At 63.4% G+C, this 57,671-nt stretch carries 45 protein-coding genes and 1 pseudogene; 24 read left to right on the forward strand and 22 right to left on the reverse strand.

Annotation, left to right across the window (positions count from 1 at the left end; genetic code table 11):
• From IEX85_RS21195 to astB, 7 genes and pseudogenes are all read left to right on the forward strand, one after another.
• Positions 1 to 1,224 (forward strand): annotated as a pseudogene (locus tag IEX85_RS21195) (NAD-glutamate dehydrogenase domain-containing protein); the annotation flags it as partial.
• Positions 1,225 to 1,290: 66 nt separating this feature from the next.
• Positions 1,291 to 2,517: an aspartate aminotransferase family protein gene (locus IEX85_RS21200; RefSeq protein ID WP_188862633.1), complete on the forward strand. Its 1,227-nt coding sequence runs from the start codon at positions 1,291 to 1,293 to the stop codon at positions 2,515 to 2,517.
• Between the two features lie 479 nt (positions 2,518 to 2,996).
• A complete protein-coding gene (locus IEX85_RS21205; RefSeq protein ID WP_188862634.1) occupies positions 2,997 to 4,250 on the forward strand; it encodes a hydrolase in 1,254 nt (417 codons plus the stop codon).
• Positions 4,244 to 5,272, forward strand: coding sequence for an arginine N-succinyltransferase (astA, locus tag IEX85_RS21210; RefSeq protein WP_188862635.1), 1,029 nt, complete (start codon positions 4,244 to 4,246; stop codon positions 5,270 to 5,272). Before IEX85_RS21205 ends, astA (IEX85_RS21210) begins: the two co-directional genes overlap by 7 nt.
• A 17-nt stretch (positions 5,273 to 5,289) precedes the next feature.
• Positions 5,290 to 6,318, forward strand: coding sequence for an arginine N-succinyltransferase (gene astA, locus IEX85_RS21215; RefSeq protein ID WP_188862636.1), 1,029 nt, complete (start codon positions 5,290 to 5,292; stop codon positions 6,316 to 6,318).
• Complete coding sequence (gene astD / locus IEX85_RS21220; protein WP_373290935.1) at positions 6,315 to 7,790, forward strand: succinylglutamate-semialdehyde dehydrogenase; 1,476 nt, start codon at positions 6,315 to 6,317, stop codon at positions 7,788 to 7,790. Before astA (IEX85_RS21215) ends, astD begins: the two co-directional genes overlap by 4 nt.
• A 171-nt stretch (positions 7,791 to 7,961) precedes the next feature.
• Positions 7,962 to 9,296, forward strand: coding sequence for an N-succinylarginine dihydrolase (astB, locus tag IEX85_RS21225; RefSeq protein WP_188862638.1), 1,335 nt, complete (start codon positions 7,962 to 7,964; stop codon positions 9,294 to 9,296).
• A gap of 54 nt (positions 9,297 to 9,350) precedes the next feature.
• Here the strand turns inward: astB and IEX85_RS21230 are convergent, their stop codons facing one another.
• The 4 genes from IEX85_RS21230 to gpmI all read right to left on the reverse strand — a co-directional run bounded on the left by IEX85_RS21230 (position 9,351) and on the right by gpmI (position 14,355).
• Positions 9,351 to 10,178 (reverse strand): divergent polysaccharide deacetylase family protein, encoded by an 828-nt coding sequence (locus tag IEX85_RS21230; RefSeq protein WP_188862639.1) that lies wholly within the window; start codon positions 10,176 to 10,178, stop codon positions 9,351 to 9,353.
• On the reverse strand, positions 10,178 to 11,512 hold the full coding sequence (locus IEX85_RS21235) for a S41 family peptidase (protein WP_188862640.1): 1,335 nt from the start codon (positions 11,510 to 11,512) through the stop codon (positions 10,178 to 10,180). Before IEX85_RS21235 ends, IEX85_RS21230 begins: the two co-directional genes overlap by 1 nt.
• A 65-nt stretch (positions 11,513 to 11,577) precedes the next feature.
• Positions 11,578 to 12,756 carry a murein hydrolase activator EnvC family protein gene (locus IEX85_RS21240; RefSeq protein ID WP_188862641.1) on the reverse strand — a complete coding sequence of 393 codons (1,179 nt, stop codon included), beginning with the start codon at positions 12,754 to 12,756 and terminating at the stop codon, positions 11,578 to 11,580.
• A gap of 48 nt (positions 12,757 to 12,804) precedes the next feature.
• On the reverse strand, positions 12,805 to 14,355 hold the full coding sequence (gene gpmI, locus IEX85_RS21245; RefSeq protein ID WP_188862642.1) for a 2,3-bisphosphoglycerate-independent phosphoglycerate mutase: 1,551 nt from the start codon (positions 14,353 to 14,355) through the stop codon (positions 12,805 to 12,807).
• 277 nt (positions 14,356 to 14,632) lie between these two features.
• Here gpmI and IEX85_RS21250 point away from each other — a divergent pair, with 277 nt between their 5' ends.
• Genes IEX85_RS21250 through secB form a run of 3 tightly spaced genes read left to right on the forward strand, consistent with a single transcriptional unit; the run spans position 14,633 to position 15,840 of the window.
• A complete protein-coding gene (locus IEX85_RS21250; protein ID WP_188862643.1) occupies positions 14,633 to 15,046 on the forward strand; it encodes a rhodanese-like domain-containing protein in 414 nt (137 codons plus the stop codon).
• 5 nt (positions 15,047 to 15,051) lie between these two features.
• Complete coding sequence (gene grxC / locus IEX85_RS21255; RefSeq protein ID WP_188862644.1) at positions 15,052 to 15,309, forward strand: glutaredoxin 3; 258 nt, start codon at positions 15,052 to 15,054, stop codon at positions 15,307 to 15,309.
• Between the two features lie 39 nt (positions 15,310 to 15,348).
• Positions 15,349 to 15,840, forward strand: a complete 492-nt coding sequence (secB, locus tag IEX85_RS21260; protein ID WP_188862645.1) for a protein-export chaperone SecB — start codon at positions 15,349 to 15,351, stop codon at positions 15,838 to 15,840.
• Between the two features lie 78 nt (positions 15,841 to 15,918).
• Here secB and IEX85_RS21265 read toward each other — a convergent pair whose 3' ends face one another.
• Positions 15,919 to 16,776 (reverse strand): LysR family transcriptional regulator, encoded by an 858-nt coding sequence (locus IEX85_RS21265; RefSeq protein WP_188862646.1) that lies wholly within the window; start codon positions 16,774 to 16,776, stop codon positions 15,919 to 15,921.
• A gap of 107 nt (positions 16,777 to 16,883) precedes the next feature.
• Between IEX85_RS21265 and IEX85_RS21270 the strand changes: the two genes are divergently transcribed.
• Positions 16,884 to 17,648, forward strand: coding sequence for an HPP family protein (locus tag IEX85_RS21270; RefSeq protein ID WP_229722048.1), 765 nt, complete (start codon positions 16,884 to 16,886; stop codon positions 17,646 to 17,648).
• A 36-nt stretch (positions 17,649 to 17,684) separates the two neighbouring features.
• Here the strand turns inward: IEX85_RS21270 and IEX85_RS21275 are convergent, their stop codons facing one another.
• The 3 genes from IEX85_RS21275 to IEX85_RS21285 form a co-directional block, all read right to left on the reverse strand.
• Positions 17,685 to 17,885 (reverse strand): antitoxin Xre/MbcA/ParS toxin-binding domain-containing protein, encoded by a 201-nt coding sequence (locus tag IEX85_RS21275; protein ID WP_188862647.1) that lies wholly within the window; start codon positions 17,883 to 17,885, stop codon positions 17,685 to 17,687.
• 64 nt (positions 17,886 to 17,949) lie between these two features.
• Positions 17,950 to 19,380, reverse strand: coding sequence for a sensor histidine kinase (locus IEX85_RS21280; RefSeq protein ID WP_188862648.1), 1,431 nt, complete (start codon positions 19,378 to 19,380; stop codon positions 17,950 to 17,952).
• A gap of 176 nt (positions 19,381 to 19,556) precedes the next feature.
• Positions 19,557 to 19,892: a hypothetical protein gene (locus IEX85_RS21285; protein WP_188862649.1), complete on the reverse strand. Its 336-nt coding sequence runs from the start codon at positions 19,890 to 19,892 to the stop codon at positions 19,557 to 19,559.
• A 147-nt stretch (positions 19,893 to 20,039) separates the two neighbouring features.
• On the opposite strand from IEX85_RS21285, the gene IEX85_RS21290 reads away from it, so the two are divergent.
• Together IEX85_RS21290 and corA are read left to right on the forward strand one after the other, a co-directional pair.
• A complete protein-coding gene (locus IEX85_RS21290) occupies positions 20,040 to 20,483 on the forward strand; it encodes a YtoQ family protein (RefSeq protein ID WP_188862650.1) in 444 nt (147 codons plus the stop codon).
• 230 nt (positions 20,484 to 20,713) lie between these two features.
• Positions 20,714 to 21,661, forward strand: a complete 948-nt coding sequence (gene corA, locus IEX85_RS21295) for a magnesium/cobalt transporter CorA (protein ID WP_188862651.1) — start codon at positions 20,714 to 20,716, stop codon at positions 21,659 to 21,661.
• Positions 21,662 to 21,787: 126 nt separating this feature from the next.
• Here the strand turns inward: corA and IEX85_RS21300 are convergent, their stop codons facing one another.
• The 4 genes from IEX85_RS21300 to IEX85_RS21315 form a co-directional block, all read right to left on the reverse strand.
• The gene (locus IEX85_RS21300; RefSeq protein ID WP_188862652.1) at positions 21,788 to 23,197 is read right to left on the reverse strand and encodes a sodium-dependent transporter; all 1,410 of its coding nucleotides are present in this window, start codon (positions 23,195 to 23,197) and stop codon (positions 21,788 to 21,790) included.
• 147 nt (positions 23,198 to 23,344) lie between these two features.
• Positions 23,345 to 24,409, reverse strand: a complete 1,065-nt coding sequence (locus IEX85_RS21305; RefSeq protein WP_188862653.1) for a Glu/Leu/Phe/Val family dehydrogenase — start codon at positions 24,407 to 24,409, stop codon at positions 23,345 to 23,347.
• Positions 24,410 to 24,657: 248 nt separating this feature from the next.
• Positions 24,658 to 28,128 carry an indolepyruvate ferredoxin oxidoreductase family protein gene (locus IEX85_RS21310; protein ID WP_188862654.1) on the reverse strand — a complete coding sequence of 1,157 codons (3,471 nt, stop codon included), beginning with the start codon at positions 28,126 to 28,128 and terminating at the stop codon, positions 24,658 to 24,660.
• Between the two features lie 623 nt (positions 28,129 to 28,751).
• The gene (locus tag IEX85_RS21315; protein ID WP_188862655.1) at positions 28,752 to 30,110 is read right to left on the reverse strand and encodes an amidohydrolase family protein; all 1,359 of its coding nucleotides are present in this window, start codon (positions 30,108 to 30,110) and stop codon (positions 28,752 to 28,754) included.
• 918 nt (positions 30,111 to 31,028) lie between these two features.
• Here IEX85_RS21315 and wrbA point away from each other — a divergent pair.
• From wrbA to IEX85_RS21335, 4 genes are all read left to right on the forward strand, one after another.
• Positions 31,029 to 31,721 (forward strand): NAD(P)H:quinone oxidoreductase, encoded by a 693-nt coding sequence (gene wrbA, locus IEX85_RS21320; protein ID WP_188862656.1) that lies wholly within the window; start codon positions 31,029 to 31,031, stop codon positions 31,719 to 31,721.
• 60 nt (positions 31,722 to 31,781) lie between these two features.
• Entirely contained in the window at positions 31,782 to 32,786 is a 1,005-nt protein-coding gene (locus tag IEX85_RS21325) for an ABC transporter substrate-binding protein (protein ID WP_188862657.1), read from the forward strand.
• Between the two features lie 67 nt (positions 32,787 to 32,853).
• Complete coding sequence (locus tag IEX85_RS21330) at positions 32,854 to 33,711, forward strand: ABC transporter ATP-binding protein (protein ID WP_188862658.1); 858 nt, start codon at positions 32,854 to 32,856, stop codon at positions 33,709 to 33,711.
• Positions 33,708 to 34,511, forward strand: a complete 804-nt coding sequence (locus tag IEX85_RS21335) for an ABC transporter permease (protein ID WP_188862659.1) — start codon at positions 33,708 to 33,710, stop codon at positions 34,509 to 34,511. The genes IEX85_RS21330 and IEX85_RS21335 overlap by 4 nt, the downstream gene beginning before the upstream one ends.
• A 58-nt stretch (positions 34,512 to 34,569) precedes the next feature.
• Here IEX85_RS21335 and IEX85_RS21340 read toward each other — a convergent pair whose 3' ends face one another.
• The 7 genes from IEX85_RS21340 to IEX85_RS21370 all read right to left on the reverse strand — a co-directional run bounded on the left by IEX85_RS21340 (position 34,570) and on the right by IEX85_RS21370 (position 41,277).
• Positions 34,570 to 35,034 carry a tRNA (cytidine(34)-2'-O)-methyltransferase gene (locus tag IEX85_RS21340; protein WP_188862660.1) on the reverse strand — a complete coding sequence of 155 codons (465 nt, stop codon included), beginning with the start codon at positions 35,032 to 35,034 and terminating at the stop codon, positions 34,570 to 34,572.
• 439 nt (positions 35,035 to 35,473) lie between these two features.
• Positions 35,474 to 36,283: a helix-turn-helix transcriptional regulator gene (locus tag IEX85_RS21345; RefSeq protein ID WP_188862700.1), complete on the reverse strand. Its 810-nt coding sequence runs from the start codon at positions 36,281 to 36,283 to the stop codon at positions 35,474 to 35,476.
• Positions 36,284 to 36,295: 12 nt separating this feature from the next.
• Complete coding sequence (locus tag IEX85_RS21350; RefSeq protein WP_188862661.1) at positions 36,296 to 37,042, reverse strand: glutamine amidotransferase-related protein; 747 nt, start codon at positions 37,040 to 37,042, stop codon at positions 36,296 to 36,298.
• Positions 37,043 to 37,179: 137 nt separating this feature from the next.
• The gene (locus tag IEX85_RS21355; protein ID WP_229722050.1) at positions 37,180 to 37,992 is read right to left on the reverse strand and encodes an ABC transporter permease subunit; all 813 of its coding nucleotides are present in this window, start codon (positions 37,990 to 37,992) and stop codon (positions 37,180 to 37,182) included.
• Positions 37,989 to 38,933, reverse strand: coding sequence for an ABC transporter permease subunit (locus tag IEX85_RS21360; protein ID WP_188862662.1), 945 nt, complete (start codon positions 38,931 to 38,933; stop codon positions 37,989 to 37,991). The genes IEX85_RS21355 and IEX85_RS21360 overlap by 4 nt, the downstream gene beginning before the upstream one ends.
• Positions 38,934 to 38,938: 5 nt before the next feature.
• On the reverse strand, positions 38,939 to 40,108 hold the full coding sequence (locus IEX85_RS21365) for an ABC transporter ATP-binding protein (protein ID WP_188862663.1): 1,170 nt from the start codon (positions 40,106 to 40,108) through the stop codon (positions 38,939 to 38,941).
• Positions 40,109 to 40,185: 77 nt separating this feature from the next.
• Entirely contained in the window at positions 40,186 to 41,277 is a 1,092-nt protein-coding gene (locus IEX85_RS21370; RefSeq protein ID WP_188862664.1) for a polyamine ABC transporter substrate-binding protein, read from the reverse strand.
• Between the two features lie 397 nt (positions 41,278 to 41,674).
• Between IEX85_RS21370 and IEX85_RS21375 the strand changes: the two genes are divergently transcribed.
• Both IEX85_RS21375 and IEX85_RS21380 read left to right on the forward strand, forming a co-directional pair.
• Positions 41,675 to 42,406, forward strand: a complete 732-nt coding sequence (locus IEX85_RS21375; RefSeq protein WP_188862665.1) for a GntR family transcriptional regulator — start codon at positions 41,675 to 41,677, stop codon at positions 42,404 to 42,406.
• Between the two features lie 221 nt (positions 42,407 to 42,627).
• Positions 42,628 to 44,025 (forward strand): aspartate aminotransferase family protein, encoded by a 1,398-nt coding sequence (locus IEX85_RS21380; RefSeq protein ID WP_188862666.1) that lies wholly within the window; start codon positions 42,628 to 42,630, stop codon positions 44,023 to 44,025.
• 325 nt (positions 44,026 to 44,350) lie between these two features.
• On the opposite strand, the gene glnG is transcribed toward IEX85_RS21380, so the two are convergent.
• The 3 genes from glnG to glnA form a co-directional block, all read right to left on the reverse strand.
• Positions 44,351 to 45,781: a nitrogen regulation protein NR(I) gene (gene glnG / locus IEX85_RS21385; protein WP_188862667.1), complete on the reverse strand. Its 1,431-nt coding sequence runs from the start codon at positions 45,779 to 45,781 to the stop codon at positions 44,351 to 44,353.
• Positions 45,765 to 46,850, reverse strand: a complete 1,086-nt coding sequence (gene glnL / locus IEX85_RS21390) for a nitrogen regulation protein NR(II) (protein ID WP_188862668.1) — start codon at positions 46,848 to 46,850, stop codon at positions 45,765 to 45,767. The genes glnG and glnL overlap by 17 nt, the downstream gene beginning before the upstream one ends.
• Before the next feature lie 324 nt (positions 46,851 to 47,174).
• Complete coding sequence (gene glnA, locus IEX85_RS21395) at positions 47,175 to 48,581, reverse strand: glutamate--ammonia ligase (protein WP_188862669.1); 1,407 nt, start codon at positions 48,579 to 48,581, stop codon at positions 47,175 to 47,177.
• A 470-nt stretch (positions 48,582 to 49,051) separates the two neighbouring features.
• On the opposite strand from glnA, the gene typA reads away from it, so the two are divergent.
• The 5 genes from typA to pip all read left to right on the forward strand — a co-directional run bounded on the left by typA (position 49,052) and on the right by pip (position 57,598).
• Complete coding sequence (gene typA, locus IEX85_RS21400) at positions 49,052 to 50,860, forward strand: translational GTPase TypA (protein WP_188862670.1); 1,809 nt, start codon at positions 49,052 to 49,054, stop codon at positions 50,858 to 50,860.
• A gap of 209 nt (positions 50,861 to 51,069) precedes the next feature.
• Positions 51,070 to 52,044, forward strand: coding sequence for an alpha/beta fold hydrolase (locus IEX85_RS21405; protein ID WP_188862671.1), 975 nt, complete (start codon positions 51,070 to 51,072; stop codon positions 52,042 to 52,044).
• 188 nt (positions 52,045 to 52,232) lie between these two features.
• A complete protein-coding gene (locus IEX85_RS21410; protein WP_188862672.1) occupies positions 52,233 to 53,396 on the forward strand; it encodes an efflux RND transporter periplasmic adaptor subunit in 1,164 nt (387 codons plus the stop codon).
• A gap of 3 nt (positions 53,397 to 53,399) precedes the next feature.
• Complete coding sequence (locus IEX85_RS21415) at positions 53,400 to 56,525, forward strand: efflux RND transporter permease subunit (RefSeq protein ID WP_188862673.1); 3,126 nt, start codon at positions 53,400 to 53,402, stop codon at positions 56,523 to 56,525.
• A 122-nt stretch (positions 56,526 to 56,647) separates the two neighbouring features.
• Positions 56,648 to 57,598, forward strand: coding sequence for a prolyl aminopeptidase (gene pip, locus IEX85_RS21420; RefSeq protein ID WP_188862674.1), 951 nt, complete (start codon positions 56,648 to 56,650; stop codon positions 57,596 to 57,598).
• The last annotated feature ends 73 nt before the right edge of the window (positions 57,599 to 57,671 follow it).

The following is a 57,671-nucleotide window of genomic DNA, read 5'->3' on the forward strand; positions in this document are numbered from 1 at the left end:
ATGACCGACGAGGTGGCGCGGCTGGTGCTGCGCCACAACTACGGCCAGAGCCAGATCCTCAGCCTCGGGGAAATCCAGGCCGCCAGCCGCATCAACGATCACCGCCGCCTGATCCAGCAGCTGGAGCGCGCCGGTCGCCTCAACCGCGAGCTGGAGCAGCTTCCTTCCGACGAGCAGCTCGACGCCCTGGCCCGCGAAGGCCTGGGACTCAGCCGCCCCGAGTCGGCAGTGCTGCTGGCCCACAGCAAGCTGTGGCTGTGCGACCAGCTGATCGCCGATGGCATCGCCGACAATGACGACCTGCTGCCGCTGCTGCAGGAATACTTCCCGACAGCCGTTCGTGAGCGCTTTGGCGGCATGCTGGAGCAGCATCCGCTGCGCGCCGAACTGCTGGCGACCCATCTGACCAACCAGCTGTGCAACCGCATGGGCGAGACATTCATCAGCTACCTGCAGTCCGAAACCCGTTGCAGCGCCCTCGAAGCCCTCCGGGCCTACGTCGCCGCCGGCCGCCTTCTCGATGTCGACAGCCTGTGGCGCGGTCTCGAGTCGATCGAATGCGAGATCGACGAAAGCCTTTTCCGCAGCCAGCTCACCAGCATTCAGGACCTGATCGAGCGCACCGCGCTCTGGCTGCTGCGCCAGCCACAGCAAACCCGCGCCACCGCACAGCACCCGACCTTCGCGAACGATATCCAGCGCCTGCTCGACGCGCTGCCCGGGCTGATCGACAGCGAGCTCCAGGCTCCGCTGCAGCGTGAAAGCGAGCGTCTTACCGTCGCGGGCCTGCCCCAGGCGCTGGCCGATCGCCTTGCACTGCTGCCGGCCGTCTACCCCCTGCTGTCGGTGCTGACCTTGTCACGCAGCAGCAACCAGGGGCCGGAGGCCGCCGCAGCCGTCTATTTCGCGCTGGAGGGCGAACTGCAGCTCGAGCCGCTGCGCCGGGCCATCGCCTCGCTGCCCGAGCGCAACCTCTGGCAGCGCAAGGCACGCGCCACCCTCGCCCGAGAGGTCGACGGTGCCCAGCTGCAGATTTGCCGCTGGGTACTGGACAGCACTGCCGATGCGGCGCCCGGGGCCCGTCTGGCGCAATGGCAGCAGAGCACCGACCCGCTGCTGGGCAACCTGCGTCAGACCTTCGCCGAAGTCCGCTGCAGCGAAACGCCGGATCTGGCGATGCTGTCCGTCGCGACGCGTGAACTGTGCAACCTGAAACCCTTTTGAGAACCGAACCCACTCCCCCGGCCCGGCGCCGGGGGTGACAAACCGACTGCCCGCAAGGAGAACCCCATGACTCAACACTCTGTTAGCCGCGCCACCTTCGACGAAGTGATCGTTCCGAACTACAACCCGCCGGCGACGCTGCCGGTGCGCGGCGAAGGATCCCGCCTCTGGGATCAGGACGGCCGCGAACACATCGATTTCGCCGGCGGTATCGCCGTCAACGTTCTTGGCCACCGCCACCCGCGGCTGGTCGAAGCGCTCAAGGACCAGGCCGACAAGCTCTGGCACCTGAGCAACGCCTTTACCAACGAGCCGGTGCTGGAACTGGCGCAGAAACTGACCGCACGCACCTTCGCCGACCAGGTCTTCTTCTGCAACTCCGGCGCCGAAGCCAACGAAGCCGCCTTCAAGCTGGCGCGCAAGTATGCGCATGACCACCACGGCGCCGGCAAGCACGAGATCATCGCCTTCAACCAGGCGTTCCACGGCCGTACCCTGTTCACCGTTTCGGTCGGCGGCCAGGCCAAGTACCGCGAGGGCTTCGAGCCGGTACCGGCGGGCATCAGTCATGTGCCCTACAACGACATCGAGGCGCTGCGCTCGGTCATCTCCGACCGCACCTGTGCGGTGGTGATGGAGCCGGTTCAGGGTGAAGGCGGCGTCGTGCCGGCCGACCCCGAATTCGCCCGCGCCGTGCGCGAGCTGTGCGACGAGCACCAGGCACTGCTGATCTTCGACGAGGTGCAGACCGGCGTCGGCCGCACCGGCAGCCTCTATGCCTACGAACAGCTCGGCGTGACGCCCGATATCCTGACCACCGCCAAGGCGCTCGGCGGCGGCTTTCCGATCGGCGCCATGCTCACCCGTCGCGAGATTGCCAGTAGCCTCAACGTCGGCAGCCACGGCACCACCTACGGCGGCAACCCACTCGGCTGCGCGGTCGCCAAGGCGGTACTGGACATCGTCGACGACGTCGAGTTGCTTGAGGGCGTGAAGCGCAAGCAGGCGCTGTTCGTCAAACTGCTGGAGGACATCAGCGCCCGCCACCACTGCTTCCGCGAGATCCGCAGCGCCGGTCTGCTGATCGGCGCCGAGCTGACCGAACACTGGCATGGACAGGCCGCCAAGTTCCTCGCCGCCGCCCGCGAGCGCGGCCTGATGCTGCTGGTCGCAGGCCCCAACGTGCTGCGCATGACGCCGTCGCTGATCATCCCGGACGAGGATATCCGCGAAGGCATGGCGCTGCTCGAAGAGGCAATCGCCAGCGTGCTCGAGGTCGAACATTGCGCCTAAGGCGTTGAGCGTGGGAGCTGCGCACCCGGAGGGCGCTTCCCCGCGGCGAATGTCGCGGCACCCTGCCAGCCGCGTTCGCACCGGGGCGGCGCTCCTACGGATGTGACAGGCACTGCCACGCCGATACCAATCGATCTGCACTGCGATCGATTCGTGGAATTTTCAGGCTCTGGTAGGTTGGGTGAAGGCCCGAAGGGCCACAACCCAACACCCTTGCCCCGATCCGAACGCCCGGTCATTGCAAGCAAGCGCCATTGCATCGCTAGATCCATCCTCCGTCCGTGGCTTCGATCGGAGCGGATGCCGCCTTACGCCTTCCGCTTTACCCAATAACCCTGTTCCTGCGCATCCATGCGCTCAAAGGATAAGTACGTCCCTGTACAAAAAACCATGTCGCATCAGCGACAGTTCCCACCTGTCGATCGTGGCGTCGATCAACAATAATTAGATACCGACTACAACAACGAGGACTGCCGACGATGACTGCCGACGCCCGCTACACGCCCTGGCTCGAATGGCTGGACAGCCAGCAAGACGAGATGCTGGCGCGTACCCTGGAGCTTGCAGAAATCAACTCCGGCAGCCTCAACGCCGAGGGTGTCAATCGCGTGCGCCAGACCCTGGCGCGCTACTGCGAGAGTCTGGACGGCGAGGCACAGGTGCTTCCGGTCGGGCCCTACTCGCTGATCGACGAGTCCGGCGTAGAGCGGCACTTCCCGCTCGGCGACGCCCTGCGCATCCGCAAACGCCCCGACGCGCCACTGCAGGTCTTCTTCTGCGGCCATATGGATACCGTTTTCGCCATCGACCATCCATTTCAGTCGGTACGCTGGCTCGACGACAACACCCTCAACGGTCCGGGCGTCGCCGACCTCAAGGGCGGCCTGATGGTGATGCTGAAGGCACTGGAAGCGCTGGAGCGCAGCCCCTTTGCCGAACAGGTCGGCTGGGAGATCCTGTTCAATCCGGACGAGGAGATCGGCTCGCCGGGCTCCGCCGCGCTGATTGCCGAAGCCGCCAGGCGCGTCGATATCGGCATGATCTACGAGCCCTGCATGCCGGACGGCACCCTCGCCGGCGCGCGCAAGGGCAGCGGCAACTTCAGCGTCGTGGTCCGGGGGCGCGCAGCCCACGCCGGACGCGAGCATCACCTGGGCCGCAACGCGGTGCGGGCGCTGTGCGACTTCGTGTCGGGGCTCGACGACCTCAACGGTCAGCGCGACGGCGTGACGATCAACCCCGGTTTCATCCACGGCGGCGGCGCCGTCAACGTGGTGCCGGACAGCGCCATGGCGCGCTTCAACATTCGCCTCGAACGCGCCAGGGACGAGGCCTGGTGCCTCGAACAGCTGGATCGCCTCGGCGCCGAAATCAACGCCCGCGACGGCATCTCGCTGCAACTGCACGGCGGTTTCGGTCGCAAGCCCAAGCAGCTCTCGGCCGCCAACCAGGCGCTGTTCGAGCTGGCCCGCGACTGCGGCGCCGACCTCGGCATGACAATCGACTGGAAACCGACCGGCGGCTGCTGCGACGGAAACAACCTCGCCGCCGCCGGCATCCCCAATATCGATACCCTCGGCGTCCAGGGCGGCAAAATCCACAGCTCGGACGAGTACATGCTGGTCAGCAGCTTTACGGAACGTGCAAAACTCAGCGCACTGATCCTGATGAAGCTCGCCGACGGCGCCCTGGGCGATCACCTGCAGAACAAGGAAGGGACCCACCGATGCTGATTATCCGCCCCGTCGACTTTCCCGACCTGCCGCAACTCGAACAGCTGGCAGTGCAGTCCCGCGGCAGTATCACCACACTGCCGGCCAACCGCGAATACCTGGGCCAGCTGATCGGGCTGACCCAGAGTTCCCTTCGCAACAGGGTCAGCCTGCCCGGCGGCGAGTCCTATCATTTCGTGCTCGAGGACAGCGACAGCGGCCGCATCCTCGGCATCAGCGGTATCGAGGCCTGCATCGGCCTCGATTCGCCGTTCTACAGCTACCGCATCGACGAGGTCGTGCACGCCTCGCGCGAGCTGCAGATTCACAACCGCATACCGTCGCTGCACCTGTGCCAGGACTATAACGGCACCAGCCGGCTCTGCACCCGCTACCTGGCGCCGGAGGCCAACGAAGCCGCCAACATTCATCTGCTGTCGCGCTCGCGGATGCTGTTTATCGCCGCCCACCCCAAGCGTTTTGCCCGCCGTACGGTGGTGGAACTGCAGGGCATGGTCGACGACGAGGGCCGGTCGCCGTTCTGGGAGAGCCTCGGCCGGCATTTCTTCGGCATGGACCTGTCGCAGGCCGACTACCTGACCGGCATCAATCGCAAGACCTTCATCGCCGAACTGATGCCGCACTATCCGGTTTACGTGCCGCTGCTGAACGAGGCGGCGCGCAACGCCATCGGCCAGCCTCGCCCCGATATAGAGCCGGTGATGGACCTGCTCGAGGACGAGGGCTTCGTCTACCGCGGCTACGTCGACATCTTCGACGCCGGCCCGACGCTGGAAGTCCGTACCGACGATATCCGCTCGGTATGGCAGAGCCGGACCGTCCGGCTGGCTGTCGGCGACGCCCCCGACAGCGCCCCCTGGCTGCTTCTGAGCAACGACCATACCGAGGATTTCCGTGCGGTACTGGTACGGGCCAACCCCGAACGGCCGCAGGTCGCACCCGAGGTGGCCGCGCAGCTGAGACTGGACGACGGCGATAGCGTCCGCGTGCTGCCGCTGGGCACCGATGACCTGCTGATTTAACAAGAGGTTCGCTATTCATGATGATCATAAGACCGGTACAGCGCGACGACTGGGCCGCGTTGCGGGAGCTCGCGCGCAAGACCGGCCCCGGCTTCACTTCGATGCAGGATGACGACGACCATGTCCACAACATGATCGAGTCAGGAGTCAGCGCCTTCGCCCAGGAGTCGGCGAACCCTGACGCCTACTACCTGTTCGTGATGGAGGACAGCGACAGCGGCCAGGTCGTCGGCACCTGCGCCATCCACGGCGCCGTCGGCATGGACGACGTCTGGTACAGCTATCGCGTCGGCACCCTGGTGCAGGCCTCACGCGAACTCGGCGTCTATCGCCAGTTACACACCCTGACCATCAGCAACGACCAGACCGGCTTCAGCGAGCTCTGCACCCTGTTTCTGGACCCCGAGTACCGCAAGAGCCTCAACGGCCATCTGCTGTCCAAGTGCCGCTTCCTGTTCATGGCCGAATTCCCGCACCTGTTCAGCGACACCCTGATCGCGGAGATGCGCGGTTACTCGGACGCGAACGGCGTATCGCCGTTCTGGGAAGGACTGGGCCGCCACTTCTTCACCATCGACTTCACCCAGGCGGACCAGCTGTCGACCCGCAACAAGGTGTTCATCGCCGAGCTGATGCCCAAGCACACCATCTACACCAACCTGCTGCCCGAGGCGGCGCAGGCCGCGATCGGCAAGACCCATGACGCCACACTGCCGGCCCGCCGGCTGCTCGAGAGCGAAGGCATGCGTTACACCCACTACGTCGACATCTTCGACGCCGGTCCCATGCTCGAGGCACCGGTACAGGAAATTCGCGCCGTCAGGGACAGCCGCTACTTCAAGGCCCGGATCGAGACGGTGCCGGATCAGGAGCAGCCGTTTCTGATCAGCAATACCCTGCGCGACGGCTTCCGTTGCTGTACCAGCCGCGCCATCAGTCTTCGCAACAGCATCGCCAGCCTCGACGAAGAGACCGCGACCGCCCTGAACATTCGCAACGGCGATACCGTGCGCATTGTGCCGCTGTTCGCCGAAAGGAGAGCTTGAACATGACCCTGTTTATCAATGGCGACTGGCTGGCCGGCGCCGGCCAGCCCCTCGAATCCCGCAACCCCGCCACCGGCGACCTGCTGTGGCAGGGCAACAGCGCCACCGCCGAGCAGGTCGGTACCGCAATGCGCGCCGCCCGCAACGCCTTCGAAGCCTGGTCCGACCTCACCTTCGCCGAACGCGCCGATCTGTGCCGCCGCTTCGCCGAGCATCTGGGCGAGCGCAAGGAAGAGCTTGCCGACGCCATCGGCGGGGAGACCGGCAAACCGCTGTGGGAAGCCCGCACCGAAGTCGCGGCGATGATCGGCAAGATCGAGATCTCGATTCGCGCCCACGACGAGCGCACCGGCGGCCGCGAATCCGAAGTCGCCGGCGGCCGCGCCGTGCTCCGCCATCGCCCCCACGGCGTTGTTGCCGTCTTCGGCCCGTACAACTTCCCGGCTCACCTGCCCAACGGCCATATAGTGCCGGCACTGCTGGCCGGCAACTGCGTGGTATTCAAGCCCAGCGAGCTGACCCCGCGGGTTGCCGAGCTGACGGTCAAATGCTGGCAGGAAGCGGGCCTGCCGGCCGGTGTCCTGAACCTGGTCCAGGGCGAGAAGGAGACCGGCATCGCGCTGGCCGGCCATGCCGACATCGACGGTCTGTTCTTCACCGGCAGCTCCCAGACCGGCGAGCTGCTGCACCGCCAGTTCGGTGGCCACCCGGGCAAGATCCTGGCACTGGAAATGGGCGGCAACAACCCGCTGCTGGTCGGCGAGATCAGCGATATCCCCGCAGCCGTGCACGAAACCATTCAGTCGGCCTATATCAGCGCCGGTCAGCGCTGCACCTGCGCACGTCGCCTGCTGGTACCCGAGGGCGAAACCGGCGACCGCTTCGTCGAAGCGCTGGTGCGCGCCGTCCGGGGCATCAGGGTTGGACGCCATGACGCCGAGCCGCAGCCCTTCATGGGCAGCCTGGTGAGTGAAAAGGCCGCCGACCAGCTGCTGGCCGCCCGCGACCGGCTGGTCGCGCTCGGCGCCAAAGAGCTGGTCGAACTGACCAAGCTCGAGGCCGGCACCGGCCTGCTTTCACCGGGCCTGCTGGACGTCACCGACGTCGCCGAGTTGCCGGACGAGGAGTACTTCGGCCCGCTGCTGCAGCTGATCCGCTACCGCGACTTCGACGCCGCCATCCGCGAAGCCAACAACACCCGCTACGGCCTGTCCGCCGGCCTGTTGAGCGACAGCCGCGACGAATACGAGCGTTTCGTGCGCCGTATCCGCGCCGGCATCGTCAACTGGAACAAACAGACCACCGGCGCCAGCAGCGCCGCGCCCTTCGGCGGCATCGGCGCCAGCGGCAACCACCGCGCCAGCGCCTACTACGCGGCGGACTATTGCGCCTACCCCGTCGCGGGCATCGAAACCGACAGGGTACAGCTGCCACAGACCCTGGCACCGGGCCTGGACCTGGGGTTCGAATAACGAACGAGGTGACAGGTGACGCGTGACGCGTGACGCGACGTAGGGTGCCGGTAAGCGAAGCGCACCGGCACCCTACAACGATGAAGCGGCCTCGAATGGCTTTTACGCGTAACCCGTCACACGTCACCCAAAAAAACAACATCGGCCAGACCGAAACTGGAGACAACAATCATGAATGCCTTTGAAGCCAACTTTGACGGCCTGGTCGGCCCGACCCACAACTACGCCGGCCTGTCCTTCGGCAATATCGCCTCGGACAAGAACCAGGCCAGGGCCTCGAACCCGAAGCAGGCCGCACTGCAGGGCCTGACCAAGATGAAGGCACTGCATGACCTGGGAATGGTTCAGGGCGTGCTGGCGCCGCAGGAGCGTCCGGACGTCCAGACCCTGCGTCGCCTCGGCTTCGGCGGGTCCGACGCCAATGTGCTGTTCCAGGCAGCTCAGTATGCACCGCGCATTCTGGCGGCCTGCTGCTCGGCGTCCAGCATGTGGACCGCCAACGCCGCGACGGTTTCCCCGAGCGCCGACACCTGCGACGGTCGCGTGCACTTCACCCCGGCGAACCTGACCAACAAGTTCCACCGTTCGATCGAGCACGAGACAACGGGCCGTATCCTGCGCGCCATCTTTCCCAACGAACGCCACTTCAGGCACCATTCGGCGCTGCCGGGCGTCGAGCACTTCGGCGATGAAGGCGCCGCCAACCACACCCGTTTCTGCCACGAGTACGGCGCACGCGGCATCGAATTCTTCGTCTTCGGGCGTTACGCCTTCGATAGTCAGAAGCCTGCGCCGAAGAAATTTCCGGCGCGCCACACCTACGAGGCGTCGCAGGCGATCGTGCGCAAGCACAGGCTCAGCAGCCAGCATGTGGTGTATGCCCAGCAGAATCCTGACGTCATCGACCAGGGCGTGTTCCACAACGATGTGATCGCCGTCGGCAACCGCGACCTGCTGTTCTGTCATCAGGAGGCGTTTCTCGATCAGGCGCGCGTGAAGCAGGAACTGACCCGGGCGATGAACGGCAGCTTCCGTGTGATAGAAGTTCCCACCGCGCAGGTATCGGTCGCGGATGCGGTCAGGTCTTACCTGTTCAACAGCCAGCTGCTGTCGCTGCCCGATGGCCGCACGCTGCTGGTGATTCCGGAAGAGTGCCGCCAGACACCCGCAGTCTGGGCCTACCTGCAGGAGCTGGTCGGCAGCGGCGCCGGTATCGACGAGCTGAAGATTTTCGATCTCAAGCAGAGCATGAGCAACGGCGGCGGTCCCGCCTGTCTGCGACTGCGGGTGGTGCTGAACGATGCCGAGCGCGCCGCGGTCAATCCGCATACGCTGATGAACGACGAACTCTACAGTCGTCTGACCCGCTGGGTCGAGAAGCACTATCGCGACCGCCTGGAGGAAAAGGACCTGACCGATCCCAAGCTGCTGATGGAGTCGCGGTTTGCGCTGGACGAGCTGACGCAGATCCTCAATCTCGGGTCCGTTTACCCCTTCCAGCGGTAACGGCGCGACGGGTGACGGGTGACGGGTGACGGGTTACACGTTACCTGTCACGCGTCACGACCTCCCCCAATGCCGGCGATGGGTGTTGAAAAGGCGGTTGTCGGCGGGGTCGAGCCGGGCGAAGTCGGCCTGCTGGCGCAGGAAGGCCGATACCGTCAGGCGCTGGAACCCCAGACCATCGAGGACCGGCAGCGCCCGGTTCAGGTAATCGAGGGTGACCGGGTACGGATGCCCGATCACCAGCGCCGATCCATACTCCCGGGCGATACTCAGGGCACGGCGAAACTGCACGTCGACCGCAGCCAGGGTCTGCTCATGATCGAGAAAGACATCGCGCATCAGCGCCGGAACGCCGCGCTCACGGGCAACATCCCAGGCCACCGTCTCGGCGCTGGTGCGACTGTCGACGAACAGCAGTCCGCGCTCGGCCAGCACCTCCATAACCCACTCCATCGGCTCGCGCCGCGCCGTCAGCAGGCTGCCCATATGGTTGTTGAGGCCGACCGCTCCCGGCACCGAGTCGAGACTGTCCCGCAGCCGCTGGCTCAGGCGCTCCCTGCCCAGATCCGGGGTCAGCGCGCCCGGTCCCAGCGCCAGGTGCTGCCGGTTCGCCATCGGCGCGTGCAGCAGCACTTCCTTGCCCTGCCCCTGCGCTTCCAGCGCAAGGGTGCGACCATGCCGGGAGTGCGGTAGCACCGCCACATCCAGCGGACCCGGCAGCGCCAGCGTGGCGCGTCCGGCCGACAGGTTGTTACCCAGGTCGTCGATCACCAGAATCAGGCGGGGCTGCTCCACCGCGTCGCGGCGCGACGCCGCGACCGCGGTGGGCAGGGGGAGAACGATGCCGGCCAGCGCGGCCAGCAACAGCGAACGTCGTTGCATCAGCCGTGGTTGGATTCCGGCTTGAGAATCACCAGCGCCTTGAGCAGGTTGAGCGCTTCGAACAGCTGGAAGTCGCTTTCGGCCAGGCGACCATCGGCTTTCACTTCGTTATCATTGCCGTTCGACTGACCGTTGACGAGATGTCCGGCCAGGTCACTTTCCTTGATACGGGTACCGTTCTGGAGGTTGTGCACCTCGGCCTCGTCGACGCGGATATCCGGCACGATACCCTGGGCCTGGATCGAGCGCCCGCTCGGGGTGAAGTAGCGGGCGGTGGTCAGTTTGACGGCCCGGTCCGACGTCAGCGGCAGAATGGTCTGGACCGAGCCCTTGCCAAAGCTGTCGGTACCCAGAATCAGCCCGCGTTTATGGTCCTGCAGCGCACCGGCGACGATTTCAGATGCCGATGCCGAGCCGGCGTTGATCATCACCACCAGTGGCACGGCCGGAGCGGCGGTATCGGAGGTGGCGTTGTAGCGCAGTTCGGTATTCGCCAGCCGGCCTTCGGTGTAGACGATCAGCCCCTCGTCGAGGAAGGCATCGCTGACCTCGACCGCCGCCTGCAGCACCCCGCCGGGGTTGTTGCGCAGGTCCAGCACCAGACCGCGCAGCGGCCCCTCCCGCTCCAGATCCCGGATCGCCCGGCCCAGGTCCTTGCCGGTATTGACCTGGAACTGGGAAATACGCAGGTAGCCGAAACCGTCCTCGAGCACGCGGTGACGTACCGACGCGACGCGGATGACATCGCGCACAAGACGTACCTCAAAGGGCTTTTCGACGCCTTCGCGAACGATGGTCAGCACGATCGGTTCACCGGGTTTGCCGCGCATCTTGGCCACCGCCTCATCCAGCGCCATGCCCTGAACCGGGGTGTCGTCGAGTTTGACGATGAGATCACCGGCCTTTAAACCGCCCTTCTGCGCCGGCGTGCCGTCGATCGGAGCGATGACCCGAACGAAACCGTCCTGCATGCCCACTTCCAGGCCAAGACCTCCGAACTCGCCGCTGGTGTGCTCCTGCAGATCTTCGTAGGCCTCGGGCTCGAGATAGGCCGAATGCGGATCGAGGCCGGCCACCATGCCGCGGATGGCATCCTCGAGCAGCTTGGCATCTTCCACCGGCTCGACGTAGGCGGTCTTGATTCGCTCGAAGACCTCGGCAAACAACCGCAGTTCATCGAGCGGCAGCTGTGGGGTTTCCTCTTCGGCGACCAGACCTTCGAGTTCGGGGTCGACCGCCTCGGCGGCGCCGACCGGCACAGCCAGACAGGCCGACAGCAGCAGCGGGCCAAACGTTCTTGTCCAAATCCCTGGCGTGTTCGTCAACAACGTCATAACACCTTCCTATTTCAGGACCACCGGTTCAGTGTAGCCGGCTTCGGCGAACCGTATCGGAGCGGCTATTTGCGGGCCAGCCAGCGGGCCGGGTCCGTCGGTTTGCCGTTATGACGTACCGCGAAATACAGACCGGGCTCCGTGTAGCCGCCGCTATTGCCAACCACCGAGACGACATCACCCGCCTCGACCCAGGCCCCCGGTTCCTTCAACAGGCGCTGGTTGTGGCCGTAAAGACTCATGTAACCGCCGCCATGATCGACGATCAGCAACAGACCGTAACCACGCAGCCAGTCCGAGAATACCACCCGTCCGCGGTGTACCGCACGCACTTCGCGACCGGCAGGAGCCGCGATCAAGACGCCATCGAAGCGGATGCCGCTGTCGTTGTTGCCGAAGGCGCGGGCGAGCCGCCCCTGCACCGGCCAGTCGAGGTTGCCGGCAAGCGCTGGCAGGGCCTTGGCGGCCTTGGCGCTTTCCTGCTGCGCGCGTCTGGCTGCCTGCGCCCGCTTCTCTTCCGCGAGCCTCGCGGCCTTGAGCGCTTTCTCGATCTCCGCCAGCACCCCTTCCAGGCGCGTCTGGTCAGCTTTCAGAGAGGCCAGGCGCTTCTGGTCGCTGTCGATGGACTTGCGAAGTTCTGCCAGTGCGCTGCTGCGGGACCGGCGCGCCTGCTCCAGCTCGGAGCGGCGTTTTTCCAGCTCCTGCCGGCCGGCGAGCAGGTCCGCTTCGGTATCACTGAGCGCCGACTCGGTGTCGGCCAGAGCCTGCAACTGTTCTTCGAAGTGCCCGAGGCGGGCCAACAGTTCGGCATTGATCAGGTCGTAGTAGCGCAGCATGCGTTCCAGCTGGTCCGGATCGCGCTGATTGAGCAGCAGCTGCAGGCGCGGCTGCTGCCCGAGGCGGTACTGGCTGCGCAGCTGGCGCTGCAGCTGCTCGCTGCTCGCCGTGACGCTTTGCCGCAAAGCGTCGCGGCGCGCCTCGAGATCGCCGCTGCGGGAGTCCAGCTGCGCCAGCCTGGCATCGAGTTCGGCGATGCGGTTGCCCACCCGGCCGATTTCGGTCTCGCTGTCGCGCAGTTTCTGATCCAGCTCCTTGCGTTCGCCCTGCTGACGTCCGATATCACGCTGCAGTGCCCCGATGTCTTTCTGCAAACGCTTGATCTGCGCCTCGGTGGCGGCTTTGTCGGCCGCCATCAGAGCTCCGCCATACGCCAGCAGAAGCAGCAGTGACAGTATTCGGATCATAGTGCCAGAACTCCAGGAACGCTGCCCGGGCGGTACCGCCCGGGAAAATCAGCTAAGCGTCACCAGCGGCTTTCCGGTCATCTCCGGCGGCTGCTCGATGGCCATCAGCGACAGCAGCGTCGGCGCCAGATCGCACAGGGCGCCATCGGCCAGTCTGATCCGGTCCGCGCGCGGCCCGTCGTAGATCAGCGCCACCGGCCAGTTGGTGTGCGAGGTGTGCGGCTGGCCGGTCTTGGGGTTGACCATCAGTTCGACGTTACCGTGGTCGGCGGTGATCAGGGTCTCGCCGCCGACTTCGCGCATCGCCTCGAGCACCTGCCGGACGCTTTCGTCGACCACCTCGCAGGCCTTGACCGCGGCATCGAATTTGCCGGTGTGACCGACCATGTCACCATTGGCGAAGTTGCAGACGATCAGGTCGAACTGGCCGCTGCGAATCGCCGCGCAGAGTTTTTCGGTCACTTCCGGCGCGCTCATTTCCGGCTTCAGGTCGTAGGTGGCCACATCGGGCGACGGTACCAGAATCCGTTCCTCGCCGGGGTATACGGCTTCCTGACCGCCATTGAAGAAGAAGGTAACGTGGGCGTACTTCTCGGTTTCGGCAATGCGCAGCTGGGTTTTGCCAAGACCGGACAGGTACTCGCCAAGATCGTTGCTGATGGCCTGCGGCGGATAGGCGCAGGAGGCCTCGATATCGGCGGCGTACTCGGTCAGCATGACGTAATCGGCCAGCTGCGGGCGCGCGCCTCGATCAAAGCCGTCGAAATCGGCATCGACGAAGGCGCGGGTGATTTCGCGGGCGCGGTCGGGGCGGAAGTTGGCGCATATCACCACGTCGCCGTCCTTGACCTGCCCACGCGGCTGACCACGGTCGTCGGTCAGAACCGTCGCCTGAACGAACTCGTCGTTCTCGCCGCGCCCGTAGGCCGACTCCAGGGCCTCCTTGCCGGATTTCGCCTGTTGCGGAGCCTTGCCATGCACCATGGCGTCGTAGGCGGCCTTCACGCGGTCCCAGCGGTTGTCGCGGTCCATGGCGAAATAGCGCCCGACCAGCGTCGCCAGGCTGCCGACACCGATTTCGGCCAGCTTCGCCTCGGCCTTTTCGATCGAGGGTTCGGCCGAACGCGGCGGCATGTCGCGGCCGTCCAGGATGCCGTGCAGGTGCACCGCGCCGGCGCCACGGGCGGCAGCCATCTCGAGCAAAGCCAGCAGATGGTCTTCGTGGCTGTGCACGCCGCCCGGCGAGAGCAGGCCCAGTACATGTACGGCACCGCCCTGCGCCACTGCCTTGTCGATCGCCGCGGTCAGCACCGGATTCTCGAAGAAGTCGCCGTCGGCGATGGCCTTGGAGATACGGGTGAAGTTCTGGTAGACGACGCGGCCGGCGCCGATGTTCATATGACCCACTTCGGAGTTGCCCATCTGGCCGTCGGGCAGCCCGACGGCCATGCCGGAGGTCTGGATGCGTGCATTGGGATTTTCCGCCAGCAGCCGGTCCCAGGTCGGGGTGCTGGCCGCTTCGATGGCGGAGGACTCGGAGTGCTCGACGCCGAAGCCATCGAGAATCAGCAATGCGCGGGGTACTCTGGGTTCAGTCATGGGGCCTGTCTGCTGTCTGGATTGCCAAAACCGCCATTTTACGCGCATGCGGAAAAATGACCAACAAGGGAAGTGAACAGTTGTTAGATTACAGTAAAGAGCCCAGAAATCGCCACGTGCGGCCATCGCCGGCAGTCGTGCCCGGGCCAGCGGCCCCTGGACTGATAGCTGTTAACTCTTAACGGTCTCCTCCCGGTCCATGTATACTTACGCGCTGACTTTTACCGCATAAGCGAAATTTAGCGCCTAGGCGAAATCGAACCCGCTGGAAACCAAGATGGAAAACCTGTTCGAATTTGTAACCAACCACCTGTACCTTGTGGCCGCCTGGGTCGTCACGGTTGTGCTGCTGCTGCTCAACGAAAGCCGCAAGGGCGGCACATCGGTGACGCCGTCGCAGGCCGTTACGCTGATCAACAAGGAAGACGCGGTCGTGATCGATATCCGCAGCAAAAAGGAATGGGCTGAGGGTCACATCACCAGCGCCCTGAACGTGCCGATGGCGGATCTCGATAAACGCATCGGCGAGCTGGAGAAGCACAAGTCGAAACCGCTCATCGTGGTCTGCAACCTCGGCCAGACTGCAGGAGCTGCCACCAAGAAGCTCAAAGCGGCCGGCTTCGAGAAAGTCTCCCGCCTCAGCGGCGGCATGACCGAGTGGAAAGGCCAGAACCTGCCGGTAATCAAGTGAGTTCCATGACCGACATCCTGATTTACAGCACCAGCTGGTGCCCCTTCTGCGTCCGCGCCAAGATGCTGCTGGATCACAAGGGTCTCGAGTACCGGGAAATCAATCTCGACCAGGAGCCCACCCGACGGCTCGAAATGATGGAGCGCAGCGGTCGCCGCACGGTGCCGCAGATTTTCTTCGGCGATACCCATGTCGGCGGCTGCGACGACCTGTTCGCGCTGGAGCGCAGTGGCGGCATCGAGCAATTACTGGCGACCTCCTGAACCGGCCCTATACCAACAACAGATTAAAGGAATCTACCCATGGCAGACGAAAACGCCCAGAACAGCAATCAGCAGGCCACCGGCCCGCAGTTCTCCGTGCAGCGCATCTACCTCAAGGATGCCTCGTTCGAAGCTCCGGCAACTCCGGTGATCTTCACCAAGCAGTGGAAGCCGGAAATCAACCTGGACCTGAACACGCGCACCAAGAACCTCGGCGAGAACCACTTCGAAGTGGTGCTGACCCTGACCGTAACGGCCAAGGTCGAGGACGAAACCGCCTTCCTGATCGAAGTTCAGCAGGCCGGTATCTTCCAGATCGCAGGCCTCGCCGAAGCCGAGCTCAACCATACTCTCGGCGCTTTCTGCCCCAACATCCTGTTCCCGTACGCCCGCGAGTCGGTCGACAGCCTGGCCACCAAGGGCAGCTTCCCGGCACTGATGCTGGCACCGGTCAACTTCGAGGCTCTGTACGCGCAGCGCATGCAGCAGCAGGCCGCTCAGGCTCAGGAAGGCGAGACCCAGGCGCACTGAACCTGATCCGGTCGCCACTGCCAAAAAAGTCTCCTCCGGAGGCTTTTTTTTCAGCAGCCGAATGGCCCGGGCATGCCATCAGGCGCTGCAGCTGCGCTCTTCAGCGCTCAGCAGCCGCAGTCCCTCGATCGCGGTCTTCATGGCATCGTCGTTGCGGTCCTGCGGATAGACCAGATACACCGGCAGCGAAATCAGCGGCGCATCCGCGACCGGCCAAAGCTGCCCGGCCTCGACCAGTTCCCGGGTCATGCGGCAGGGGAAGAAACCCGCGCCGCCGACCGCCAGCATCCGCTGCACACCCAGCCAGCCCACGTTCGCCTGCAGCGCCGGTGCGGGCTCGTTCGGATAGCGGGTGGCGAACTGGGCTTCGAATTCCGGCCCCCAGTCGACATGCACGTAGCCGTGGTTCAGCCAGTCGCCGTCGCGGTCGGTGCTGACCAGCATCAGCCGCTCGTCGAAAAGGTGCTCGATCCCCAGCCCCGGCCGGTTCTGCGGCGTGTACATCGCCCCCAGGTCCGCAGTGCCCTGTACCAGCGCCTGCATGGTGTCTTCTTCGAAGCCGATTTCGAGGCGCAGCGAAACATCCGGCATGCGACGCCGCATCCAGACACTCCAGCGGGTCAGAAACCCGTCCCAGAGCGCGATGCGTGCGCGCAGCGTGAGACTGCCGCTGTAGCCGCTGGGCAGGCCGACATCGTGGCGTGCCTGCTCGACCGTCTGCACCAGGCCCTTGGCATGGCGAAGAAAGCGCTTTCCGGCCGGCGTCAGCTCGGCGCCATGACGACCGCGTTGCAGCAGAGTGACGCCGAACTGCCGCTCCAGCGCCTTGATACGGGCGCTGACGGTGGACTGGGTAAGGTGCAATTGCTCGGCCGCGCCGACAAAGTTGCCGGCCGCGACCACTGCCAGAAAGGTACGGGCAAATTCGGTATCCATGCCTGCAGTTTATATCGAATTTTTCGATATTAAAGGCTGAAAAATATCGTTTGTTAACGATTGGCAATGACCTCTACAGTAGCAGCCCCTTGTATTCAGGAGGCGCTGTGAGTATCGGAAAGCGTTTCAACCGCGTGCTGCAGCTGCTGCTGCCCAACGACCCCAATCGCGCCAGCCATGGCGAACGCTGGCTGTCCGCGATCGGGGGGTTTCTTGGCATTGCCGGACTATTGTGGATAAGCAGCGGCGTGCTGGACCTCGAAGGTGCAACCATGGTGATCGGATCAATGGGCGCGACCGCGGTGCTGCTGTTCGCCGTTCCCCACGGCGCCCTGTCCCAGCCATGGGCGGTCGTGGGGGGACACCTGCTGTCGGCGCTCATCGGGGTCAGCTGCGCGCGCCTGATCGGCCCGCCGGAACTGGCCGCCGCGACCGCGGTCGCCGTTGCCACCGGCGTCATGTACTACCTGCACTGCATCCACCCGCCCGGCGGCGCCACCGCCATGGTCGCGGTACTGGGCGGCGATGCCATCCGCGAACTCGGCTACGGCTTCGTGCTCTATCCGGTCATGGCGAATCTGCTGATACTGATGCTGATTGCGGTGGTGCTGAACTGGCCTTTCCGCCACCGCCGCTACCCGGCGGTCCTGGCCAGGCCGCGCCACCGGGAACCGGCCAGCGAGGCGCGTCCCGAGCTCACGCATGACGACTTCACCTACGCGCTGGCGGAGGTCGATTCGTTCATCGATGTATCGGAACAGGATCTGCTGCGGATCTACCGTCTGGCCCGCCAGCACCACAGCCGCGAACCCCTCACCGGCGAACGGCCGGCCGCGAACGACGAGGATGCGCAACAGCGCCGGCGCTCCTGAGCCGGGGCAATAGAGGCTGCAGGATACGCCCTGGGCTCAGGGCGTATCACCCTGCTCGAGCTGGTGTATAAGCTCGCCGAGCTGCTCGATGCTCGGTGCTTTCTCAAGCATTTCGCTGGGCGTCATGCCCTCCAGCCCCAGATGGGGGCTGTCCATCCAGGCTTCGGCTTCCTGCTGATTGCCGAAATAGCCGATGGCGGCTTCCAGCAGCCGTTGTCGCGCTTCGTCCCGGACCATCGAGCACCTCCCCTGATCTGCAGGCTCATCGTCTTTGCAGTATAGGCCTGCCCACGAAGTGCGTTCAGACCGTACCGCTACCGGAGAGACTGCAGGCGACACCGTATGCTGTGCCGCCCGGTCCCTGGGCAGCCAGACGATGCAGCGGGATACGGAACCAGAAGCGGGCACCGCGACCGGGCACGCTGTCGGCATCGATAGTGCCCTGCATCCGTTCAACAACACCCTTGCAGAGCGCCAGCCCCAGGTTCGCGTCAGGCGCCGTCACCCCTTCCTGCCGCGCAGGATTGAAGGCCTGGAAGATGCGGGCCTTGTCGACGCCGTCGAGGCCCGGGCCGCTGTCCTCGACTTCGAATAGCAGATCGCTGCTCTCGGCCGATTGCAGGAACGCCTTTACCCCGACCCTGATGGTGCCGCTTTGCGTATGGGCCAGAGCGTTGTCGAGCAGCCGGGCCAGGACCCGTTTCAGCAGCGCCGCATCCCCCATGTAGGTGCCGCCGGCCTCCTCTGCCAGCTCGACCCTCAAACTCAACCCTTTCTCGAACGCCCGCATCTGATACGTCCGCTGCAAGTCTTCCAGCAGCGAACGCAGATTGAAGACGTCATCCCGCAGCCTGAAGTCCTCCGACTGCACCCGGGACAGCTCCTGGGCCCGATCGAGGAGACTCTTCAGCGCCTCGGCGGACTGCTCGATTACTGTCGCGTCGCGGCGCTGTGCGCCATCCAAAGGTGATTGCTGCAAACCCGCACAGCGCTGCGCCATGGTGTCCAGATGAGAACCGAACGCCTCGCACAGCTGCTCGCGGAAGGCCATCTGCTGGCGCTCCGCGCGCGCGTTCTCGTCAATGGTACGATCCAGTTTTTGCGCCAGCTCCAGGGTTTCGGCGTGCGATCGCCGGACCTCGCGCACCTGGCGCACCAGCGTGAATACCAGCAACATCGCGCCCACCGCCACCAGCCCGATCAGAAGGCCAAGATAGACCACCAGACGGCCCAGGTTTTCGCGTCGCTCGACCTTGGACCTGACGTGGTATTGAAGGGTGTCGAGCAGTATTCGGTTGGTGGTTTCGGTCAGCTGACGGGTCAGGCCATCCAACTCGCCCAGCACCCCCGCATCCAGGGTCGAGTACAGACGGCTGTCGATTTGATGCAACAGCTCGCGCAGCGGATCGATCTCGCCGCCGGCCCTGGGAAGATTGCGGAACACCTCGCCAAGCAGGCCGTGGGAAACCACCGACAGACGACTGTAGAGCACGTCGAAGCGCAAACGGGCCTGCTCGGCCAGCGTCTTGTCAGTGGGGTCTTCGCCAAGCTCCTTCAGCAGCAGGCTGAAATCATAGCTTTGCCGTTCGAGTTGGTGCGCCGCCCAGAGCGGATTCTCCTTTACCTCGTGCAGCAACTCCTGCTGCTGCGCGAAGACCATCGCGTACACCAGCAGCGCGCCCGCCAGGCACAAGGCCGTGATCACCAGCAGTGTATTTCGTGTCCTGTCCATCAGCCCACACCGCTACCCTAAGTTCATCCTGGATGGCCTTACCGGCCCGTCGTGTGCGGATTGTAAAGCAAAATGGTTCAGGTTCGCAGAATGATGTATCCGATGGTCAGGCACGGATGCTCAAAAGCTCGAAATCCTGCCGCCGGCGCAGCGGCCTGTCGCCCCGCCCAGGGCACTCAGAACCCCTGACCATGGAGACTTTGCTCGAGTACCTGCTCGGCCTGGCCACTTGCGAGCATGGCCTCGACCTCCTCTGCAGAAAAGGGCACGACGCTGATCAACGCCCGCGGCGACAGCGAAAGCGCATCGCCAACCGGCTTTGCCGGACGGTCGCAGAGCAGAAAAAAGGGGCAGCGCTGAGCGGCAAGCGCATCGCAGTTGACCGTCTGCCCCGGTTCGGCTTCGACCTGGAGCAGGCGGTTGTCGTGGCAGCGGGCGCGCAGGCAGCCCGCCTCGGCATCGAAGCCGTAAAGTTCGGTCACGATCAGCAGGGACTGCATCGGTTCATCCATGGCAGCATCTGGAATCTTCAGACTGGCACGCCTGGCCCGGCTCGACAAGTTTCCGGCATCGCTGGCGGTTGCAGCCGCCGCCAGAGTTCGGGACAATGGACAAAATCCAAAAATTTTGTATACACAAGACCAAACTGGAGGTTTGCGATGATCTGGACAGTCTACCTTTCCGGCGAGATTCACACCGACTGGCGCGAGCGCATTCAGGCCGGCTGCGCAGAACTGGAGCTGCCGGTCGAGTTCGTCAGCCCCAACACCGACCACGACTCCTCCGATGCCGCCGGCGACCACCTCGGCACCGAAGAAAATCCTTTCTGGCGCGACCACAAGTCGTCCAAGGTCAACGCCATCCGTACCAAGAACCTGATCGAGAGCGCCAATATCGGCGTGGTGCGTTTCGGCAGCCAGTACAAGCAGTGGAACGCAGCCTTCGACGCGGGCTACCTGGCCGCGCTAGATACCCCGTACATCACGCTGCACGACGCCGATATCATTCACCCGCTGAAAGAAGTCGACGCCGCCGCCATGGCCTGGGCCCAGGAACCCGAACAGGTGGTCGAGATCCTGCGCTACGTCACCCAGGGTAAATAAACAAGCAGGCGCCCTGAGCGGAGCAACCGCCACGGATGGCGGGAATACTGGCATTGCCGGAGCCGATACCGGCGAAAGCACCAGTGAAAGATGGCACGGCCGGCATTGCGAGGTGCGTCCTGGGCACCTCGCCATTCCAAGATAAACCCGGCAATTTTTTTGCCGGGTTTATATACTTCCTGAAGCCTTAGCAATCAGACCAGAGCAACGACAGGGAGTAACGTCGCATCATGCTGGCCGCCTATCAACTGGAACAGAACCGCCTGCACAAGACCCCGCTGGGTAGCAACGATCCGCTGCCGGAGGGTGCCATCTGGGTCGATGCGCTGGAACCGGATGAACAGGAGCGTAACTGGCTGTCGGGCCACTTCGTCGGCGACCTGCCCGGACAGGACGATATCGACGAGATCGAGGCGTCGTCGCGCTTCTTCGTCGACCAGGACGGCGTGCATATCAACTCGCTGTTTCCGCACAAGGTCGGCCAGGACCTGCGCACCTTCAACGTCTCCTTCAACCTGCGCGACGATCTGCTGATCAGCGTGCGCGAGGAGGACCTGAGCCTGTTTCGCCTGGTACGCCAGTACCTGCGCCAGGAACGCATCCAGGCCGCCAGACCCCTGCAGCTGCTGCTGCAGTTGTTCGCGCTCAAGGTGGACTACCTGTCCGACGCCATCGAGGACGTCTACAACATCCTCGAGAACGTATCCGACCAGGTGTTCGAGACCGACCACCTCGACAGCATCCTGCGCCTGATCAGCAAGCAGGAGGACGCCAACGGCAAGATCCGCCTCAGCCTGCTCGATACCCAGCGCACCCTGCGCTTCCTGCAACGCTACGACAGTGACCGGCTCACCAAGGACAATCGCCGCGAGATCAAGCAGATGCTCGCCGACATCGAGTCGCTGTTACCGCACACCCAGTTCCTGTTCGACAAGATCAACTTCATGCTCGACGCCACGGTGAGTTTCACCAACCTGGAGCAGAACAAGATCATCAAGATCTTCTCGGTCGCCGCGGTGATGTTCCTGCCCCCGACCCTGATCGCCAGCATCTACGGCATGAACTTCGCCCTGATGCCGGAACTGAGCCAGCGCTGGGGCTACCCGATGGCACTGGGCCTGATGGTGGCCAGCGCGGTCGGCACCTACGGCTACTTCAAGCGCAAGGGATGGTTGTGAGGGGGTGACACGTTATGCGCATCGGCGTGAAGGATCGTAGGGTGCCGGTGAGCGGAGCGAACCGCACCATCGGTCACGGTGCGCTTCGCTGTCGCTCAGCAGCACCCAACGGAAACATCTAACGCTTTACACCAGGTTGTAGATAAAGACGATGGCAACGGCGACCGGCGTCACGTAGCGCAGCACGCCGTACCAGAGCCCGAACCAGGGGCCGCGCAGCGACAGCTCGTTTTCCAGCGCCTGCCTCGCCATGAACCAGCCGACGAACACCGCCACCAGCAGACCACCCAGCGGCAGCAGAATATTGGCGGTCAGATAGTCGAGCAGGTCGAACACCGTCTTGCCCTCGAAGGCCGCGAACATGCCCAGCGGCGCAAAGCCCGACCACTCGTTGAGCGACAGTATCGAGGCGATACCCAGCAGCCAGCAGAGACTGCCCGCCCCCAGGGTGCTGACCAGGCGGTTCATGCCCTTCTGCTCTTCCAGCCATTCCACCAGCGGCTCGAGCAGTGAAATCGCCGAGGTCCAGGCCGCGAATACCAGCAGCACGAAGAACAGGGTACCGAACAGGCTGCCCAGCGGCATCTGGCCGAACGCCAGCGGCAGCGTCTGGAAAATCAGCCCGGGACCTGCGCCGGGTTCGAGGCCGTTGGCGAAGACGATCGGGAAGATCGCCAGGCCCGCCAGCAGTGCCACGCCGGTATCCATCAGCGACACCAGCAGTGAGGTTTTGGCGATCGATACATTTTTGTTGAGATAGGAACCGTAGGCCATCATTACGCCCATGCCCAGGCTCAGCGTGAAGAAGGCGTGACCCAGCGCCACCAGTACCGCTTCGGTGGTCAGGCTGGAAAAGTCGGGGCGGAACAGGAAGCTCGCGGCCTGACCGAAATGCCCGGTGGTCATGGCATAGCCCACCAGCAACAACAACAGTACGAACAGCGCCGGCATCAGGATGGTCACCGCACGCTCGAGCCCGCCGCGCAGGCCGCGCGCCACCACCAGCATGGTCAGCGCCATGAACAGGCTGTGCCAGATCAACAATTTTCCGGGATCCCCCAACAACCCGGAAAAGATCGCGCCGATCACCTCCGCGCTCTGTCCGCTCAGCTGTCCGCTGGCCGCGGTACCGACGTAAGACACCGCCCAGCCGCCGATGACCGAGTAGAACGACAGGATCAGGAAGGACGCCAGCACACCGACGCCGGCCAGCCATTTCCAGCGACTCGAAAGCCGGTCACGCTCGGCGAGGATGCGCATGCTGTTGATCGGGCTGCGGCCGCCGCGCCGGCCGATCATCACCTCGGCCATCATGATCGGAATTCCGACCACGGCAATGCACAGCAGATAGACCAGCACGAAGGCGCCGCCGCCGTTTTCGCCGGTGATATAGGGAAATTTCCAGATATTGCCGAGGCCGACTGCGGAACCGGTCGCGGCCAGCACGAAGGCCATTCTGGAAGACCAGAAACCGCGCTTGGCGGAGGCTCCGGAAACGGCACTGGTCGCTGCTGCATTGGACGTAGACTGAGTCACGTTATTCTCCTGGTTCGTTGTTTTTATCAGGCAGTTTTTCTTCGAAAAATGTAGGTTGGGTGGAGGCCCGAAGGGCCGTAACCCAACACCGCTAACCGGAGAAAGCTGTTGGGTTACGTGGCTGCGCCACTCCACCCAACCTACGTTTTAAAGCTGGCTTTTACCCCTGAAGCGCTCTTCGGCCAGCTGGTTGGCGATCACGCCGGTCGGCTGGCTACCATGCTCGGCACGGGCGAAGATCTCGCCGAGGGTGTCACCGATGGTTTCGACATGGGCGCGCACGGCGGCGGCGTCATGACCGTTGCGCTCGTGGCAGACGTCGATAATGCCGCCGGCGTTAATGACGAAGTCCGGCGCATAGAGAATGCCGCGCCCGGCCAGTACAGCGTCGTGATGCGACTGCGCCAGCTGGTTGTTGGCGGCGCCCGCCACAACCTTCGCCTGCAGCTTGCCGATGCTGTCGTCGTTGAGCACGGCGCCAAGGGCGCAGGGCGCGACGACATCGACATCGAGCTTGAGGATTTCATCGCCGGACACGGCGGTGGCACCGAGCTCGTCGACGGCACGCTCCACCGACTCGGCATAGACGTCGTGCACATAGAGTTTGGCGCCCGCCTCCTTGAGATGGCGCGCCAGACGATAACCAACATTGCCGATGCCCTGCACCGCCACGGTGAGCCCCTCGAGATCGCCGCGGCCGAGCCGGTGCTGTACCGCTGCCTGGAGACCGACGAAGGTGCCATAAGCGGTGGCCGGCGAAGGATCGCCGTTGCTCGGCTGACCATCGAAGCCCGCGCGCGGTGCGATACCGGCGACATGGCGGGTCCGGCGTCCCATGACCTGCAGATCGGCAACGCTGGTACCGGAATCCTCGGCCGCAATATAGAGACCGCCCAGCTGCTCGAGGAAGCGTCCCATCGCCTCCATCAGCGCCTCGCTCTTGTGCGCGCGCGGATCGCCGATGATCACCGACTTGCCGCCGCCAAGGTCGAGGTTGGCCAGCGCCGACTTGTAGGTCATCCCCTTCGACAGTCGCAGCACATCGCGCAGCGCTTCCTCGTCGCTGGCGTAGGGGTACATGCGGCAGCCGCCGAGCGCCGGCCCGCGGTTGGTGTTGTGCACGGCAACTATGGCGCGAAGGCCGGTTTCCGGATCGCTGAAGAAGGACAGGTGCTCGTGGTTGTCGAATTCCGGATGGCTGAATACGGACATGTTCATTTTTCCTTTTTATCGTAGGGTGCCGGTGACCGCCATGGATGGCGGAAATCCTGAAATTGAAGGAGCTAATTTCAGGGGAGCAACGCGAACCGCACCGACTGGTTACAGGTGAAGGGTTACGCGTGACGCGAAAAAGATCGGTAACGCGTAACCTGTCACTCGTCACCAATACACCGACATTTTGCTTAAGCTCAGGTACCGACCGGCCGCCACAGCGGCCAGGTCGGGCAATCTTCCTGCAATCAGATGGCGGCGCCGGAGACGGCGTCGATCATTTCGGGCGCATCGAGACGGGCCCGCAGCTGTGTGCGCTGCACCGCGGCCTGTTCGCAGGCGGCCTCCTTGACCGGGCCGTAGCCGCGAATCTGCGACGGCAATGCCGCCAGGGCGCGGGCGTCCTCGAGATTGTCACGGCGCAGATGCTCGAGCAGCCAGGCGATATCGGCCTCGTAGTCGCGAATCAGCCTGCGCTCGAGACGGCGGTCGGCACCGTAGCCGAACGGGTCCAGCGGCGTGCCGCGCAACACCTTGCCCTTCGCCAGCCAGCGGAAGGCGGACTCCATCCAGGGACCGAATTTACGCTTGCGCGGGCGCTGGCCGTCCTTTGCACGGGACAGCAGCGGCGGCGCCAGGTTGAACTCGAGCTCGACATCCCCCTCAAACTGCTCGGCCAGCAGCTTGCGGAAGCTGCCGTCGCTGTACAGACGCGCCACTTCGTACTCGTCCTTGTAAGCCAGCACCTTGGAATAGTTTTCGGCCACGGCCCGAAGCAGCACCGAATCCCCACCAAGCGTCTCCTTGGCCTTCGCCTCTACCCTGCGCACCAGCGCCTCGTAGCGCCTGGCCAGTGCCTCGTTCTGATAGCGGGTCAGGTGTGCTTTCTCGCGCGCGATAAGCTGCTCCGGCGTCTCCAGGATCTTGACCGGCACCGCGGTCGGATGCGCCAGTTCCTGCACCCGCGCCAGATCGAAGGCCGCACGGCGACCCCAGACAAAGGCCTGCCTGTTCTTCTCGACCGCCACGGCGTTGAGTTCGATGGCGCGCTCGATCGACCCGGCGCTGAGCGGCAACAGGCCCTGCTGATAGGCAAACCCCAGGGTGAACAGGTTCACCGCCATGCCATCGCCCATCAGCGCCAACGCCAGGTCGGACGCATTGAGGAAGTGGCTGTCGCGTACTGCATCCCGGATCGCGCCCTCCATCGACTCGCCCGGGAACTTCAGGTCCCGGTCGCGGGTAAAGGCCGCCGGCATGGCTTTCTCGGTGTTGACCACGGCGCGGGAAAAGCGGCTGTCGAGCTTCGCCAGTGCGTCCGCGCTGGCGCCGACCATCAGGTCGAAGGCGATCATCAGATCCGCCTCGCCGGCCGGAATGCGCACCGCGTGAATGTCCTGCTGTTTGTCGGCGATACGCACGTGACTGACCACGGCGCCGAACTTCTGGGCCAGGCCTGCCTGGTCCAGCACCGCCACGCCCTTGCCCTCGATGTGGGCGGCCATGCCAAGCAGCGCGCTGACGGTCACCACGCCGGTACCGCCGACGCCGGTCAGCAGAATGCCATAGGGGTTGTTCTCGCCGACGAAGACCGGCTCCGGCAGCGTCGGGAAATCGACACTGCCGACGCCGGCGGGCTTGCGCAGCTTGCCGCCCTTGACGGTGACGAAACTGGGACAGAAGCCGCGCACGCAACTGAAGTCCTTGTTGCAGGCGGACTGGTCGATGGTGCGCTTGCGGCCACGCTCGGTTTCCAGCGGCAGCACCGACAGGCAGTTGGACTGAATACCGCAGTCGCCGCAGCCCTCGCAGACCTCAGGGTTGATCAGTACACGCTGATCCGGATCCTCCAGGGTGCCGCGTTTGCGACGGCGGCGTTTCTCGGCGGCGCAGGTCTGGTCGTAGATGATCACCGAGCAGCCCTCGATCTCGCGCATTTCGCGCTGAACCGCATCGAGATCGTCGCGATGATGAAAAGTGGTGCGATCGGCAAAATCGGCACGCGTCGGATACTTGTGCGGGTCGTCACTGACCACGGCGATGCGGCGTACGCCCTCGCCGTAGAGCTGATGACTGATCTGCTGCACCGTCAGGGTGCCGTCAACCGGCTGGCCACCGGTCATGGCCACGGCGTCGTTGTAGAGAATCTTGTAGGTGATGTTGGCGCCGGAGGCGATGGCCGCGCGTACCGCCAGCAGTCCCGAGTGGAAATAGGTGCCGTCACCGAGGTTCTGGAATACATGCTTTTCATTCGTGAACGGCGCCTGCCCCACCCAGGTGACACCCTCGCCGCCCATCTGGGTGAAGGTGTCGGTATCGCGGTCCATCCAGGTGGCCATGTAGTGACAACCGATGCCGCCGAGGGCGCGGCTGCCCTCCGGTACCCGGGTCGAGGTATTGTGCGGACAGCCGGAGCAGAAATGCGGCGTGCGTTCGAGCAACTCGCGCGGCTGCGCCAGGCTCGCTTCCTTGTCGTTCAGGAACGCCAGGCGCTGGCGCAGCTTGTCGCTGTCGTAACGATTTTGCAGCCGCGATGCGATGGCGCGGGCGACCATCGCCGGCGTCAGCTCGGAAATGGACGGCAGCAGCTCCGTCCCCTGCTCGTCGCGCTTGCCGCAGATGCGCGGGCGCACCTGATCCTGCCAGCCGTAGAGCTGCTCCTTGAGCTGTTCCTCGATCAGGCCGCGCTTTTCCTCGACCACCAGAATCTCGTCGAGGCCGGTGGCGAACTCGCGCACGCCTTCCGGCTCCAGCGGCCAGGGCATCGCCACCTTGTACAGGCGCAGGCCGATGGCGGCGCACTCGGCTTCGCCGAGGCCGAGATCGACCAGCGCCTGCTGCACATCGAGGTAGGACTTGCCGGTGGTGATAATGCCGAAGCGGGCGTCGGAACTGTCGAGCACCACCCGATCCAGGCGGTTGGCACGGCAGAAGGCCTTGGCCGCTTCCAGCTTGTAACGGTGCAGGCGCTCTTCCTGCTGCAGCGGCTTGTCGGGCCAGCGGGCATTGAGGCCGCCGGCCGGCAGCTCGAAGTGCTCCGGCAGTGTGATCCGGACCCGGTTCGGATCGAGGTCGGCCGAGATGGACGAATCCAGCACCTCGGCCAGCGCCTTGAAGCCGACCCAGCAACCGCTGTAGCGGGACATGGCCCAGCCATAGAGGCCGTAGTCGAGCATTTCCTGGATGCCGCTCGGGTGCAGCACCGGCATCATCGCATCGATAAAGGCATAGTCGCTCTGGTGCGGCAGCGTCGATGACTTGCAGGCGTGATCGTCGCCGGCGATCGCCAGCACGCCACCATGGGTCGAGCTGCCTGCGGCGTTGGCGTGCTTGAGCACGTCGCCAGTGCGGTCGACACCCGGCCCCTTGCCGTACCAGAGCGCGAAAACGCCGTCATATTTGGCGCCCTGGAACAGATTGACCTGCTGCGAGCCCCAGACGGCGGTGGCACCGAGGTCCTCGTTGATACCGGGCTGGAAGTGAATGTTGTGGTCGGCGAGGTATTGCTTGGCCTGCCACAGCGTCTTGTCGAAACCGCCCAGCGGCGAGCCGCGATAGCCCGAGATGAACCCCGCGGTGTTGAGGCCCTGGGCCCTGTCGCGCTGCGCCTGCAGCATCGGCAGGCGCGCCAGCGCCTGGCTGCCGGTGAGGTAGACGCGACCGGCGTCCAGTTCCCATTTGTCGTTGAGGCTGATGTCCTGACTCATACCTGACTCCATTGTCCGCAGACGCACGCACGTGACAGCGCCGCCGTAACACGGATCAAAAACTGGAAAAATTGGAATAGCGCAGCGCGGCGTCAGATCGCCTGGCGAGCGCGGATCGGGTATGAGTCGAAGATACGGGCGGGGCCGCCGGTGGAGAGATGGGCGCAGCGACGCGCCTTGAGCAGATGTTGCCAGATAACCATGTTGAAATCCTCGTACTGCCCTGCCGGATCACGGCACGGTAGCCACGTGTTGTTGTTATAGTCCGCGCCGATCTGTCTCGGCGCCGGGTTATTCGATTTCCAACATCGCTCCCTTGTGGGGAGAGAGGTCCGCCAATACTAGTAACGCTTTACGTGAACGTCAATAAGGTTTTTCTATCAGCCTATACGCGTATTAAAGGTCGGCACAGCAAACTGAATGAAAATAATGTTATTTTCAAGACGACGTAAAAACTAACTGAAATAACAATACGATACTGACGCAGGACCAAAATCCGCAGTTCGGCAGAGGCTATCTTCTGTAAATCTGCTCATCTTAAACGCAATATTGTCAGATAAGTCCAACGCGGACAGACCAGCGCCGCCAGAGGGCGGCAGCGACAGTCCATCGAAAATCGCGCAGCGGCGGCGCCATCAGACGCCGATGCGGGCGAGCAGGCGGCCAACCTCCTGCTTCACATTGGCGACCAGTTCCGCTTCGTCCAGATTGCGGATACTGCCGTTGTCCACCACCGGCTTGCCCTGCACGAAGCTGTATTTGACATCCACCGGCTCGCCGCAGAGCAGCGGCGCGTACAGCGGGCTGTGGACACCGGAGAAGCGCGGACGCTCGATATCATAGAGCACGATGTCCGCCGCTTTGCCGACGCCGATTTCGCCGGTGCCCTTCAGACCCAACAATTGTGCGCCGTTGCGGCTGGCCCAGTGAATCGCCATATCCGCCGTGGTCGCCTGCGGATTCCGGCTGGCCGCACGATGTATCAACCAGGCGAGATTCGCTTCCTGAATCATCGAGCCGGACTCGGCCGAAGCCGAGCCGTCGACACCCAGGGTGATACTGATGCCGGAGTCCTGCATCGCAATGGCCGGTGCGATGCCGCTGGCCAGGCGGCAGTTGGACGTCGGACAGTGGGCGATACCTGTGCCGGTTTCCGCGAGCAGTTTTACCGCATGCTCATCGGACCAGACCAGGTGTGCGAACCAGACGTCCTCGCCCAGCCAGTCGCAGTGCGCGGCATAGTCGATGGCGCTCATGCCGTACTTTTTCCGTGCCTGGATCTCGTCGAACTCGACCTCGAGCAGATGCGAGTGCAGTTTCAGACCGTGCTGGCGCGCGTAGTCGGCACAGGCGCGCAAATCTTCCGGCGTCGATGAATGCACAAGGCTCGTGGGTGCCACCACCAGCTTGCGCATCGCCATGTCACCATCCTGGTGATAGCGCTGGCGAGACCTGTCCATCCGTTCGATTACCTGCCCCAGGCTTTCCGGTTCAATGTTGGAGGATTTCATGCCCTGGTGAGAACCCCGGGTGGTGGTGCTGCCGCGGCACAGCACCAGGCGGATACCAAGATCGTCGGCGGCCTGCCAGACCGCATCTTCCACTTCGGTGCTGGAGTGCGCATGGTACAGATAATGATGGTCTGCACAGGTGGTGGCGCCCGAACGCAGCAGCTCGTAAAGGCCGAGCTTGGCCGCATGGTACATCAGGTCCGGCGTAATGCTGGGCCAGAAACGGAAGGGTACCGACACCAGCCAGTCGTCGAGGCCGTGATTCAGCCCTTCAGGCACCCCTTTCAGCACCGACTGTGCCAGATGATGGTGCGTATTGACCATTCCCGGCCAGGCGACGCAGCCGCTGGCATCAACCGGGATTTCGTCCGGCGCCGGCTGCAGACCGCTGCCGATCTCGGTGATCAACCCCGCGCGTATGCGGATGTCTGAAGTACCCGGGACGTCAAAAACCGCACGGGCGTTCTGTATCAGGTAATGCATCGATGCTCCTCTCGTTCCCGAAGCATCCGACGCCTGCCGCTGTCGAGCGAGCGAAGGACGGATGCTCCCAATCGGCAGACCAGGCCATTAGACCGGCGTGTCTGCAAGAGCAATGTCCCGGATGGATGGCTGAGCGCCATTCGGTTCCTGACCGCTTCTACTCTTTTACTAATGATAACGTGGATATGAACCCGATCCCGGCCAGGACCCGGTAAATGACCATTGCGCGCTTCTTTCAATGCAGATCAATGCAAAATACGCTCCAACCTACCCTGCTACGATGTGGCGGCTGCCGCAGCCTCTCAGTCAAGCTGCGAACAACACCCCGCTGAACTCGGCGGGTTCCGGCGCATGCCACGGCCTGGCGCATACTGTCTATCAGTTTTGGGGCCGCCGAAGCACGACTGCACCATTTCTGCACACGCGACAAGGCCGGTCCGAATCGGGAAGAACCAGTACAAGCCGCGTCAGACCAGCGTCTCCGAGGCAAAATCCACCCCATGGCACAGCCGTTGCTAAACCGATAACAGATACCGTTTCGGCGGTATTCCCTCCATGAGTAGAAGCTGTCAGAACCTTTTGGGTTTCGGTCATTGCTCACGGGGCCGGCAGCATTTCGCACAGCGAATGCCGGCAGTTCGTGACTGACCGCCAGGCTTATCAGCAATAGCTCTCCACTGTCATCACGCCTGCCACAACTGCCGTAGAAAAGAGTCAACGCCCCGCGGATACGTGGCGTCAACTGATTGTTTTCTGAGCGGAGAGGGGACGGCAACTGTGCCGTCCGGAGAATGGATTCTTGCCCTCAGATCGAAAGCCTGGAACAGGCGGAGCCGTTACGGATCGTGCGTTTCAGGATGACTGGCATCATCGGCTGCGACGGGTCACCGGCAGCCAGTTTCGATTCTGGGAGAGACCATGAAAAGCGCAAACATCGCCATCGTTGTCGACTCGCGTTACGGCACCACCCTGGCACTGGCGAAGGCCATTGCCGACGGCGCCAAACGACAGGGAGCTGAAGTCCGCCTGCTGCGGGTGGATATCAACGAGCCCGAATTCAGTGTGGATACCGGGCGCGACGACTTTGTTGCCGCGCAACAGGAGTATCGCCGACTGCCCCGCGCCGTCAATGACGATCTGGTCTGGGCCGACGGCATTGTCTGGGGTTCACCGACCCGTTATGGACTGATGAGCACCCCACTGCGTGCCTTTATCGACGAAGCCGCGCCCCTTTGGCGCCAGGGCGCACTGATCGGCAAGGTGGGCGCCGTCTTCACCTCCACAGGCGGCATGCACTCCGGTAATGAAATGACGCTGATGTCGCTGCTGCTGCCTTTCCTGCAGCACGGCATGGTCATCTGCGGCGTGCCCCACAGCGAGCCGGCCCTGATCAAGACCCGCAAGGGCGGATCGCCCTACGGCGCATCTGCGGTAACCGGGTTCGACGGAACCCTGCCGGTCGATGACCACGAACTGGCCATCGCCACAACACTGGGCGCCCGGGTTGCCCGCTTGGCGGCACAGATTGAAGCGGAACCGGCATCGGTCGATGTCGCCGCCGCGTCGGCCGGCATTCAGGCATCCACCCCGGCTGAACTTACCGGCAGCTGATACTGCCGGTATCCACCAGAACCAAGAATGAAACCATCCAATAACCGGAGCTATAAAAAAATGAAGCTGAAAAAAGTGATGATAGCCGCCGCCGCAATGACCAGCCTGGCCTCGATGACGACCTCGGTCAGCGCCAAGGATCTGGAAAAGGTTGTTTTTGGAACCAACTGGTTCGCTCAGGCGGAACATGGTGGCTTCTACCAAGCGAAAGCCACCGGCATCTATGAAGAACATGGCCTCGATGTCGAGATCAAGATGGGGGGGCCCCAGGTCAATGGCATGCAGCTGCTGGTTGCCGGTCGTATCGATATGCTGATGGGGTACCCGATGGCCAGCGTCAAGGCCGTCTCGGAAGGACTGCCGGTGGTGACGGTTGCCGGTCTTTTCCAGAAAGATCCGCAGGCCATCATTGCGCACCCGCATATCACGTCGCTGCAGGAAATCGCCGACAATAAAATGCCGGTTTATATCGGCACCTCGGCCCATAACAGCTACTACCCCTGGCTGAAGTCCAAGTATGGTTTCAGCGATGAAATGTCGCGCCCCTACACCTTCAGCGTCGCGCCCTTCCTGACAGACACCGGTGTCGCACAGCAGGGTTATGTGACCTCGGAGCCCTTTGCCATAGAAAAAGGCGGCGTTACGCCCTCGGTCTTTCTGATGGCCGATTTTGGCTACCCCCCGTACGCCGAAACGATCGAAACCACGCACAAAATGGCCGAAAAGGATCCCGACCTCATCAAGCGCTTCGTACAGGCGACGCTGGAAGGCTGGGTGAGCTACTTCGACGACCCGGCACCGGGCAACAAGCTGATCAAGGAAGCCAATCCGGAAATGACCGACGAACAGATCGCATTCAGCATCGAGACACTGAAAAAGTACCGCATGCTCGATGGCGGCGATGCGGAAAATGGCGGTATTGGCGTCATGACGGATGAACGCTGGAACACACTGTACGAACTGATGAAAGCGGAAGGCCTGCTGCAGAAGGACGTGAACATCAAGGACGTCTATTCGCTCGATTTTCTGCCTGAGCAGCCGGTGCTGCTGCAGCGGGACAGCTGATATCTGACAAGTAGAAGAACTAAGGGTGCAGTCCCGGGACTGCACCCTCCTGCACAGGAGAGACATTATGTCCGCCCTAAAACTTGTTCCGGAATCCGTGGAAAACCCGCCCGTCACCAACGGACCCAAAACGCGCAGCGCCCGGCCCGTCATTCAGGCCCGGCATGTGGATAAGATCTATGCCAATGGCACCGTCGCGCTGCAGGATGCAACGCTGGATGTTAGACAGGGAGAGTTTATCAGCCTGCTGGGACCATCCGGCTGCGGCAAAAGTACCCTGCTGCGCATCATGGCCGGACTTGGCGATGTCAGCGCCGGCTGCGTCAAATGGTGGGAACAGGACTACGACGTGGTCGGTTCCAAAGGCCGCAAGCTGGCCTTCGTATTCCAGAATGCGACCCTGATGCCCTGGGCGCGGGTGCGCGCCAATGTGCGACTGCCGCTGGATCTGCAAAAGGCTGCCGGCGAACACGCCGAGCGACGGATCGACACCGCGCTGGAAATGGTCGGGCTGAGCCAGTTCGGCGGCGCCTATCCGCGGGAACTGTCCGGCGGCATGCAGATGCGGGCCTCCATCGCCCGCGCCCTGGTGACAGAGCCGGATCTGATGCTGATGGACGAGCCCTTCGGCGCCCTGGACGAGATGACCCGCAACAAGCTGAATGACGATATTCTCAGGCTCTGGCAGGCCAATGGCTGGACCATCGTCTTCGTGACCCACAGCGTGTATGAAGCCGTCTATCTGTCGAGCCGGGTAGTGGTGATGGGCGCACGGCCGGGCCGGATAGTGGAAGAGATCGACATCGACGAACCCTTCCCCCGCGGCCCCGACTTCCGCGTGTCGCAGCGTTTTGCCGACTACTGCCGCCAGGTATCGGAATCGCTGGAAAAGGCCAGCAGCATGGGACAGGAGGCCGCATCATGAACGCTCCCCTTATCCGTAACGAACGTTTCGTGCAGATCGCCGCGCCAATTAGCGTCGGCCTTTTATTTCTGCTGATCTGGGAAATCGCTGTGCGGGCTACCGGGGTCGCGCCCTATGTGCTGCCGGGTCCGCTGACGATATTCTCGGCGTTGCAGGAAAACTGGCTGGATCTGCTCAATGCCCTGCTGACGACGCTCAAGGTCACCTTCCTGGCGTTTGCGATTGCCGTGCTACTGGGCGTGGCCTGTTCGCTGCTGTTTATCCAGAGCAAATGGATCGAGATGAGTCTCTTCCCCTATGCGATCCTGATGCAGGTCACCCCGATAGTGGCGATCGCGCCGCTGATTATCATCTGGATCGACGACACCACCTGGTCACTGACGGTGTGCGCGGTGATCATGGCCATCTTTCCGGTCATTTCCAATACCACGCTGGGGCTGCGCAGTGTCGATCCGAACCTGCTCAACATGTTCCGCATGTACCGGGCGGGCCGCTGGCAGCAGCTTGTGCGTCTGCGCATTCCGGGCGCACTGCCCTACTTCTTCGGCGGGCTTCGCATCAGTTCGGGCCTGGCGCTGATCGGAGCGGTGGTGGCCGAGTTCGTCGCAGGCACCGGCGGTGCAAAAGCAGGGCTTGCCTACATGATCCTGCAGTCCAGCTACAGCCTGCAGATTCCGAAGATGTTTGCGGCGCTGATGCTGATTACCGTTACCGGCGTGCTGCTGTTCACCCTGATGGTGTGGTTATCCAACCTGGCGCTGCGCAACTGGCACGAAAGCGCAATGAAGACGGAAAACTAATTCGCGCCACGTCTGGACAGTCGCTGACGGCGACTGTCCCGTCAAGCTTACCGGGGCCTCAGGCGCCGTCACCGAAGCCGAGCTGGCGCCAGGCCTCGTACACCACCACGGCGCAGCAGTTCGACAGGTTCAGGCTGCGGCTGCCAGACTTCATCGGCAGCCTGAGTCGCTGACCGGCCGGCAACGGGTCGAGCACGCCGCCCGGCAGCCCCCGGGTTTCGGGACCGAACAGCAGCACGTCGCCGGCGGCGAATTCGGCCTCGCTGTAACAGCGGCTGCCCTTGGTCGTCAGCGCCCAGACATGCGCCGGCTGCAGCGCCCGTACGCAGCTGTCGAGATCGGCCCAGCGTTGCACCGCGGCGAATTCGTGGTAATCCAGCCCGGCGCGGCGCAGTTTCCTGTCGTCGAAATCAAACCCCAGTGGCTCGATCAGATGCAGGCTGAAACCGGTATTGGCGCACAGGCGAATGATATTGCCGGTGTTGGGCGGGATTTCCGGCTGGTACAGGACGACGTTGAGCATTGCTGGCACGATTAGCTTGATTGGCGAAAGCCGATTAGTGTGCCGGAAACAGGCGCCTCCCGCCATGGTGCGGTTCGCTGGCATGCGCTCCTGCAATGCCAGTCTTTCCGCCATCCCTGGCGGTCACTCCGTTCACCGGCACCCTGCAATCGATCCGACCTTGTAGGGCGCCCTGAGCGCAGCGAACGGCGCCGGTTTACTTCGGTAATATTTTCACGGCACGTTTCGCTGCGCTCAAGGTGCCCTACATTTTGATAACACCCTGATTCTCCAAACCTGTAGGGTGCTGGTGAGTGCAACGAACCGCACCGTATGCCCGAGGGCCGGGTGTTCGGATACAGGCCAAGGGGATTCGTGAGGCGTTAAGCGTGAGGCGTAAGGGCTGCCAGCATTTCGCTCCTACGTCCTTACGTCCTTACGTCCTTACCTCCTCACGCAATCACAACGGTGCCAGTGTCGCGAGGTGATCGAGAAAGCGCGCGAACAGCTCGGACTGGGTCGAGGTGTTGAAACGTGCGTGCATGTTTCTGCGATGCACCTTGACGGTACCGGTACTGATATGAAGTTCGGCGGCGATGGCATCGGTGGAAAAGCCGCGCAGCACCAGGCCTGCGATCTGCTGCTCGCGGGCCGTGAGCACGCCGCAGCCGAACGAGTCCAGCGCCCGGGCCAGGGGGCCGCCGGCCCGGGGCTGGCGCAGGTAACTGGCCGAATGCACCAGCCAGAACTGCTTCACCAGCGCCTCGACAATCGGGAACAGGGCCTGCAGGGCCTGACGCTCGGCACGGGTCACGGAGCCGAGTTCCGGGCCACGTCCGATCGACACCGTGAAGGCGGTGCCGGGCTCCGGATAGACGAACAGGTCGACCTCGTCGCAAAGGTTGAACTCCCGGTAGCAGTTGCGATAGTAGTCGCTCTGCTCGAAACAGTCCGGCGCTATATCCGACAGCCGCTGCACACCGGGACGGATGCCGCGGCCAACGGCATTGAACACCGGGTCCAGCATATAGGCTTCGCTGAGGTAGCGCTGCATCGCCGGGCTGCGCTCGTCCTCGCTCTCGGAAAACAGCACGATGGGGCGTTCCTGCTCGCGGAATACCGCGACCAGCATGGTGTCGCAGTGCACCAGGCGCCCCAGCACCTGCGCCAGCCGGCGCGGGAAACCGGGCTGACGAATATGATCGATCAGCTCGGCGACTTCCTGCTGCCAGCCGATGAAGGCCGCCGACTCGATGCCCGGTACCGGCATGACCGACACGGCTCAGAACCCCGCCGCCGACGCGGCAGACTCGTCCAGACCGCGCAGAAAAGCCACCAGCCGCGGCGCCACCCGCCCCGAATCGCTCGCCGCCCCCGGGGACTGCAGACCGGCGAGGGCCTCGTCCACGCGCTGCGGCGTGATCGGACTGCCCCTGCGCAGCTCAAGCAGCGCCGCGGTGTAGTCGATACTGAACTCCGGATGCGCCTGCAACGTCAGAATGCTGTCGCCGTACTGCAAGCCGGCGTAGGGGCAGAAATCCGACGAGGCGAAGACCCGGGCACCGGCCGGCTTTTCGACCACCTGGTCCTGATGCAGAGCGTTGAGCGTCAGCCGACCGCCGCGATTGCCAAGACCGTTGCCCTCGCCTACCAGCTGATAGGCGTGCAGACCGACACCCCAGCCGCGGCTCGACTTCTCGACCCGCCCGCCCAGCGCCTCGGCGACGATCTGGTGGCCGAAGCAGATGCCGACCAGCGGGCGGCGCGCCTGCCACAGCTCGACGATGAAGTCCTTGAGCCGTCGCATCCAGGGCAGGTCCTCGTAAACACCATGGCGCGAGCCGGTGATCACCCAGCTGTCGCAGTCGCCGGGCGATTGCGGAAAAACGTCGTCGACGACGCGGAATACCTCGAAGTCGAGCGTTTCATCGACGGCGCCGAGATGACGCACGAAAAGATCCGAATAGCTGCCGTAGGCGGCCTTCATCTCTTCAGGACTGGTGCCGGTTTCGAGAATACCTATTTTCATGTCATTACCTATTTCAACCACGAAAGCATGGAAGTACCCAGGGTGCCGGTGAACGGAGTGAACCGCACCGCCTGGTCGGTGCGGTGCGCTTCGCTTACCAGCACCCTACTTTTCTGCATGCTCTGCCATATACAGAATCAAGCCGCCGGCGCCCGACGGGTCTGGCGGCGCATTTGCCAGGCGGCGGCCAGCACGCCGATCGCCACCACCAGAATCATCAGCGTTGCCAGTGCGTTGATCTCCGGCGTCACGCCGAGGCGCACCTTGGAAAAGATCACCATCGGCAGCGTGCTGTTACCGGGGCCCGAGACGAAGCTGGCGATGACCAGATCGTCGAGCGACAGCGTGAACGACAGCAGCCAGCCTGAGATCAGCGCCGGCGCGATCAGCGGCAAGGTGACCAGAAAGAACAGCGTCGACGGGTGCGCGCCGAGGTCCATCGCCGCCTCTTCCAGCGACTCGTCCAGGCTCGCCAGCCGCGACTGCACGATGACCGCGACATAGGCCATGCAGAAGGTGGTATGGGCGATGATCACCGTGGTGGTGCCGCGACCGGACGGCCAGCCGAACATCCCCTCGAGGGCGACGAACAGCAGCAGCAGCGACAGCCCGGTGATCACCTCGGGCATCACCAGCGGCGCGGTGATCATGCCCGAGAGCGCCAGCCGGCCGCGGAAGCGCCCGAAGCGCGACAGACAGAAACCGGCGAGCGTACCGAGCACCACCGCCAGGGTGGCGCTGGACACTGCCACCTTGAGACTGACCATGGCTGCGTCGATGATCTGATCGTTCTGCAGGAGCTCCGCGTACCACTTGAACGAGAAGCCGCCCCAGACGGTGACCAGCTTGGACGCATTGAAGCTGTAGACGATCAGCGAGACGATCGGCGCGTAGAGGAAAATGAATCCCAGCCAGGCCGAGGTTTTCATGAATCCGGGATAGCGCATCATGCGGCCTCCTCCTTGCGCCCCTGCCCGTTGCGCAACAGCATGATAGGCACCACCAGGAACAACAGCATCATCGTCGCGACCGCCGAGGCCATGGGCCAGTCGCGGTTGAGGAAGAACTCGTCCCAGAGCACCCGCCCGATCATCAGGGTATCGGAACTGCCGAGCAGCGCCGGAATCACGAACTCCCCGACTGCCGGAATGAACACCAGCAACGACCCCGCCACGATGCCCGGCAGTGACAGCGGCACCACCACCAGCCAGAAGCGCTGCAACGGTCGGCAGCCAAGATCCTCTGCGGCCTCCAGCAGGGAGTCGTCGAGCTTCTCCAGGGCGCTGTAGAGCGGCAGGATCATGAACGGCAGATAGGTATAGATGATGCCGATGTAAACGGCAAAGTCGGTCTGCAGCATGGTCAGCGGCTGGTCTATCAGACCCAGCGACAGCAGCACATCGTTGACGACGCCGTTCTTTTTCAGGAACCCCATCCAGGCGTAAACGCGCAACAGGAAGGAAGTCCAGAACGGCAGTATCACCAGTGACAGCAGCACCACGCGGCGCCCGGGCGTCGCCCGCGCGATGACATAGGCCATCGGAAAAGCGATGATCAGGGTGATTAGCGTCGAGATCGCCGCCACCTTGATCGAGTTCAGATAGGCATCGAGGTAGAGCGAGTCCTCGAACAGGAACTGATAGTTGCCAAGGTTCAGCGACAGCGCGGCGACGGCGCCATCCCACTCGAACAGGCTGGTATAGGGCGGCACGGCAATCGCCGTTTCCGCCAGCGAGATTTTCAGTACCACCGCGAACGGAATCAGGAAAAAGAGCCCGAGCCAAAGCGTCGGCACCGAGGCCACCAGGCTACGGCCCGGTATCAGCCGGCCCGGCAGCCGAAGCCACGACGGGCGCCGGCGCCCGACCGCCAGCGGGGCGGATTGGGACATACTGTTCATGACGTCAGTACCACGCAGCTGTCACCGCTCCAGGACAACCAGACCCGGTCGCGGTAGTTCAGGCGCTCGTCGAAACGGCGCGCCATATTCGGTTTGGTGACGCGGATCTGCCGGCCGCCCGGCAACAGCACACGGAACACCGACAGGCTGCCCATATAGGCGACCTCGTCGATGGTCCCCTCCAGGCAGTTGTCCGCCTGCTCAGGCTTGTCGCGTGAAATACGGATTTTCTCGGGCCGCACAGCCGCCCACACCTTCTGTCCCGGTGCGCAGCTGATGCCATGATTGATGAAAAAGCTGCTTCCGGCTTCCGGTGAATGGATACGCACGAAGTCGGTTTCATCCTCGGTCACCTGCCCTTCGAACAGGTTGACCGAGCCGACGAACTCGGCAACGAAGCGGTTCTGCGGATACTCGTAGAGGTCGTGCGGCTCGCCGACCTGGACAATCTCGCCCTGATTCATGACGCCGATGCGGGTCGAGAGCGTCATTGCCTCTTCCTGGTCATGGGTAACGACCATGAAGGTGACGCCGAGATTTTCCTGAATATTGATCAGCTCGAACTGGGTCTCCTCGCGCAGTTTCTTGTCCAGCGCACCGAGCGGTTCATCGAGCAGCAGCAGCTTGGGCCGCTTGATCAGTGCCCGCGCCAGTGCCGCGCGCTGGCGCTGGCCGCCCGACAACTGGTGCGGCTTGCGCCGTCCCAGATGACCGAGCTGCACCAGATCCAGCATCTCGGCAACCCGCTTTTTCACTTCGGCCCGCGGTACACCGTCGCGCTTCAGGCCGAATGCGACGTTGTCTGCCACCGACAGATGAGGAAACAGCGCATAGGACTGGAACATCATGTTCACCGGCCGCTTCCAGGCCGGGATCGCGGAGATATCCACACCGTCAATCAGGATGCGGCCGCTGGTCGGCGTTTCGAAGCCGGCGAGCATGCGCAGCAGCGTGCTCTTGCCGGAGCCGGAGCCGCCCAGCAGACAGAACAGTTCGGACTGGTAGATATCGAGGGAAACATTGTCGACGGCGACGAATTCGCCAAAGTGTTTGCTGACGTTTTCGATCCGCACAAAGGGTTCTGCGTCAGCGCGACGCCAGGGCGCCTGGACATCGTCCGGCGCCTGCACAGGTGCCGGTTGCTGAGTGTATTCGGACAACTGCATGGGACTCTTCTCGGCAAAGGACGGGAGGCCGCCCCGCGGACGGGGCGGTCGGGGTCAGGACACCAGCGAACGGGCCCTTAGCGGCCGGTTTTGACGCGGGTCCAGGCGCGGGTCAGCAGGCGGTCGAACTTGGCAGTATGTGCGTTCTGCGCAAACAGCTTCGCCTTGACCTCCTCGGAGGGATAGACCCCGGGGTTGCTGCGAACGTCCTCGTTGAGCAGCGGCTGTGCTTCGGTGTTGGCCACCGCGTAGTAGACGAAGTTGGAGATACCGGCCGCGACTTCGGGTTGCAGCACGAAGTTGATGAACTTGTGCGCCGCCTCCGGATGGGGCGCGTCGGCCGGAATCGCCATCAGATCGAACCAGGCCAGGCTGCCTTCCCTGGGGATGCTGTAACCGACGCTGATACCCTGACCGGCACTGGCGGCGCGATCCTGGGCCTGCAGCACGTCGCCGTTATAGCCGAGCGCAACGCAGATTTCACCGTTGGCAAGATCACTGATGTACTGTGAAGAGTGGAAATACTTGATGTGCGGCTGCACCGATGCCAGCAGCGCTTCGGCCTGATCCAGGTCGGCCTTGCTCTCGCTGTTGGGGTCCAGGCCAAGATAGTTGAGCGCCAGCGCAACCACCTCCGCCGGCGAGTCGAGCACCGCCAGGCCACAGTCAGCCACCTTCGCCGCCAGCTCGGGCTTGAAGATCAGGTCCCAGGAGTCGATCGGCATGTCGCCCACCCGCTCCCTGACCATGTCCACGTTGTAGCCGATGCCGGTGGTTCCCCAGGTGTAGGGCACGCCGTGGACATTGTTCGGGTCGTTGCGCGAGACGGTCTGCAGCAGCTGCGCATCGAGATTGCCGTAGTTGGACAGCTGATCCCGGTCGACCTCGGCGTAGATGCCGGCCTGTATCTGGCGCTCCAGGAAGAACGCCGAGGGCACTACCAGGTCATAACCGCTGCGACCGGACATCAGCTTGGCCTCGAGCACCTCGTTGGAATCGTAGACGTCGTAATTGACGCGAATACCGGTCTCCTTCTCGAACTGGCTGACCGCCTCCGGCGAGATGTAGTCGGACCAGTTGTAAATATTCAGCACCGGCTCCTGTGCATGCGCGCCGGTGGCCACCAGACTGCCCAGAACCGCGCCCATCAGAGTCTTTTTCAAAGTCATTGCCTGAAGCTCCTCTCTAATTTTTTTTGTCGGAGTGGATGATCGCGAACCGAACGATGCCCTGGCTCACGTCCCCCCGACACGTTACGGTTCGCCGGCCACAAGACTGAATACCTCCCGGGAGGTATTCGCCCCCTAAGTCCGGTTCGGGACAGGGGCCAGCCGTCGTTCAAACTGAGCCTTATTGTGATCACATTTTTTCTTGGCACGCAACCCCGGCGCAGCGAAGAATTCGCTATAGCCTGTTATTAGTGATCGCATTAAGATATACAAAGGCCTGGCCCGGCCTATACCTGGGCCCAGACCCTTGATCCGGGCGCCCCGGCTTGGCTCAATAAGGCAAAGACCCCAACAAGGCCCGCAGCCCGGGCCAACAACGGCACCCGCCCCGGATCCGATGAAACAGAAAGCACCGCTCAAACTCACACTCGAAGGCCTGGACCCGAACCTGACCGTCAATCAGCGGGTCTACCGCAGCCTGCGAAACGCCCTGATGTGCGGCGCCATTGCGCCGGGGCGAGCACTGACCATTCGCGAGCTCGCGGGGCTGCTCGATGTCAGCCCGATGCCGGTGCGCGAGGCGCTGCGCCAGCTCGCCGCCGAGAACGCGCTGGAAATTCTCGGCAATCGCCGTGTCCAGGTGCCGCGCATGTCGGCGATGAAGTTCCGGGAACTCTACGAGGCGCGAATTGCGCTGGAGAGCCACGCCGCCGAACGCGCCCTCCCCTACATCGACCAGGCCCGCATAGACGAGCTCCGGCGCATCGACGCCGAGATCGACGCCGCCTACTTCGAGGGCGACCACGACAGGGTCAGCATCTGCAATCAGCGCTTCCACCGCTGCCTGTACGAGGCCAACCCGCACCAGGTCACGGTACCGCTGATCGAAAGTCTCTGGCTGCAGCTTGGCCCCTTCATGCGCCTGGCCACCAGCCAGCTCGACGAGCACTACCAGGTGGACCGCCACAACGAGGCGCTCGATGCCATTCGCAGTCAGGACGCCTTCGCCCTGCGCCGGGCCATCGCGGCCGACATCCGCGACGGCAACGCCTTCGTGGTGGACTCGGGTCTGCTGGACGAAGTGATGGACGATTCACCGAAGGTAGGAGCTCGCTCTGCGGGCGATTAACCCCCGCCTCTGGAGCCGCCATACCAGTTCGCCCGCGGAGCGGGCGCCTGCGCACCGACCGCTCCCCTGCCACTCGCCCCGCGATACCCACCCCAAGCCAAAAGTTTGTGATCACAAAAATATATTGACTTTAAATATTTTGTGATCACAAAATGGCGAACATAAACCAACAACAACCGTCCGCCGCACATCGCGCGGAAAGCAGCCGAGGGGAGCGAACCATGCAATCGAACGCCGTCACCCAGACCGAAAACCTGACCGCAGCGATCCAGCGGATCGACGCCAACCATCACTGGCATCCGTTCACCGATACCGCCGCGCTCAACAGCAAGGGCGCCCGCGTCATCGTGCGTGGCGAAGGCGTCTACGTATGGGATTCCGAGGGCAATCGCATCATCGACGGCATGGCCGGGCTCTGGTGCGTCAACATGGGCTACGGCCGCAAGGAACTGATCGACGCCGCCAAGCAGCAGCTCGACGAACTGCCCTACTACAATCATTTCTTTCAGACCACCACCACACCGGCCGCGGTCCTGGCGCAGGAAATCGCCAGCGTCACGCCCGGGGATCTGAACCATATCTTCTTCGCCAACTCGGGCTCCGAAGCGGTCGACACCCTGATCCGCATGATCCGGCACTACTGGGCAGTGGAAGGCAAACCGGAAAAGAATGTGCTGATCGGGCGCAAGAACGCCTATCACGGCAGTACCATAGGCGGCACTAGCCTCGGCGGCATGGGCGCGATGCACAAGCAGGGAGGGCCCTACCTGCCGAATATCGAGCATATCGACCAGCCCTACTGGTACGGTGAAGCCGGCGATCTCGACGAGGAAGCCTTCGGCCTCAAGGCCGCCCGCGCGCTGGAGGAAAAAATTCTGGAGGTGGGCCCGGAGAAGGTCGCCGCCTTTATCGGCGAGCCGATCCAGGGCGCCGGCGGCGTCATCGTGCCGCCGGCCAGCTACTGGCCCGAAATTCAGCGTATCTGCCGCAAGTACGACATCCTGCTGGCCGCCGACGAGGTGATCTGCGGATTCGGTCGCACCGGCAGCTGGTTCGGTTCCCAGACCTTCGGCATCGAACCGGATCTGATGTCGATGGCCAAGGGACTGTCATCGGGCTACATGCCGATTTCGGCGGTGGCGGTCGGCGACCGTGTCGCCAACTGCCTTATCGAGAAAGGCGGCGAGTTTTTCCACGGTTTCACCTACTCCGGCCACCCGGTAGCGGCGGCAGTGGCAGTCGCCAATATCCGCCTGATGAAACAGGAAAAGGTGGTGGATTACGTCGCCGACGATATCGGTCCCTACTTCCAGCAGCAGCTTCGCGCGGTGCTCGCCGACCAGCCGCTGACGGGGCATATCGAGGGTGCGGGCCTGGTTGCGGGCATCGCCCTGGTGAAAGACAGGGAGGCCAAGCAGTTTTTCGCCGACGAAGGCACCGTTGGCACCCTCTGTCGCGACCACTGCTTCGAGAACGGCCTGATCATGCGCGCCGTCGGCGACCGCATGGTGCTGTCACCGCCGCTGGTGATCAGCCGCAAGGAAGTGGACGAGCTGTGCGCCAAGGTACGCAAATGCTTCGACCTTACGCTGGACAGCGTACGGACGCAGGGCTTATAGAAAGCCATTACACGCTCCCCGTATGGCGGGTTAGACGCGCATCGTCGTATCTGTCCGCCCCCAGGAAAACTGGGCGCGTCGTAACCCGCCAAGAGGCCAACTTCACCTCGATGGTGGGTTACGCGGCGCCCACATACCGGCAGCAGCGGATATCAAGAAGCCAGGCGCCGCTAACCCACCCTACACATTCAGCAACCATCGTGCCCGCCCGGTTCGCCACGAGGCGTGCCTCCTTGGGGACAAGGCCAGTGTGCCAACCCCGCCGTAGGAGCGGCGCCTCGCCGCGAATGACCGCGGTGCCTAACCGGTTCGCCACGGGACATGGCTACTCATCCTCATCCTGCTCGTTGCCGCCATCCATCCCCAGCTCCTTGATCTTGCGGGTCAGGGTATTGCGACCCCAGCCGAGCAGCTGGGCGGCGTCGCGACGCCGGCCTGCGGTGTGCTTGAGCGCGGTTTCGATCATGATGCGCTCGAACGCCGGCACCGCCTCTTCGAGAATGCCCTGGCGACCACAGCCAAGCTGCTGATCGGTCCAGAGCCGCAACGCCTGCTCCCAGTTGGCGCTGACCGTCGTCCCCTGCTCCTGCTGCTCCAGCAGCTCCGGCGGCAGGTCCTCGATCAACACCTCCCTGCCGGAGGCCATGACCGTCAGCCAGCGACAGGTGTTCTCGAGCTGGCGCACGTTGCCCTGCCACGGCAGGTGACACATGAACTTCTCGGTATCCGACTTGAGTATCTTCGGCTCGACGTTGAGCTCCTTGGCCGAGGTGGCCAGAAAATGCTGCGCCAGACGCGGAATGTCCTCGCGACGGTCGGAAAGCCTGGGTATGTGGATCCGGATGACGTTGAGGCGATGGAACAGATCCTCGCGGAAACGGCCGTCCGCCACCAGTTTCTCGAGATTCTGATGGGTCGCGGCGATGATGCGCACATCCACCTTCACCGGGGTGTGGCCGCCGACCCGGTAGAACTCGCCATCGGCCAGCACGCGCAGCAGCCGGGTCTGGGTATCGGCCGGCATATCGCCGATCTCGTCCAGGAACAGGGTACCGCCGTCGGCCTGCTCGAAGCGGCCGCGCCGCGCGGCGGCGGCGCCGGTGAAGGCGCCCTTCTCGTGACCGAACAGCTCCGACTCGATCAGGTCCTTCGGTATCGCCGCCATATTCAGCGGAATGAACGGCCGGCTGGCGCGCGGGCTGTGCTTGTGCAGCGCATGGGCCACCAGCTCCTTGCCGGTACCGGACTCGCCGTTGATCAGTACCGTGATATTGGACTGTGACAGACGACCGATGGCGCGAAACACCTCCTGCATCGCCGGCGCCTCGCCGATGATCTCGGTGGCACGCCCCATCACCTGCTCGGTGACTTCCTGCTGCTGCTCGTGGGCGTGGGCAACGGCGCGCTGCACCAGCGCAACGGCCTCGTCGACATCGAACGGCTTGGGCAGATACTCGAAAGCGCCGCCCTGATAGGACGCCACCGCGCTCTCCAGGTCCGAGTGCGCGGTCATGATGATGATCGGCAACTCCGGATGGTCCGCCTGCACCTGGTCGAGCATCTGCAGGCCGTCGGTACCCGGCATCCGGATATCGCTGATGATGGCATCGGGGCAGTCGCGCCCCAGGCGGCGCAGGAGGTCGTCGGCATTGTCGAAGGACTGGGTTTCGAGCCCCGCCTGATCCAGCGCCTTCTCCAGCACCCAGCGGATCGACCGGTCGTCATCCACAATCCAGACGTTACCTGAGGTTCTCATGGTGATGCTCCAGCGGAATAAAGAGTTTGAATTGGGTCTCACCGGGCTCGGTGGTGCATTCGATCAGGCCGTGATGCTGATTGATGATGGATTGCGCAATCGAGAGCCCGAGGCCAGTGCCATCGGCATGACCGGTGACCATCGGATAGAAGATATTGTTGAGAATGTGCTCTGGAATACCGGGGCCGTTGTCGGTGATGATGACACAGCACACCAGCCGGTGCCGCTCGGTACCCAGGGTAATCTGGCGCAACGCCCGCGTCTGCAGGCTGATCAACGGCTCCGGAGTGCCGGAGCGTTCCAGCGCCTGCATGGCGTTGCGCACGATGTTCAGCACCGCCTGAATCAGCTGCTCGGCATCGCCCTCGAACTCCGGAATACTGGGGTCGTAATCGCGCTGGATATGCAGCCAGCTGCCGCTCTCGGCGCTGACCAGGCTGCAGACCCGCTCGAGGATGGCGTGGATATTGACGTCGGACAGCTGCGGCAGTTTGCGCGGCCCGAGCAGCCGGTCGACCAGATTGCGCAGCCGGTCCGCCTCCTCGATGATCACGCGGGTGTATTCGTGCAGCTCCTCGTCGCCAAGCTCACGCTCGAGCAACTGCGCCGCACCGCGAATGCCACCCAGCGGGTTCTTGATTTCGTGAGCCAGGCCACGCACCAGGTTGCGCGCCGACGCGTGCCGTGTCAGCAGCTCCTCTTCCCGTTCAATTCGCATCAGACGATCGCGCGCCTCGACCTCGACCAGCAGACTGCGTTCGCCGCGGGACTGCGAAATGGAATTGACGCTGTAGTCCACCGTCAGCTCATGACCGCCCAGCGTCATCATCCGGGCTTCGCGCTTGGTATAGGGGTGCCCGGTTTCCAGCGACTCCTGCAGCACCTTAAGCTCTTCAGGACTGTTTGCCAGCCAGTCGGTGGCGGGCTTGCCCCTGAGACGCCGGGCGCTCGCCTCGAACAGCATCTCGGCCGCCGGGTTCATGTACTCGATGCAAAGCCTGCCATCGAGCATGACCACGGCCGTGGTGAGATTTTCGAGAATCTGTTTGTGCTGGGACGATCTGAACATAGCGAATCCGCATTCCGGACGAAACCGGACGGGCCGACCGGTTTCGATAATTCTGATAAAGCAAAAAAAGCGCCAACTCTTTGTTTTGCGCAAAAACGCTGTAGAGACAACGACTGCGGCGCTTCCGCCCCTGATTGCAGTCTATACCCGGCCAGATGCATGCACCACATTAGTGCACATTCATGCACCAATAAATTTGACCGCTTCGCAACAGGGCATTAGCCGCCGCGACAGCGAACAGCCAGGCCCCGTGCGCAACAACAAAAAAGCCTCCCGAAGGAGGCTTTTTCAGACGTTGCGGGCCGCCGAAACGGCCCACCGGTCTTAAACCGAGTAGTACAGGTCGAACTCGACCGGGTGAGTGGTCATGTTGACGCGAGCGACGTCTTCGCGCTTGAGCGCGATGTAGGCGTCCAGCATGTCGTCGGTGAAGACGCCACCCTTGGTCAGGAACTCGCGATCCTGTTCCAGCGCGTTCAGCGCTTCGGTCAGGCTCTCGGCAACGGTCGGGATTTCCGCAGCTTCTTCCGGCGGCAGGTCGTACAGATCCTTGTCAGCCGGCTCGCCCGGATGGATCTTGTTCTGGATACCGTCGAGGCCAGCCATCAGCAGCGCCGCGAAGCACAGGTACGGGTTGGCAGCCGGGTCCGGGAAGCGGGCTTCGACGCGGCGCGCTTTCGGGCTGGTGGTGTACGGGATACGCAGCGAAGCGGAACGGTTGCGGGCAGAGTATGCCAGCATAACCGGAGCCTCGAAGCCCGGCACCAGACGCTTGTAGGAGTTGGTGGACGGGTTGCACAGCGCGTTCAGCGCCTTGGCGTGCTTGATGATACCGCCGATGTAGTAGAGGGCAGTTTCGCTCAGGCCACCGTAGCTGTCACCGGCGAAGATGTTGACGCCGTCCTTGGACATGGACAGGTGAACGTGCATGCCGGAGCCGTTGTCGCCGACCAGCGGCTTGGGCATGAAGGTGGCGGTCTTGCCGTAGCTGTGAGCAACGTTGTGCACGCAGTACTTCAGAATCTGAACTTCGTCGGCCTTGCTCACCAGGGTGTTGCCGCGCACGCCGATTTCGCACTGACCGGCGGTGGCCACTTCGTGGTGGTGCACTTCGATGGTCAGGCCCATGGCTTCCATGGCGTCGCACATGGCGGCACGCAGGTCGTGCAGGGAGTCGATCGGCGGAACCGGGAAGTAGCCGCCCTTGACGCGCGGACGGTGACCGATGTTGCGGCCTTCGAACTGCTTGTTGGAGGACCAGGCAGCCTCTTCGGAAGAAATGCTGTAACCGCAGCCACCGATGTCGGCGTGCCACTCGACGGAATCGAATACGAAGAATTCCGGCTCCGGGCCCAGCATGGCGCTGTCGGCGATACCAGTGGACTTCAGGTACTCTTCGGCGCGCTTGGCGACGGAGCGCGGGTCACGCTCGTAACCCTGACCGGTGGACGGCTCGACAATGTCGCAACGCACGATAACGGTGGCGTCTTCGGCGAACGGATCCAGGACGGAAGCGCTGTCGTCCGGCATCAGGATCATGTCGGACTCGTTGATGCCTTTCCAGCCAGCGATGGACGAGCCATCGAACATTTTACCTTCTTCGAAGAAGTCGTCACCCATGTCCGAAACCGGAATGGTCACGTGCTGCTCTTTACCCTTGGAATCGGTAAAGCGCATGTCGACCCAGCGCGCTTCGCTTTCTTTGATCAGATTCAGAGTTTTCTCTGACATTTGCCTTTCTCCACTCTGTTGAAACTGTCAGACCGGTGGTTCTGCAGTACTTTAAAAACGGCGTAAACCTCTTGGCCGTACTAGTAGCAATCCTCGTGCCAGCACGGAAATTCGCCCAAATGCCTGATTTTAGGCCCGGCCGGCGCCTGGAAGCGGACCTTGTACGCACCAAAAGCGGGCATCGTACAAAATATAGCACCAATACGGTGCGCAGACTGAAGACGCGCTGTTCTGTCTACGCCCACCGCCCCATCATACTGCAACCCTTTGGAAACTGTCTGCCACAAAAAGGGGCCCCGGGCCTTTATTTCGTGCATGAACACGGGCTTGCCGCTGCCGGACAAACCTCAAACCGGACCTCGCGCGCCTTTCGATCGTGCACGCCGGGAGCCTGGTCAATCACTGATCGCTTGTCGGGCCCCGGTCCCGTATAATGCTGGCTTTGCGATTTTTCCTGAAGGTAAACACTGGTGATCGAGAATCTGAGAAACATAGCCATCATCGCGCACGTCGACCACGGCAAAACCACCCTGGTCGACAAGCTGCTGCAGCAGTCCGGCACCCTGGGCCGCCGCGATGAAGGCGCCGAACGCATCATGGACTCCAACGATCAGGAGCGTGAGCGCGGCATTACCATCCTGGCCAAGAACACGGCCATCGAATGGAACGATTACCGGATCAACATCGTAGACACCCCGGGGCACGCCGACTTCGGCGGCGAGGTCGAGCGCGTACTGTCGATGGTCGACTCGGTACTGCTGCTGGTCGACGCCGTCGACGGCCCGATGCCCCAGACCCGCTTCGTGACCCAGAAAGCATTCGCCCAGGGCCTGCGCCCGATCGTCGTCGTCAACAAGGTTGACCGCCCCGGCGCGCGGCCCGACTGGGTCGTAGACCAGGTCTTCGACCTGTTCGACAACCTCGGCGCCACCGAAGAACAGCTCGATTTCCCGATCGTCTACGCCTCGGCGCTGAACGGTATCGCCGGCCTCGAAGCCGACGACCTGGCCGATGACATGACGCCGCTGTTCGAAGCCATCGTCGAACATGTCCAGGCGCCTGCGGTCGACCTCGACGGCCCCTTCCAGATGCAGATCTCGGCTCTGGACTACAACAGCTACGTCGGCGTTATCGGCGTCGGTCGCGTCAAGCGTGGCAAAATTGCCATCAACGGCCAGGTCAAGGTCGTCGACCGCGACGGCAAGGTACGCAACGGTCGCGTGCTGAAGATCATGGGCTACCTGGGTCTGGAACGTGTCGACGTCAACGAAGCCCAGGCCGGCGATATCATCTGCATCACCGGTATCGACGAGCTCAACATTTCCGATACCCTCTGCGACGCGGCCGCCGTCGAGGCGCTGCCGCCACTGAGCGTCGACGAGCCGACCGTCTCCATGACCTTCCAGGTCAACGATTCGCCGTTCGCCGGTCAGGACGGCAAGTTCGTCACCAGCCGCAACATCAAGGACCGTCTCGAGCGTGAACTGATCCACAACGTGGCGCTGCGCGTCGAGCAGGGCGATACCCCGGAGAAGTTCAAGGTCTCCGGCCGCGGAGAACTGCACCTGTCGGTCCTGATCGAAACCATGCGTCGCGAAGGCTTCGAGCTCGGCGTTTCCCGTCCGGAAGTTATCCAGAAGGTGGTCGACGGCCAGGTTCAGGAGCCGTACGAAATGGTGATGCTCGACGTCGAAGAGCAGCACCAGGGCTCTGTGATCGAGGAGCTCGGCAAGCGCCGTGGCGACATGACCAACATGGAAGTCGACGGCAAGGGCCGCGTGCGCCTGACCTTCATGATGCCGTCACGCGGGCTGATCGGTTTCCGCTCGCTGTTCCTGACCATGACCTCCGGCACCGGTATCCTGACCTCGATCTTCGACCACTACGGTCCGGTCAAGGAAGGGGAAGTCGTATCCCGCAATAACGGCGTACTGGTCTCGATGGTCACCGGCAAGGCGCTGGGCTATGCACTCTGGAACCTGCAGGAACGCGGCCGCCTGTGCATCGACCCGAACATCGACGTCTACGAAGGCATGATCCTGGGTATCCACAGCCGCAGCAACGACCTGGCGGTCAACCCGACCAAAGGCAAGCAGCTGACCAACGTCCGCGCCTCCGGCACCGACGAAAACATCCAGCTGACCCCGCCGGTCCGCTTCACCCTGGAGCAGGCGCTGGATTTCATCGAGGACGACGAGCTGGTCGAGGTCACGCCGCAGCATATCCGCATCCGCAAGAAGCTGCTCAAGGAAAACGAGCGCAAGCGCGCCAAGAAGTAAGCGACTAGGGGGCCCCTGCCGGCCCCGGCAAGCCATTGACGAAACGGAGCGCCATCGGCGCTCCGTTTTCTTATGCCTCTTCGGGTCGCCCATCCTGCCATTTCATGCCTTTTTCACTCTGATACAAGTTCCCTATACTCGAAGCTGAGGGCCGGTCTGCAGACGCAGAGCGGAGGTTGCTCTACAGGTACTATCACAGGTACTGCCCGATGCCCTGGCTGATTGCAATTCTGAGTTCGCTGACCGCTCTGCTGCTGGTCAGTCGACTGGGCGCTTACCGCGCCGGGCGCACCTTCGCGCCGCAGGGGCACTTCATCGAAGTCGATGGCGTTCGCCTGCACTACCGCGAGGCCGGTACAGGTCCCGTGCTGGTGCTGCTGCACGGCGCCAGCACCAGCCTTCGTGATTTCAGCGCCAGCATTTTCGAGCCGCTCAGCCGCCACCACCGCGTGATTGCCGTGGACCGTCCGGGTCACGGTTTCAGCGCCAGGCCCAAAGGCCCCTGGCCCGATCCCGCCCGCCAGGCGGAGCTCATTCACGGCCTGCTCGGGGCGCTGTCCGTCGAGCGGCCGGTCATGGTCGGACACTCCTGGAGCGGAGCGGTGGTACTGGCCTACCTGCTCGCCTATCCGGGGCAGGCTGCGGGCGGTGTACTGCTGGCGGGCGCGACCCACCCCTGGACCGGCGGCGTGGCCTGGTACAACCGTCTGGCCTGCGTTCCGCTTATCGGCCGGCTTTTCTCCAGCACCCTGGTCTATCCGCTCGGTCGGCTGCTGCTGGATACGGCCGTCAGCGAGGTGTTCGCACCGAACCCGGTCCCCGACGGTTATGTCCAAAGAACCGGTGTTCCGCTGTCGTTGAGGCCGGACGCATTTCGGGCCAATGCCGAGGACATTCACTACCTCAGCGACTTTCTCGCCGAACAGAGCCAACGCTACGGCGAGATTCGCCAGCCGCTGCTGCTGCTGACCGGCAGCGACGACAGCATAGTGCCGCCCCGAAACCACTGCGACCGCCTGGCCGCCCAGCTGCCGGGGGCCGTGCGCATCGAGCTGGAGGCGACCGGTCATGCACTGCATCACACCCGCTCAGACCGGATCGTGAACCTGATCGCGGCATTTGCAAGGCAGCAGCGCCACGACCCGCACATCGTCGCACCGACGGAAACGATGACCTCCGACTGACCCCAGGCGCCGCCTATCGGTGGATCGAAGAGGGGCCCGTCGCCGGCGCCAGCGACGCCGCAGCCCGGGCGGTTCGGGCCAGCGTCGCCGGGCGGGCCGCCTGAGCCCTTCGACGGCTACGACACGGATATGACTTGAGTGAAGCGTACTATCCTTATCCAGACGCTTTTCGACTCGGGAACAGCACGATGCCAAGGATACCGCTCATCAGCCTGCCGGCATTGCTGGCCCTGCTGACGCTCTCCGGCTGCGAACAGGAAGCCGCGCCACCGGCGGCGCCGCCACCGGCGGCGCCGCCGCCGAGCGTCACCGTCACCGCGGTGAGCAGCGAACAGATACGCCCGTACCGGGAATTCGTCGGCCGCAGCCGCGCCATCGAAGACGTTGCACTGCGGGCCCAGGTATCGGGGCCGCTGATCGCCAAGCGCTTTACCGAAGGTGACGAGGTCGAAGCCGGCACAGTGCTGTTCGAGATCGACCCGGCCCCCTATCAGACCGAAGTGGCGCAGCAGGAAGCCGCTCTGCAGCAGGCCGCCGCCAGCCGCGACGTCGCCCGTACCAACTGGGAGCGGGGGCGGCAACTGGTATCCAAAGGCAACATCTCGCAACGCGACATGGATGAGCTCAATGCCCGCAGGCTCGAGACCGAAGCGTTGTACGCCCAGACCCAGTCGGCACTGGCGGCCGCTCAGCTGCGCCTGTCCTATACCCGCGTCAAGGCGCCGCTGACCGGCCGCATTTCACAATCCGAAGTATCCATCGGCGACCAGATCACGACGCAGACGCTGCTGGCCTCGCTGGTACAGCTGGACCCAATTCAGGTACTGATCGAAACCTCCGAGCAGGATGTCGCCAGCGCCCGGCAGATGATTGCCCGCGGCGACCCCTCAATGCCGCCGCTGGACCAGCTGGTGGTGCACCTGCGACTGCCCAATGGAGAACTGTTCGATCAGCAGGGTGGCATCGATTACATTGCCAACCGGGTCGATACCGCCACCGGTACCGTCGACCTGCGCGCCACCTTCCCCAACCCGGACCGACTGGTTCTGCCGGGCATGTACGTCACCCTGATCATCGAAGCGCCGCAGGACGAGACCAAGCTGCTGGTACCCCAGGCCGCGGTGCAGGAGGATCAACAGGGTCGCTTCGTGATGCTGGTCGACAGCGACAGCAAGGTGCAGCGCCGTCCGGTGGTGCTGGGCGAGCGCTACGGCGTGAAATGGGAAGTGGTCGAGGGTCTGGAACCTGGCGAGCGTATCGTGGTCGAGGGGCTGCAGAAAATCCGCGCCGGCGCCGAGGTACAGACCAGCGAAGCGAGCGTCAAGCCGTTCGAGTCCGGCGTGGAGAACTGACGCATGCTCAGCCGCTTTTTCGTCTCCCGCCCCAAGTTCGCCTTCGTCATTTCAATCGTTCTGAGCCTTGCGGGACTGCTGTCCATCCCTAACCTTCCGGTGGCCGAATTCCCACAGGTAGCGCCGCCGCAGGTCAATGTATCCACCCGCTACCCCGGCGCCAGTGCCGAAGTCGTCCGGGACACCATCGCCCAGGTGATCGAGGCGGAGGTCAACGGTGTCGAGGATATGATCTACATGGACTCGAGCGCCGCCAACGATGGCAGCTACTCGCTGTCGGTGACCTTCGCCGTCGGCACGGATTCGGACCTGGCCCAGGTCAATGTGCAGAACCGTGTGCAACAGGCGATGCCGCGCCTGCCCGCGGTCGTGACCCAGCAGGGGGTGCGGGTCAAGAAACGCAGCCCCAACATGCTGATGGTGGTCAACCTGGTCTCGCCTAACGGCACCTTCGACTCCCTGTTCCTGAGCAACTACGCCGGGCTCAACATCAAGGACAGCCTGGCGCGCCAGAACGGCGTCTCGGAGGTCAGTATCCTCGGCTCGCTCGACTACGCCATGCGCATCTGGCTCAACCCCGACCGCATGACCAGCCTGGAGATCACCCCGGGCGATGTCGTCGCGGCGCTGCAGGAGCAGAATATCCAGGTCGCCGCCGGACGTATCGGCGCCGCGCCCGTGGACCCCGACCAGCAGTTTCAGTACAGCCTGCAGACCAAGGGACGGTTGCAGACACCGGCCGAGTTCGCCGCCGTGATCCTGCGCGCCGACGACAGCGGCGGCATGGTGCGCCTGGGGGATATCGCCGAGATCGAGCTCGGTGCCCAGAGCTACGACGCCCAGGGCAAGCTCGACAACAGGCCCAGTACCATCATCGCCGTTTACCAGAGCTCCGATGCCAATGCCCTCGAGGTCGCCGCTTCCGTGCGTTCCGAAATGGAGCGTCAGGCCGGGCGCTTCCCGGACGACCTGAGCTACGAGATCCTCTACGACACCACCGAGTTCGTCTCGGTTTCGATCCGGGAGGTGGTGGAGACCCTGTTCATTTCGGTTTTACTGGTGATACTGGTGGTCTACCTGTTCCTGCAGGATCTGCGTTCGACGCTGATACCGGCCATTGCCATACCGGTATCGCTGATCGGCACCTTTCTGTTTCTGCTGATATTCGACATGACCATCAACACCATTTCGCTGTTCGCGCTGATACTGGCGATCGGTGTGGTGGTGGACGATGCCATCATCGTGGTCGAAAACGTCACCCGCATCATCGAGGAGGAAGGACTGCCGCCCGCGGCGGCGACCCTCAAGGCCATGGGCGAGGTGACCGGCCCAGTGGTCGCCACCACCCTGGTACTGCTGGCCGTATTCGCCCCCACCGCCGTGATGCCAGGCATCACCGGCAGCATGTACGCGCAGTTTTCGATCACCATCTGCATCGCGGTGGTGATCTCGTCGATCAACGCCCTGACGCTGTCGCCGGCGCTCTGCGCTTCGCTGCTGCGGGCGCCAAGACACCGAGAGCGTGGCTTTCACGCCTCCTTCAACCGTATCTTCCACCGTCTGACCGCAAGCTACAGCCGCTGGGTGACCGCGCTGGTGCGCAGAAGCGCGCTGGTTATGCTGGCCTTCGCCGGCCTGATCGGCGCCACCGCCTGGCTCGGCATCACGCTGCCATCGGGATTCGTGCCCAGTGAAGACAAGAAGGCGTTTATGGTCGATATCCAGTTGCCGGACGGCGCCTCGATCAACCGCACCGAGGCCGTGATCCGGCAACTGGTCGAGCAGACCCTTGCCGAGCCGGGCGTCGAGCACGTCATCCATGTCTCCGGCTTTTCGCTGCTGAGCGGCTCGATTGCCTCCAACGGCGGTCTGATGATCGTCAACCTGACCGACTGGGACGAGCGCACCGGAGATCCGCGGCTGCGCGACACCGCCATCCTCAACCGCCTGCAGGGCCTGTACGCGGCAAACCCGGCGGTGAACGCACGCGCCTTCACCCCGCCTGCCCTTCCCGGTGTCGGCACCGTCGGCGGCCTGCAGTTCGTGCTGCAGGACACCCTGGGCCGCAGCCCGGCGGAACAGGCCGCCGCGATGCGCGGCTTTATCGTCGCCGCCAACGGCGAACCCGCCATCGCGCTGGCGTTCAGCAATTTCCGCGCCGACGTGCCGCAACTGTTCATCGATGTCGACCGGGAAAAGGCCAAGACTCTTGGCATCCCGCTCGCCGAGATCTTCAACAGCCTGCAGGTCATGCTCGGCGGCGCCTACGTCAACGACTTCAACCAGTTCGGCAAGGTATTCCGCGTCATGCTGCAGGCGCAGACGGACTTTCGCAATTCGGAACGCGATATCGCCCGTTTCTACGTCCGCACTTCAGCCGGCGACATGGTCCCGCTGTCGACGCTGGTGAAGATCCGCCCGATACTGGGTCCCGAGGTGCTGAACCAGTACAACCTTTTCGGCTCGGTATCGATCAACGGCATCCTGGCCCCGGGCCACAGTACCGGCGAAGGCATCGACGCCCTGGAAAGGGTCGCCGCCCAGGTGCTGCCGGCCGGCTTCACCTACGCCTGGACCGGGCAGACCTTCCAGGAGATCCAGGCAGGCAACCTGGCGCCGCTGATTTTCGCGCTTTCGCTGGTCTTCACCTACCTGTTTCTGGTAGCGCTGTATGAAAGCTGGAGCATTCCCCTGGCGGTGATGCTGGCCGTGCCGGTGGCGGTACTCGGCGCCTTTCTGAACGTCCTGGTGGCCCAGTCCGAGATCAATCTGTACACCCAGATCGGGCTGGTGCTGCTGATTGGCCTCGCCGCCAAGAACGCCATTCTGATCGTCGAGTTCGCCAAGCTGCAGCGCGAGGAAGGGCTCAGCGCCAGGGATGCCGCCATCAAGGCGGCGCGCATGCGCTTTCGCGCGGTGCTGATGACCGCGTTTTCCTTCATTCTCGGGGTACTGCCTCTGGTGATCGCATCCGGCGCCGGCGCCGCCAGTCGCAACTCCCTCGGCTACGCCGTATTCGGCGGCATGATCGCCGCCGGCGTCGTCGGCACGCTGCTGGTACCGGTGTTCTACTATGTTATCCAGACGCTGCGGGAGAAAGTCCGGAACCCGGCTGGGGATCGGCGATAGCGATACGCCTGCAGCAGCTACCGCCCGGCTCCAACCCCTTTTCCGATCCGGGGCGCACCCTGTGCGCCGCTTGCAGGAGCGTCATATACTGAAAACTTTCCCGTTCATCGAGCAGGATAAGTATGCGCACTCTCTACCCGGAACTTCAGCCCAACGCCGAACACCGCCTGCAGGTCGACGATATCCACAACCTCCACGTAGAGGAAAGCGGCAACCCCAACGGCCTTCCCGTGCTGTTCGTTCACGGCGGGCCCGGCGGCGGCTGCAGCGCGGCGCACCGTGGTTTTTTCGATCCCAACAAATACCGCATCATTCTGTTCGACCAGCGCGGCTGCGGACGTTCGACACCGCACGCATCGCTGGCCGCCAATACCACCTGGCACCTGGTGGCGGACATGGAACGGATCCGCATCCACTTCGGCATCGACCGCTGGCTGCTGTTCGGCGGTTCCTGGGGCTCAACGCTGAGCCTGATCTATGCCCAGACGCACCCCGAGCGGGTCAGCGGTCTGATTCTGCGCGGTATCTTTCTTTGCCGCGACCAGGATCTGCAGTGGTTTTATCAGCGCGGCGCCAGCGCCCTGTTCCCGGATTACTGGCACGAGTTCGCGCAGCCAATCCCTGAAGCTGAACGGGACGACCTGCTCGGCGCCTACCATCGCCGCCTTACCTCGAACAACGAAATCGGCCGCATGAGCGCAGCCAAGGCCTGGTCGATCTGGGAAGGCCGCTGCTCGACGCTGGACCCCAACAACCAGGTGGTCGACCACTTCGGCGATCCCCATGTGGCGCTGGCGATGGCCCGCATCGAAACCCACTACTTCGTCAACAAGGCCTTCCTCGAACCCGATCAGATCCTGCGCGACGCCCACCTGATTCGAGGTATCCCGACGGTGATCGTGCAGGGCCGCTACGATGTCATCTGCCCGGTCGAGCAGGCCTATGCCTTGCACCAGGCTCTGCCACAGGCCGAACTGCATATCGTGCGCGACGCCGGTCACTCGGGCTTCGAGCCCGGTATCATCAGCAACCTGATCGAGGCCACCGACGACTTCGCCCGCAGCAGGGCCTGATCATGGGTGACGGGTGACGGGTGACGGGTGACGGGTGACGGGTGACGGGTGACGGGGCGAATGTAACGCGTAA

It is taken from the genome of Marinobacterium nitratireducens, assembly GCF_014645375.1.
Lineage (GTDB): Bacteria > Pseudomonadota > Gammaproteobacteria > Pseudomonadales > Balneatricaceae > Marinobacterium_A > Marinobacterium_A nitratireducens.

Bases quoted from the DNA above. Each gene is read 5' to 3' on its own strand.
- IEX85_RS21200 (WP_188862633.1), top strand. From the start codon at position 1,291: ATGACTCAACACTCTGTTAGCCGCGCCACCTTCGACGAAGTGATCGTT.
- IEX85_RS21205 (WP_188862634.1), top strand. From the start codon at position 2,997: ATGACTGCCGACGCCCGCTACACGCCCTGGCTCGAATGGCTGGACAGC.
- astA (WP_188862635.1), top strand. From the start codon at position 4,244: ATGCTGATTATCCGCCCCGTCGACTTTCCCGACCTGCCGCAACTCGAA.
- astA (WP_188862636.1), top strand. From the start codon at position 5,290: ATGATGATCATAAGACCGGTACAGCGCGACGACTGGGCCGCGTTGCGG.
- astB (WP_188862638.1), top strand. From the start codon at position 7,962: ATGAATGCCTTTGAAGCCAACTTTGACGGCCTGGTCGGCCCGACCCAC.
- IEX85_RS21230 (WP_188862639.1), bottom strand. From the start codon at position 10,178: ATGCAACGACGTTCGCTGTTGCTGGCCGCGCTGGCCGGCATCGTTCTC.
- IEX85_RS21235 (WP_188862640.1), bottom strand. From the start codon at position 11,512: ATGACGTTGTTGACGAACACGCCAGGGATTTGGACAAGAACGTTTGGC.
- IEX85_RS21240 (WP_188862641.1), bottom strand. From the start codon at position 12,756: ATGATCCGAATACTGTCACTGCTGCTTCTGCTGGCGTATGGCGGAGCT.
- gpmI (WP_188862642.1), bottom strand. From the start codon at position 14,355: ATGACTGAACCCAGAGTACCCCGCGCATTGCTGATTCTCGATGGCTTC.
- IEX85_RS21250 (WP_188862643.1), top strand. From the start codon at position 14,633: ATGGAAAACCTGTTCGAATTTGTAACCAACCACCTGTACCTTGTGGCC.
- grxC (WP_188862644.1), top strand. From the start codon at position 15,052: ATGACCGACATCCTGATTTACAGCACCAGCTGGTGCCCCTTCTGCGTC.
- secB (WP_188862645.1), top strand. From the start codon at position 15,349: ATGGCAGACGAAAACGCCCAGAACAGCAATCAGCAGGCCACCGGCCCG.
- IEX85_RS21265 (WP_188862646.1), bottom strand. From the start codon at position 16,776: ATGGATACCGAATTTGCCCGTACCTTTCTGGCAGTGGTCGCGGCCGGC.
- IEX85_RS21275 (WP_188862647.1), bottom strand. From the start codon at position 17,885: ATGGTCCGGGACGAAGCGCGACAACGGCTGCTGGAAGCCGCCATCGGC.
- IEX85_RS21280 (WP_188862648.1), bottom strand. From the start codon at position 19,380: ATGGACAGGACACGAAATACACTGCTGGTGATCACGGCCTTGTGCCTG.
- IEX85_RS21285 (WP_188862649.1), bottom strand. From the start codon at position 19,892: ATGGATGAACCGATGCAGTCCCTGCTGATCGTGACCGAACTTTACGGC.
- IEX85_RS21290 (WP_188862650.1), top strand. From the start codon at position 20,040: ATGATCTGGACAGTCTACCTTTCCGGCGAGATTCACACCGACTGGCGC.
- corA (WP_188862651.1), top strand. From the start codon at position 20,714: ATGCTGGCCGCCTATCAACTGGAACAGAACCGCCTGCACAAGACCCCG.
- IEX85_RS21305 (WP_188862653.1), bottom strand. From the start codon at position 24,409: ATGTCCGTATTCAGCCATCCGGAATTCGACAACCACGAGCACCTGTCC.
- IEX85_RS21310 (WP_188862654.1), bottom strand. From the start codon at position 28,128: ATGGAGTCAGGTATGAGTCAGGACATCAGCCTCAACGACAAATGGGAA.
- IEX85_RS21315 (WP_188862655.1), bottom strand. From the start codon at position 30,110: ATGCATTACCTGATACAGAACGCCCGTGCGGTTTTTGACGTCCCGGGT.
- wrbA (WP_188862656.1), top strand. From the start codon at position 31,029: ATGAAAAGCGCAAACATCGCCATCGTTGTCGACTCGCGTTACGGCACC.
- IEX85_RS21325 (WP_188862657.1), top strand. From the start codon at position 31,782: ATGAAGCTGAAAAAAGTGATGATAGCCGCCGCCGCAATGACCAGCCTG.
- IEX85_RS21330 (WP_188862658.1), top strand. From the start codon at position 32,854: ATGTCCGCCCTAAAACTTGTTCCGGAATCCGTGGAAAACCCGCCCGTC.
- IEX85_RS21335 (WP_188862659.1), top strand. From the start codon at position 33,708: ATGAACGCTCCCCTTATCCGTAACGAACGTTTCGTGCAGATCGCCGCG.
- IEX85_RS21340 (WP_188862660.1), bottom strand. From the start codon at position 35,034: ATGCTCAACGTCGTCCTGTACCAGCCGGAAATCCCGCCCAACACCGGC.
- IEX85_RS21345 (WP_188862700.1), bottom strand. From the start codon at position 36,283: ATGCCGGTACCGGGCATCGAGTCGGCGGCCTTCATCGGCTGGCAGCAG.
- IEX85_RS21350 (WP_188862661.1), bottom strand. From the start codon at position 37,042: ATGAAAATAGGTATTCTCGAAACCGGCACCAGTCCTGAAGAGATGAAG.
- IEX85_RS21355 (WP_229722050.1), bottom strand. From the start codon at position 37,992: ATGATGCGCTATCCCGGATTCATGAAAACCTCGGCCTGGCTGGGATTC.
- IEX85_RS21360 (WP_188862662.1), bottom strand. From the start codon at position 38,933: ATGTCCCAATCCGCCCCGCTGGCGGTCGGGCGCCGGCGCCCGTCGTGG.
- IEX85_RS21365 (WP_188862663.1), bottom strand. From the start codon at position 40,108: ATGCAGTTGTCCGAATACACTCAGCAACCGGCACCTGTGCAGGCGCCG.
- IEX85_RS21370 (WP_188862664.1), bottom strand. From the start codon at position 41,277: ATGACTTTGAAAAAGACTCTGATGGGCGCGGTTCTGGGCAGTCTGGTG.
- IEX85_RS21375 (WP_188862665.1), top strand. From the start codon at position 41,675: ATGAAACAGAAAGCACCGCTCAAACTCACACTCGAAGGCCTGGACCCG.
- IEX85_RS21380 (WP_188862666.1), top strand. From the start codon at position 42,628: ATGCAATCGAACGCCGTCACCCAGACCGAAAACCTGACCGCAGCGATC.
- glnG (WP_188862667.1), bottom strand. From the start codon at position 45,781: ATGAGAACCTCAGGTAACGTCTGGATTGTGGATGACGACCGGTCGATC.
- glnL (WP_188862668.1), bottom strand. From the start codon at position 46,850: ATGTTCAGATCGTCCCAGCACAAACAGATTCTCGAAAATCTCACCACG.
- glnA (WP_188862669.1), bottom strand. From the start codon at position 48,581: ATGTCAGAGAAAACTCTGAATCTGATCAAAGAAAGCGAAGCGCGCTGG.
- IEX85_RS21405 (WP_188862671.1), top strand. From the start codon at position 51,070: ATGCCCTGGCTGATTGCAATTCTGAGTTCGCTGACCGCTCTGCTGCTG.
- IEX85_RS21410 (WP_188862672.1), top strand. From the start codon at position 52,233: ATGCCAAGGATACCGCTCATCAGCCTGCCGGCATTGCTGGCCCTGCTG.
- IEX85_RS21415 (WP_188862673.1), top strand. From the start codon at position 53,400: ATGCTCAGCCGCTTTTTCGTCTCCCGCCCCAAGTTCGCCTTCGTCATT.
- pip (WP_188862674.1), top strand. From the start codon at position 56,648: ATGCGCACTCTCTACCCGGAACTTCAGCCCAACGCCGAACACCGCCTG.